Raw genomic sequence first — 57,671 nt, forward strand, 5'->3', positions numbered from 1 at the left:
CGTAGCTCGAGCGGTCAACGACTGGATTGCCGGCGGAGACGGGCGCGGCGCGGGTCGCAGAGTCAAGGACAACTAGAACCCTGCGTGCCGGTGAACCATCCCCATACGGAACGGATGCAGCGCCCGTTCCTTGGTCCGTGTCACGCCGGCGGTGCACCGCGCTTCGCGCGCGTGGTTACGGGATGAACTCTTGGGACCAGTAATCGGCCCGCACCTTCAGGAGAGGTCCCTCGATGGCGGAACTGACCGTGATGGTGCGCGGGTCCCAAAGCGTTCCTGCGATGCGCGCTTGCGGCGTCGTTCCGAGCTCGCTCGACAGCTGCTCGGGAGTCATCGCGTCGGGCGGGCGCACCGAGAACAGCCGCCAGCATCCACCGGAGGCGCACTCGACGGTCTCGCTGACGAGCTCGCTTCCGGCCGGAAAGTCGATGGCCGAGGCCGCCGGCACGTCCCCCTCGGTCCGGAAGACGGCCAGACCGGCGTAGTACACGAAAGCGCAGAGGACGGCTGCAGCCGCGATCGTCGCTCCCGCGACGACGAGCGGGTGTCCGCGCTTTCGGGGCTCATCCATAAGTCCGGACCCTAGCAAGGCGCTGTAGCCCCTAGCTGGCCTCAGCGGAGGGAACCGCGACCACTCCATCCAGTCGCCCCAACCGCACGACCAAGGGAAGAGCGAGGACGTCGCTTACCCTGAGCCAGTGGGGACATTCTCGAAGGCGCGAAAAACGGTCGCGATCGCAGCATGCCTGATCGTCGTCACGGGATGCACGCCACAGCCTGAACCGCCGGCTCCGCCTCCGGTGTCCACAGACAGCAGCTCCGACGCCGCACTGACCGGTGACCTTGGCGTGGCAACGTTCACGGGGAGCGATGGGACGGCCGGCAGCATCCGTTTGAGTGCGGCTGATGGCCGGCTGGCTCTGGCATCAGACGAGCTCGACATTCCCGCCGCGACCGCATCTTCCTCAGGTTCCGTTGCGGTCATGGCAGCGCTGGACCCGATCGATGAGGGCGCCACCTGTTTCGACATTGCTTTCCCAATGGGTCTCGCGGATGCGGAGCCAGGGAAGCCCTACAAGGCCTGGCGGAACCTCGCAGAGTTCCACGGCGACCCGACAGCGATCGATCAGCTCGTCATCACCACCAAGCCCCAGAACGACCCCGACTGCTCGATGAGGATCATTGCTGTCGCTGACGTCCAATGGAGCGTGAAGCCTCAACGCAGTGATCTCGTCGCCCAGGACGCCGGGCCGCGTGCAGCAGCGCGTGGCGAAACGACATCGACGGACGGAATGCCGACGTCGTACACGGTCGCTCGCAACGACCTCGCAGAGGACGTCGCGGCACGATTCGACATGACGGCCGATGACCTGTTCTACCTCAACCCGTTCCGCTTCCCTTCCGACGAAATTCTGCGCGTCGGCGAAGAATTGAACCTCACCGTCGCGGCGCGATGACCTCCACGCGGGCCACTCGATACCGGGCCTGACGTTCCGGCTCTTGATCAATCTGGTGGAGCGCGGTGCATGATGTCCCGATGAACGTTGGAGAGCCCCCGCGACCGAGTGCAGCGACGCCCATCGTTCTCGCCTTGGTTTTCGGTGGGCTTGCAGCCGCCGTGGGAGCCGTAGCCTCCATTTACATGTGGGACCCGAGCGAGACGTGCAGGACCCGCGGCGGAGGCAGCCTGACGGGAGAGGGGTTCCTCTGGAACCCGCTGTGCTCGGATGGGTCAACCGTTCAGCCGATATGGATGACGTTGACGACTGCTGCGGCGTTGATCGTGGCTGTGACATGCGTCGTCATCGCGGCCACCCGCCAAGCTGAACGTGACGGACGCGAAACTGCGTCGCCCGACGTTCTGCACGACTACTCGCGCCAGACCCTGCCGGAAGACAACGGTCTCCGCAAGCTGGGCGACGAATGGTGACAGACGGTGACTCTCAGGGGTTCTATCGTCTCGCCGTAGCAATGCGGCGTGCATCGGTCTACTGATCGGCGTTCGGGTGACCGCTCAACGATCCCCATACGGAACGCTCCATCGACTCTCCCGTGGGTGCGAGACTCGGAAGAAGTCCCATCGTTACAGTGCCAGCGCTCCTCTCCTTCGCAGCGCGGTACGTTGTGCTGACGAGGCACAGGGGGATGCGGTGGAATCGACAACGCGCCTGAGGTGGGTGACCGGAGCCGCAGTGATGGCGCTCACGACGACGCTCATGGCCGGGTGTTCCGGCCCCGACACCGAGGCCTACTCCGATTTCAAGCGGGCACAAGACGAGCGAGACGCTCTTCCCGACGTCGGCACTGTAGGAGACGGCTACGACCCCGCCTCGATCCGTTACGTCGGCTCAGCCGACGGATTGGACGTCTGGATCGGGTCGCAGATCACGACCGGAGGCCGGTGCGTGATCGTGGACGGAGAAGGCGACAACGAAGACGGAAGCGGCTGCGGGGATGAGTTGTCGCTGAACGGAGCATGGGTCGTTCAGATACACACCGATGGCGCCGGTCCGGACGACGCTGATGGCCTCGACTGGACGAGCCTCGGTGAGAACGTCTCTATCCGCCGGTACTAACCACCCCGTTCCTCACGTCGACCGCGCGGACGAGCATGTGAGAACGACCCCTACCGGCCGTCCGGTCGACCATCCCTTAACGGGACGCTGATCAGTCAACCTTTCAACGATCTGATGACGTTCGCGGTTGTCAGTTCTCGAGGTCCTCTGCACAGATCTTCAAGGTCGTCTGCACAACTACCGGAGCCGTCTTTCGGAGCGTACGCCGACGTCGGCCAGCTGCGTCTAGGTGGTCTTCCGCCCGAGGACGCGGAGGCCGTCTGGTCGCACCTCACCCGTGGGCGAGACGTGGCGGTAGAACGTCTGGCGGGAGATGCCGAGTTCTGTGCAGAGAGCGCCGATGTTCGTTTCCGGCTTGCCCATCGACGCCATTGCGAGTCGCACCTTGGCGGGCGTCATGGTGAACGGGCGCCCGCCGACCCGACCCCGTGCTCGAGCGGACGCGAGGCCCGCGATGGTTCGTTCGGAGATGAGCTCGCGCTCGAACTCGGCGAGGGCCGCGAAGATCCCGAAGATCCCGAAGACCAGCTTGCCGGCCGCGGTGGTCGTGTCGATCGCCGCCCCCTGACCCGTGAGCACTTTCAGCCCGATGCCGCGGGCGGTGAGGTCATGGACCGTGTTCACGAGGTGGTGCAGGTCGCGTCCGAGCCGGTCGAGCTTCCACACCACGAGCGTGTCGCCCTCGCGCAGTGCTTTCAGGCACGACAGCAGGCCCGGGCGATCATCCTTCCGGCCGGATGCGAGGTCGGAGTACAGCTGAGCATCCTCGACGCCGGCCGCGAGCAGCGCGTCGCGCTGCGGATCGGTGGTCTGCGTCCCGTCGGTCTTCGAGACGCGCATGTACCCGACGAGCACCGCTGGCTCCTGTCACTTATACGGCCGAATACGTGACAAGCCAGCGTCAACGCGGTGTGGTGTTGATCGCTTTGTGGCGGCAGTCTTTGATCGCTCCTTGACGTCGCGCTACGCGTGCGTCGGATCACCGAGGATTTCAGCGAGTCAGGAATTTTGCGAGAAACGTGCAGTAAATCACTGTGAGCTGGTGCAGATCGCTTACCACGACGTGTTCATCGATCTGATGGATTGTGCTGCTGATGAGGCCGAATTCGGCGACCTCGCCATAGTGGGCGATGAATCGCGCATCGGAAGTTCCTCCGCCGGTATCCAACGAGGGAGTTCGCCCGGTCACGGATGTTACCGCCTCGGATAACAGCGCGACGTGGCTCGATCCAGCAGTGATGAAGGGGTCGCCACTTACCTCGACTAAGAGGGTGAAGTCGGTTGCGAACTCTTCTGCCGCCCGGCGGATCAAGCCCTCGAGGCTCTCGGCTGAATGAAGGTCGTTAAAGCGAATGTTCAGATGCGCGGTTGCTTCGGCGGGCACCATGTTGTTCGCCGCATTGCCGACGTCGATCGTGGTGATCTGGAGACTCGACGGCTCGAAGCACTCGGACCCCTCGTCGAGTGGTGTTGTGGCGAGTCGGTTGAGAACGCGGATGAGGCGGTGCACCGGGTTGTCGACGAGGTGGGGGTAGGCAACGTGCCCCTGGAACCCGCGCACCGTCAGGTTGGCGTTAAGGCTTCCGCGCCGTCCGATCTTGATCACGTCGCCGATCCGCTCCGGGTTCGTCGCTTCGCCGACAAGGGTGAAGTCCGGCATGTCGCCGCGATCGGCGAGCCACTCGAGCACACGCACGGTGCCACCCGTGGCCGGCCCCTCTTCGTCTCCGGTGATCAGGAGGCTGACCGACCCAAGGTCGAGCACTTCGGGCTGCGTCTGCGAGACCGCTGCGAGGAAAGCGGCGATGGCGCCCTTCATATCGCTGGCACCTCGACCGATGATCGTCCCGTCGCGGAGTGTCGCATCGAAGGGGTCGGAGCTCCACTCGTTAGAGCCTGGGGGAACGACATCGGTGTGACCGGCGAAGCACAGGTGCGGTCCGTCGATTCCTCGGCGGGCGTAGAGATTCGGGGTGCCATCGAAGTCCAGCCGATGAACGATGAAGCCAAGGCTCTCAAGTACGCCTGCCACGACATCGAGGGCTCCGTCGTCGCTCGGAGTGACCGAAGCACATCGGATCAAAGACTGCGTGAGCGCGACGGGGTCCACGGGAGCGAAACTATTCGGCACGGAGACACCGTACCTGCAACATCAACTGCATCTCGGAAAACAACAGCTTTCTGAGACGCCCGGTCGGCATCGCTGTCGCGGTGTCGGGTCCGCGCGATTCCGAGGTCGCAGATGTCTCGAAAATGCGTCTCAACAGAAACCGTCTCAGGGTCATGATTGCGAGGAGTTTGTGAGTCACACTGGTCGAGTGAGACTTCTTGGATACACCCGCGTGAGCACATCGAGTCAGGATGCGCAGTTGCAGCTCGACGCGCTGGTGGCTGTCGGCGTTCAAAAGCGCGACGTGTTCGCTGATGTCACCTCCGGGAGCAAGACCGCGATCGAGCGCCGAGGGATGAAGAAGCTCCTCGAGCATGCAGAGTCCGGTGACACCGTGGTCGTGTGGCGAGTTGATCGGCTTGGCCGCTCCTTGATGGACGTCCTGAACACGGTGAACCTGCTGCGTGACCGCGGCATCCACGTCCGGTCTATCTCTGATGGCATCGATCCGGCGACGTCGACGGGCCGGCTGATGCTCAACATGCTGGCCACCCTCGCCGAGTACGAGCGCGAACTGATCGTCGAGCGGGTGAATGCGGGGATCGCAGCGGCGCGGCAGAACGGCACACGCTTCGGCCGCCCACTGTCCGATCCTGCAGTAATCGCCGACAAGCTCGCCATCGCCTCCGATGCTCGAGCGAAGGGCCGCACCGCCGAAGACGCAGCACGACTCGTTGGCTGGAGTCGCGCCACCCTCTACCGTCACCAGCAAGCCCTCGCCGGCCGCGAGAGCACCGCCATGTAGCAAATGCCATGGACGGTGACGAGCGGTGGCGAATTCTCCGACTTCACGTCGAAGATCAGATACCCCTCGCCGCCCTCGCACGAGACATCGGCATCGGCCTCCGCACACTACAGCGCTGGCATCAGCTCTACCGAGAAAGCGGCGTCACTGCTCTCGATCCGCACCAGCGATCGGACGCTGGTGTACGTCGAACGCCGCCTGAGCTCGTGGCGTTCATCGAACGACTGGCTTTGAGCAGGCCGCGACCAGCGCTGACCACGCTGCACCGCCTAGCAAGCGCTGAAGCAGATCATCATGGCCTGTCGGCGCCGAGCTACGCCACCGTCAGGGAAATCGTGCAAGCTCTAGACCCGGCGCTCGTAACACTCGCGTTGGAAAGACCGGCCGCCTATCGAGACAAGCACGAGCTGGTGTTTCGCCGACGCGCCGAACGTCCCAACCACATGTGGCAGGCGGATCACACCGAACTCGACATCCTCATCATGGGCACCGGGGGCGCGCGATCGGCCGTGGCTGACGATCGTGATGGACGACTATTCGCGCGCGATCTGCGGCTACATCGTCTTCGCCGGGGCACCGTCCGCGATGAACACAGCACTTGCTCTCCGTCAGGCGATCTGGAGAAAGCCCGACCCGACGTGGGCTATGTGCGGGATACCTGACGTTCTCCACGTCGACCACGGCTCCGACTTCACCAGCCACCACCTCGAGCGCACCGCCATCGAGCTGCGCATCCGCATCATCCATTCCATCGTCGGCAGACCCCAGGGCCGCGGCAAGATCGAACGCTTCTTCCGCACCATCAACACCGAACTCCTCGCTACCCTCCCGGGGCACCTCGGGCCCGGCAGCAGAAGCCCCCACCCAGTACTTGATCTGGCGGCCCTCGACCAGGCGATCGGCGCCTTCGTCAGGACCTACAACGAGCGCCCGCATCGCGAGCTCGAAGCCTCTCCGCGAGACGCATGGGTTCCTGACGGCTGGCTCCCGCGTATGCCTGACGGCCTCGAACAGCTCGATGGGCTTCTTCTCACTGTTCCGAAGAATCGCGTCGTGCAGCGCGATGGCGTTCACTTCCAGGGCCAGCGCTACCTCGCCCCGACGCTCGCACCCTTCGTCGGGCACACCGTCACGATTCGATATGACCCACGTGACGTCTCAGAGATCCGGATCTACGACCGCGACACCTTCGTCTGTGTTGCCGTCGACGAAGCTCACCCCAACCTCCGACTCAGCCTCCGCGACATCGAAGCCGCCCGCCGCGCCCGCCGACGACAACTCCGGCACGTCATCAACGACCGCATTCCCACCGCCACCGTCCGGGAGGAGCCGCACAGCGTCGCGCCCGTTCCCCATCGGCGTCGGCTACGCACCTATGAAGAGGACGAGTGATGAACCAGGCCTTCATCGTGACCAAAGAGCACCGACGCTTCACCGAGTTCGCCAACGCCGTCCGCAAGGAACGAACCATCGGCATCTGTCACGGTGATGCTGGTGTCGGCAAGACCAACTCCGCCCGCCGCTGTGCGAACTGGGACGCTCTCGAGCCCTACATCAACGAATGGGGCCCGCGAGGAGATCACGACGCCAAGCACTACGCCCTCGCCAACCGATCCCGCACCGTGTTCTACACACCCGAAGTACTCTGCCGACCCAAAGACCTCATGCACGACATCGACCATTGGCAAATCAAAGTCGGCCTCTGCGCCGACGAACATCTGCGCTCCCTCGAACCTGACCCGCCTTTCAAAGCACGACCAGTGGCTCACCTCGTCGAGCTACTCATCATCGACGAAGCCGAACGACTCACACCCACCGCACTCGAGCTGCTCCGCGACCGACACGACCGCGAACACCTCTCCATAATTCTGATCGGCATGCCCGGCATCGACCAACGCTTCCGCCACTACCCGCAGCTCTACAGCCGCCTCGGCTTCTCCCACCATTACCGCGCCCTCGGTCGCGACGAACTCCTCTTCGTCCTCGACCGCCACTGGAAGCGCCTCGGCCGCACCCTCGACCCCGACGACTTCACCGACGCCCAAGCCATCGCCTCCATCGAACGCATCACCCGCGGCAACTTCCGCCTACTCGAACGACTCTTTCCGCAGATAGCCCGCGTGCTCAAGATCAACGACCTCGAAACCATTACCGACGACGTCATCGAAGCCGCTGCCAGCATCCTCGTCATCGGCAACTAGCGCCACGCAACGATCAAGAGACGCCGCCACTTAGCGATCAACTCCACAAACGCGGCGCGCCGAGCAGTGTTGTCCTATAACTTGTCACTCATTCTACGACTCGTGAAAGGGTCGGGTTCGGGGTTCTGTGACGACCGATGCTAGGCGAGGGACGATGATCTCCGTGACTTCGCTGGTGCCATTACCGGGTTTTGATTCCCAGGCCCACGTCTCCTTCATTCGAAGCAGCCCAGTTGGGTCGAGAACAATCTCGGAGACGCAGGATCCCGTCGAGGTCTCGCCGTCCTCGTTGAGCTGGCAGTAGCGGAACGCCACCGTGTCACCGGTTCGAGTGCCGACAAGGAATCCCCGCCGGACTGCGCCGCCGGCGTAGGTGGCCCACACCTCGCCGTCCGCTTCGTGGTAGTCGAAGACAGTCTCAGGTCCTACTTCGCCGCCGACTGTGTCGCGGACAGCCGCGAAGCGGTAACCGTCAAGAGAGGGCAATGAGCTCGATGCGTTCATAGGAAAAGACTAGGGACGAAGTGACGGCAACTCCGGGGCAGGGGATCTACCGCGTCCAGTGCAACATCTCCGGCGAGGAAGATCATGCGCGAGCCGGCGGGAACTGTCGCGGCGTACGCATACTGCGCTGCGCCGGAGAGGCTGTTGGAGCGGATGAGGCTCACTACTGAAGTCACTGGCGTCACGCTCCGCTGTCGTCGGCCCAACGAGTCTTCCACGGCCGGGCACCAGATCGGCCCGGTGAACCATCCCGATACGGGACGGTGCCGGCCCCGCCTGCCGGTTGCAAGTAGACAAAGGCGCGGTCTTGAGTACGGTGGCGCCGTGAAACGAACAGGCGAGGGAATGGCGGGACGGCATTGCGCCGCTACGGCGCTCATTGCTGCTGGCGCACTGATGCTCGCCGCGTGCTCAGGTTCACCAGCTCCGGAGGGTGATCCGATCCGGGCAGCTCGCGCGTTGCGCGACGCGCCGCTGATCGTGCAGGAAGGCAACGCTGCCGGCACCTGCGGAGAGTTCGTGCTTGATCAAACCGAGCTCGTGCCCATCAACGCGGTCGCATGCCTCGACACGGCAGCAGCAGCGGGCGAGGAGGCGGAGCTCGCCTGGAGTTCTCTCACGGATGAAGGGGATCCCGTCGTCTCTTTCGCCTACACGGCACCCTGGAACGCAGGGATCGTCTTCTCTCTGACAAACGAATACAACTCCTACGCGGATGATCACGGTTGGACCACCGGCCTCTGCCCGGACGCAACCACCGCAACCTCCGATTTCAGCCCCGAGACGTGCCCCGGTCCTGTGGAGGGATGAGTCCACGCGGACGACGAAGATGGCCCGCTCAACCATCCCCTTACGGAACACATGATCGTGGAGTGCTGAACGTTCTGATTCATGGCGTGTTCACCGACGTGCCGGACCATGATGCTCATGGATGCACGAGAACTGGCATGGGGCATTCTGGCGTGGCCTGCCGTTGCGGTCCTTGCGCTGCTGCGAACTGTGGGCAGCTGGGATGTATCTGGCGGGTCCGCAGCAGGGCTCATCGCGGGCACGGCAGCTGCGTTCACTGTCGCGGGCGCACTCCTATGGCTTCCCTCGAGTCTCTGGCTCGACCGGCGGACACGCCGCACCCCGCGCGTCGGGCGGGCGGCCGCGTTCCTGGGTCTGGGACTCGTGATCGGCGCCGCCGCCTCCACCGCACTGGTACTCGCGTCGGGAAACGCGACCTGGCCCTCCTCCGCGGGCCTCATCACGGAATACGCAGTCACGGCAGGAATCGCTTCCCTCCTCGGCTGGCTCCTCGCCGCCACCCTTCGTGCGAAGAAGCTGCCGATCGTTCAGACGGCCGTGAATCGCGTGAACCGCTGAATGATCCGGGTCGTCGATCGATCAGCGTGCCAGCAGCAGTCCGGCCAAGCCGATGACGACCGGCACCACGGCAAAGGCCAGGAAGAGGTAGGAGAGCACGAGTCCCACCGTCGACTCCCAGCGAGGACCGACGTGTCGTCGCGCCTGATGACCGACGAGGACGCCGGCCAGCGGGAGAAGGTACTGCAGCGTGGTCGCGACTCCGATGACCAGGGGATCGCCCACCCACAGGTGGGCCACCGCCAGGTATCCGACGGCGTAGGACACGACGGCGAGAACGCCCAGCACGAACGCAGCCCGCGTCCACCCTCGTCCGCTCCGCCGCGCGGTACCCGTCTCCTTCATCACACTCATACCTCCACTGTACGAATCGCTCCTCGCGCACGCCCGCCCCTCGGAGCATGTGCCGGTCCTTCGCCCGACGTCTCGTTCGGTGACACGACCACGCCTCGGCGAGCTGCTGTCCAGCGTCAGCCGGCGAGCCGGCGTCCACAACGAGGACGCGACTCGGATTCGGAACATGTCCGATGGCTGCCTCGATAGCCTCAGCGCATGAAGATCCGAGCCGGTTCGCCTGACGATCGCGGGCCCTGCATCGACCTCTGGCTGGAGGCACTCAGAGCACGAGACGGATGCAGTCAGGACGACGCGGTCGCCGAGAGGGCTCGAGCGAAGTTCCACCGGCCTCTCGTTCGGTTCGCCGTCATCGGCTCGGATCCCCTCGGGTTCGCTCTCACCGTCGACACGGGCGATGGTCCGGGCCGACACAGTGCGCTGCTCGAACTGCTCGCCGTCGCACCGAGCGAGACAGGGCGCGGGCTCGGCCGGACACTGCTCGACGACGCGGTCCAGTCCGCCTCTCAGCTCGGCTACCTCGTCCTGAAGCTGCACGTCCGCGCCGGAAACGATCGGGCGGAAGGGTTTTACAAGGCGTCCGGCTTCGAGCCTCACGGGGATCCCGCGCCGCATCCGCTCGGTGGTCATCCGATGATCGAGTACGCGCGGACTCTGACTCACGTCAGCAACTGAGGACCTCCGGCCACCGATCCCCGTACGGGCCACCTCGCGCGACCGGATCACATGCGCACTCAACGCTGGTCGAGCGGTCGGGTCATGGCAACCTCATCCCATGAGCGTGAGCGACGGACAGGCCTGTGCCCCACGGGACCTCGACGTGCTCACCGACCGGCTCCGACTGTGCCGGCCCGCCGAGACCGACCTGGACGAGCTGTTCCGCCTCTACACCGATCCGCGGATCGCGGAAGAGGATCCGCTCCTCCTCCATCTCTCCGCCGATCAGACCCGGGCCGTGATCGCGTATCGAAGGACCCAGTGGACACGGGACGGACTCAGCAGCTGGGTGATCCGCCGGCGCGACTCCCCCATCGACAGCCGTGATCTGATCGGAATGGGTGGATGCACTCTGCTCTCCGATGCAGCCTGGAATGTGGCGTTCACCCTCCACCCCGACCACTGGAGCAAGGGCTACGCGCAGGAGGTCGCCCTCGCCGGCATCGAACTCGCCCACCGCCTCCGACCGGAGCTGCCCGTCACCGCGGTCGTCGCAGAACGCAACGCACGCTCCCGCCGCACCATCGAGCGACTCGGCCTCGCGCTCAGATGGGAGGGTCCGGACGCGCACAGCCCAGACCCGACCGCACGAGTCGTGCTCTTCGCCGACCGCCAGCTCTCCGCTGAACAGGTCCGCCGGCTCACCGGCTGAACCCGATCGCCGATCGGCTCATCCGCCAGCTCAGCGAGAGCTCCCCTCACGGGCAGCGAGTCGGCACCGCCGGTGAGCATGGCGATCCTCCGCTGCGGGAACTGCAAGCGAAGCCGACCTGTCGGTCCACCAGCCGGCGCCTCCCCCTCCCCGCTCCTCGATCCCCGACCGCAGGGCAACGAGACACGACGACGCTGCGCTCGGGAGTCCACCGGCAACTCCTTGAAGGGGCACGGCCGTCCGTCGCCGGAGGATTCACGTCCACCTCTTGTTCATTCCGGCTTCGTTGTCCAGCGCCGTCGGCTGCCCTAGCGTTCGGCAGGTGGACACCCGGAGATCGACCTCGACCGGCTCTAGCTCCGTTGTGTCCTGGGTCGCTCTCGCGTCAACCGGCGTCGCCGCCGCGACACTCTGGATCGCGGACGCCGTCTGGTACGGGATCCCCGAGTCGGGTGGCCCGGGAGTCAGTCTGCTCTTCATCGGCGGATGGGGTCTTCTCACGTGCGCCGCCCTGCTCACGGTCGGCGTGCTCATCCATCTGGCGCCCTCCGCGCTGAGCCGCCACGGAAAACGCCCCGTCGAGTTCGTGCTGCCGAGCGCCGCACTCGTCCTCATCGCGGGGATCCTGCTCGCGCATCCGCTGGCGGGCAGCGCTTTCGCCTGACCCTCACCGGCATCGACCCTCGAAAATGTCTCGGCGCCTCCGGGCCCTCTCGTCAACGGGCTCTGGTGGCTTCACAATTACAGCGAGGGGTGCAACCGTTCGGGTCGGTGCACCCCTCGCTGCCGGTTGGCCGAACGCGCGACAACCTCGAACGACCAGCAGCCAGGGATCGCCGATCGAGCGGTCACAGCCTAGATTTTCTAGACGGTCTAACTAAGTCCCCTTTCCGGGTGAGGTGGATCGTGCAGGCGATGCTGGTGCTTCGGCTGACCGCGGGCGCCGAGTTGGGAGCGGCCGGCGTGTTCGAAGTACTCGCCGGCGACCGCTACACCGCCACCACCGCCGGGCTGTCCCCCGCAGACACAGTGAACCCCGCGATTGCCGCGACCGTCGCGGAGCTCGGTCTCGACATCAGCGACCGCACCCCCCGCGCCGTCACAGTGGAGGACCTCGAGAACGCGGACATCGTCGTCGCCATGAAGCCCGGCCTCGCGATCCCCGCGACGACCCGACCGACTGGAGCGCCGAGAACGTCCGCCCCGCCGCGAGGCCGTCGCCGCCCGGAGGCAGGTCGCTTCGGCCGGTACGGTGACCGCATGGACGACGACAGCGAACGTCAGAATCTCGTGATGAGTACCGAGATCATCAACGCCTGCATCAGAGCCATCGAGAACCCCGAGAAGCTGTTCCGGGTGTGCGCGAGCGTCTCGGGAGGTCGCGACGACGAGAGGGCGGCCGTTGCCGCAGCATTCGGGACCAGCGACGTCGTGGCCGATGCGATCCTCGACATGCAGGTGAGGCGTTTCACGCCGAGGTCGATCGAGCAGATGCGTGCCGAACTGGCCCGCTATGACCGTCGACTAGCTGAACTCGGCCGGCCGTAGGACGATTTCCGTACTGGACAGCAGAGCCGAGACGCGCTTGAGGACGACACCGGCCGAGCGCGTCGAGAAGTCCCGCCGATGTCAGGAGGGATCCCGGTCTCCGCGCACTGTGAGGACCCAGACGGTGTCGTTGTCCGCGTCCGATGGGGTGGCGTCGACACTCGAAATCGGCTTCTCACCGAGCGACGCGGGATCGATCTCGTGTGGGCCGTCGGCGCAGTCGATAGCGTCGAGGGTGGTCGTCGTTCTCGTCGTCGGTCCCCCAGCCGTGGAAAGCGATCCGATTTCGAGGTCGATCACTCCTGGTACGGGTCGAAGCGGTGGGCGGGGCGGGGTGCGGTGGTCGTGGTGGTCATGGTCAGGCCTTCCTGTGCAGCAGTGGGAGAAGAGGAGGGGCGGGGACCGGTGCGAGCCGGACTCCGCGACCGCAAGGCCCTTTTTCACCGCGTCGGTCTTGGTGCCGGTGCGCTTGGCGATCGCTGCGGCGGACACGCCCTCGAACGCGAGCTGCGCCCACGCGGCGGTGCGGTCCGCGACGCTCAGCTCGGCGCGCTGGTCGTTCTCGATGATCTGCTGAACGATCCGGTACTTCCGAGCCGCCAGCAATCAGTCAGGTGGACGAGCCGGTCGTCGGCCCGGCCCCCTACGCGCACCAGTCGCGCGAGCGCCCGTTGACGCTGCGCGCGGTGTCGCCGGTGCCGAGGTCGACGAGCACGGTCGAGGTCGCGCTGAAGCCCGGCTCGCCCGGGTAGTCGTCCGGCCGGCCCTCCACCGAGACGGTCTCGACGGCGAGGTACTGCCCGTTCGGCGAGAGGCAGACGCCGCGGATGCGCCCCGTCGGCGAGGTGCGGAACACCTCCGCGGTGCCGGACGCGTCGACGCGGACGACGGAGTACTGGGTCGCCCCCGTCTCCGGCGCGTACTCGGCCTCGAGCTCGACGTAGCTCCCGGAGTCGAGGAGCAGGATCTGCACGGGCGTCGCGGTCGCGCTCACGTCGGCCGGCGGGAGGGCGAGCGTTTCGACCGAGCCGTCGGCCAGGTCGATCAGCGAGCCCGACTCCGGATCGGCGACCACGAGCCGGTTCGCGCCGGGCACGAATCCGCGCAGCTCCGCGTGCTGCCCGAGCGGGCTGATCGACCCGGGCGTCAGCAGGTCGAGCAGGAGCACAGTGTCGTCGAGCGAGTGGGTGACGACCGAGGTGGTGCCGGGCACGAACATCCAGTCGCGCGCCCGCAGCGGCCCGCCGTCGATCCCGAGCACGGGGACCGCCTCGGCCTTCTGGTCGGTGAGGTCGTAGGAGTAGAGGGCGCGGTCGAGCGGGCCCGACGGCGCCTGCCCGGTGAAGGTCCAGCCGAGCACGCCCTTCTCGGGCGAGGAGTGCAGCTCGCGCACGGTCCCGGGGCCGGGGAGCGGGATCACGCCCTCGGAGCCGGTGTCGAGCGTGACCGTGCGGAGGAGGTTCGTGTCGTCCGGCTCGATGGTCACGACGACCAGCACCGGGCCGACGACGGCGTAGTCCTGGATCCGGTCGGCCGTGACGAGGACCCGGGCGTCGCCTCCGGAGAGCGGGCGGACGCGGACGGCGTCGGGCTGCGAGGGGTCGTCGGCGGTGCGATCGAGGGTGAAGAGGTCGGGGTCCTTCGTGGTGAAGGAGGCGGAGACGTCGGCGGCCGAGCCTGTCGCGGCGCTGCGGGCGTCGTCGATCCCGATCTCGTAGCGGGTGGCGTAGCGGAGGGTGTCGGTGAAGGTGACGGTGAGCACGCCGCCGTCGAGCTCGGTGGTGTGCGGGGCGTCCGGAGCGACGCGGACACGGTCGAGCGCGTCGGGCTCGAGCGCCTGGTCGAGGTGCAGGCGGGCTCGGGAGCCGTCGCGCTCGACCACGCCGTCGGTGCTGACCTCGAGGGAGGCGACCCGGGGCCCCTTCGCGACGGTGGCGGCGGTCAGGCCTCCGACCGCGAGGACGAGCACCGCGACGACCGCCCAGAACAGGCGGGGGAAGCGGGAGGCGCCTGCGGAGTCGAGGCCGGGAGCCCGCCGCGCGCCGCCATCGGACCGTCGCCCGCTCTGCGCCGACGTGCCGCCGCCGGGAGACGCGCCGGGCTCGAGAGACGCGCCGTCCTCCGGAGACGCGCCGCGCTCAGGATTCGCGTCGCGCTCAGTAGACATACGGCATCGCCGGCTCGTCGATCGGAGTGAGCGCCTCCGGCTCCAGCACGACCGCCTCGGCGCTGGTGACGCTCGGGTTCGCGCCGAAGCCGCCGCTCGCCTCCAGCCACTGCCCCTCCGACCAGGTGTCGGCCCAGCCGGCCTGGTAGACCGGCACTCCCACCGGCTGCGCGTCCACCGCGCAGCAGGTGACGACGAAGCGGGCGATGTAGAAGACGTTCTCGGGGTCGGAGGCGTCGGGGGTCACGAATCCGCTCACCGTCGCCGTGCGGCCGGCGAGGAACTGCTCGCTCGCGCCCTGACGCAGCAGGGTCGCCCAGTCGCGCACGCTGAAGGAGGCCGTGTCGCCGGTGGGCGCAGCGGCGGTCACGGAGGCGTCGACGGCGCTGGTGTTGACCTCGCGCTGCGTCGCGGTCGAGGCGGTGAGGGCGGCCGGCGGGAGCACGAGCAGGGCGACGGCGGCGGAGGCGATCACCGCGACTCCGGCCGCGACCGCGACCACCCGGCGCCAGGGCCGGGCGGGTGCGGGGGCGTGAGGGTGCTCGACGTCGTCCTCGTGCGCGTGGGCGTCCTCCTCCGCTCCCGGCACCACCGCGAACGCCGCGATGAGCAGCACTCCGGCGATCACGGCGAGCACCACCGAGAACTCGAAGTAGCGGGGGTGGATGTAGAGGCCGAGCCGGCCGGTCGCCGCGAGCCACAGGGTCGAGACGACGCCGATCAGGCTGAGGACGACGCCCTTCCAGCGGGCGAGGAGGCGCTCAGAGCGCATAGTTCACCGCCAGTCCCAGCACGGCGGCGGCGAGGGCGACCAGCACGGTGACGCGCACCAGCGTCGCGGCCGAGAACGTGGTGCGCAGCAGCGCGAGCATCTTGACGTCGATCATCGGGCCGAAGACGAGGAACGCGATGATGCCTCCCGGCAGGAACGTGGAGCCGAACGAGAGCACGAAGAACGCGTCGACGTTCGAGCAGATCGAGATGACGAACGCGAGGACCATCAGCGCCAGCACCGACCAGAGCGGGTCGCCGCCGAGCGTGGTCAGCACGTCGCGCGAGACGCCGACCTGGATCAACCCCGCGATGGCGGCGCCGACGAACAGCGCCGGCATCATCGCCCCGGTCTCCTCGGCGAACAGGAGCACGCTGCGCCGGGAGCGGTCGCGGAGGGAGCGGGAGGGCCGCTCGCCCGCCTCGCAGGTCGCGCGGAAGCGGTCGGTGAGCAGGCTCATCGGCTCGGAGTGGCGGCTGAAGATCCAGCCGACGAGGTTCGCGATCGCGAAGCCGCCGACGATGCGCCAGACGAGGATCCCGTCGGCCCAGCCGAAGGCCTGGTAGGTCGTGACGATGGTGATCGGATTCACGATCGGCGCGGCGAGGAGGAACGTCATCGACTCCGATACCGAGAGGCCCTTGACGATCAGCCCGCGCGCGAGCGGCACGTTGCCGCACTCGCAGACCGGGAGGAGCACGCCGAGCAGCGAGATCACGAGCCGCCGCGGGAGCGCCCGCTTCGGCAGGACCCTCAGCAGCACGGCCTCGGGCACCCACAGCTGCACCGCGATCGAGAGGACGATGCCGAGGAACACGAACGGCAGCGATTCGATGACGACGCTGATCGAGAGGGTGAGGAAGTCGCGCACCGCGTCCGAGAGGGCGTCGCCCGCCGCGTCCGGGGCGAGCAGGCGCGTCGCCACGAGGACGGCGACCAGGGCGAGCCCGAGGAGCGGCCCGCGCCGCGACCGCCGGGCGCCCGGGGACGCGCGGGTCGGGGCGGCGAGCGCGGATTCGGGGGACATCCCGACCCATCGTAGGCGGGGGTCCTGCGCGGGCCGGCGCGGGGCGCGGGCGCGGGGCCGCCGGGTGTCGCCCGGGGCGCACGAGAACCCAGAAGTGGCCGTACGGGAGCGCGAGTACCGCGACTCCTGCCTGCTCGCGGTGTCGACTGCGCCCGACCTGGCGAGGTCCGGCCGTCCGCGAGTGTCCGATCGTCGTCGCACTCGCGCTCGAGTGCGACGACTTCTGGACGCTCGATGCGAGGGCGCGCGCCGAGGGTCGCGGGAGGCGGGCGCGGCACTCGCGCAGAAGCCCTCCGGGTGCAGGATGAGCGCATGCCCGCCTCCCCCGCGCACCCCCTCCGCGTGCGGATGCAGCCGCGCGCGATCGACGAAGCGCACCGCGTCTCGAGTCCGCTCGAGCTGCTCGTCGACCTGACCTTCGTCGTCGCGATCGCGCAGATCGCCCAGCAGCTCGCCCACGCCACCGAGGAGGGGCACCTCGCCGAGGGGCTCCTCCCCTTCGGCATGGTGTTCTTCGCGATCTGGTGGGCGTGGATGAACTTCACCTGGTTCGCGTCCGGGTACGACACCGACGATGTGCCGTACCGACTGCTGACCCTCGCCCAGATGGCCGGCGTCCTGGTGCTCGCGGCGGGAGTGCCGGCCGGCTTCGAGGAGGGCGACTACCGGGCGATCACCATCGGCTACGCGATCATGCGGTTCGCGCTGGTGAGCCAGTGGATCCGCGTCGCCGTGTCCACTCCGGAGCACCGCACCTCCGCCGTGCGCAACGCCGTCGGCTTCTCGATCGTGCAGGTCGGCTGGCTGCTGCGGCTGCTCCTGCCCGAGGAGGTCGGGGTGGTGAGCTTCCTGCTCCTGGTCGCCTGCGAGCTGGCGGTGCCCCTCTGGGCGCAGCGGGCGGGCGACGCGAACTGGCATCCGCACCACGTCGCCGAGCGGTACGGGCTGTTCACGATCATCCTGCTCGGCGAGGGCGTCCTCGCGGCGGTGATGGGCGTGCAGCGGGCGGTGACGGAGGCGGGCGTCAGCACCTCGCTCGTGCTGGTCGCGGCCTGCGGGCTGGTGATCGTGTTCGCGCTGTGGTGGCTGTCGTTCTCGCATCCCTCCGGCGAGCTGCTGGAGCGGCGGCGCGGCCTCTCCTACCGCTGGGGCTACGCGCACTTCGCGGCGTTCGCGGCCCTCGCGGCGCTGGGATCCGGGCTGGAGGCGGCCGTCGCCGCGACCGCGGGCCACCTCGAGGCGTCCGACACGGTGATCGGCGCGGCCGTCGCGGTGCCGGTCGCGGTCTTCGTCCTGACCCTGTGGGCGGTGCACGCGCCGCTCGGCGAGCACCAGCCGATGCCCGCGCGCCTGGCGCTCCCCGGTGTCGCGCTGGCGCTCGCGACTCCGCTCGTGGCGGAGGCGCTCGGCGTGGGCGGGGTGCTGGTCGCGCTGGCCGCGGTCTCGGCGGGGCTGGTCGCCGCGGTGGTCGGGCGCGGGCGCACCGCGGAGTGACGGGGTCGGCGGGCGAGGCGCGTCGCCGTCGCGAGGGGCGCGTCCTGGGGGCGGAGGAGCGGACCGCACCTCGAGACACCGCCCTCGTCGGCGAGACGCCGGCCTGGCGGCGGTGTCCCGGCGTGAGCGGAACGCCTCGACGACCGCACTGCGGCAGCGGCTACCCCCGGCGCGGCAGCGGCTCCGGGCGGCGGGGCACCCAGCAGCGGACGCGCGAGCGGTAGCGCTCGAAGTCGGCGCCGAAGCGGGCGGCGAGGTCCGCCTCCTCCAGCGGGCGCACGGCCTGGTTCCAGACGACGGCGCCGAGGAGTGCGTACAGCACGACCAGCCACGACGAGAGCAGCAGCCCGACCGCCGCTCCCTGCACGATGCCGGCGACCGCCATCGGGTTGCGGACCCAGCGGTAGGGGCCGGCGATCACCAGCCGGTTGGTCATCGCGATCGGCAGCGGCGTGCCGTCGCCGAGGAGCGACATCGTGAGCCCCGACCAGATCCCGAGCGCGCTCGCCGCGACCAGCAGCAGGACGCCGACGCCGACGACCGCGGGCGGCGCCGCTCCGAGGCCCACGCCCCAGCGCTCCTCCAGCGCGGCGATCACCAGCGGGACGACGACCAGCGCGCCTCCCCAGAACACCGCGATCTGCCCGAGGGTCGCGGCGAGGTGCGATCCGGGCCGGCGGCCCGCGGTCGCGACGCGGAAGGAGAAGGGACCGGAGGCGATCCAGCGCGTGGGCACCCGGCCGAGCAGGAGCAGGCACGCCGCGACGACGGAGCCGCCCGCCGCGGCGAGCATCGCGACGACGCCCCAGCCCGCCTCCCCCGTCAGGGTGGCCCAGACGGCCAGGGCGACCGCGACGAGGAGCGTCCAGGCCGTCGCGGTGACGGCCGCCCAGCGGATCCCGGCGGCGGCGAGAGCGGAGGCGCCGACGAACAGCGGGAGGTCGAGAGCCGCGACAGGGACGGGATCGAGGCTGCCGAGCGTCGCGATCCGCACGGCGGGGACGAGCGCCACGGCGACCCACCAGGCCGCTCCGCCGAGCGCCTGCACGGCGAAGTAGAGGCGTCCCCAGGGCATGGCTGCACGGTACTTCATAGCTGAACCCAAGGAACGACCCAGGGCGTTGACGGGCTCGGCGCCCTAGGCTCGGAACCAGTTCCCGCCGCCTCCACGAGAGGCGGCCCACCACGACGCCAAGGACGACGCCGATGAACCGCACGACCGTGATCACCGCACTCGCCTGCGGGCTCCTCCTCACCGCCGCCGCAGCCACTCCCGCTGTCGCCGCGACCTCGGACACCGCCGGGGACTCCACCCGCTCCGTCGACGAATTCGGCGTTCTCGCCGCGACCGACGGCGACACGCTGCTGATCAACGGGCGCGCCTTCCTCCTCGAGTAGGTCCTCCCCGCCGGGCACGGCCGCGAGGACGCCACTCGCGGCGCCGGCCTCCTGATCCGCCGCTGCGTCGACGTCGACGCCGCCGCGGCCGTATTCCTGGTGACGACGGTGCACGGCTTCTCCGGGCCCGAGATCCTGCCCGCCTACCGCGAGGCGCTGCGGCACCCGCGCACCGAGCACCTGGTGTCGATCTCGGACAGCGACCGCTCCCCCGAGCTCGACTACGCGGCGACGGTGCACCACGGGATCGACGTGGACGGCTTCCCCGCCGGATCCGGAGGAGAGGACCTCGTGATCCTCGGCCGGATCCACCCCGACAAGGGCACGGCGGAGGCGGTCCGGATCGCCGCCGCGGCCGGGCGGCGACTCGTGATCTGCGGCATCGTCCAGGACGAGCGCTACTGGCGCGAGGAGGTCGAGCCGCTCGTCGACGGGACGCGCGTCGTCTACCGCGGCTCGGTCGGGCCGGAGGAGCGCGCCCTCGTGCTCGGCGGAGCGCTCGCGCTCCTGCATCCGATCGGCTTCGACGAGCCGTTCGGCCTCTCCGTCGTCGAGGCGATGGCGTGCGGGACGCCGGTGATCGCGTACCGCCGCGGATCCATGGCCGAGATCATCGACGAGGGCGTCACCGGGTTCGCGGTGTCGTCACGGGAGGAGGCGGTCGCCGCGGTCGAGCGGGTCGGACTCCTCGACCGCGCGGCCGTGCGGGCGACCGCGCGCCGCCGCTTCGCCGTGGACCGGATGGTCGACGAGTACCTCGCGGTGTACGCGGGAGTGCTGGGGCGCTGACGCCGGCGTCACGTCGGCATCGGATGCTCGCGTGACTCCCGGCCCGCTGCACCGAGTCGCCCGAGAAGGCTCGTTCTCGACGCGGAGAACGAGCCCTCCCGGGCGACTGAGCGATGCTGATAGGAAGAGGCCGTGCCTCGACCTCATCTCTTCGTCACCCGCGGAAGCCTCCTCCACTTCGCCTGCGACGCGTGGCTCCTGCCGACGGACCGCTTCCTCTCGTTCACGGACTTCTGGCGCGGGGTGCCGCAGCTGGAGGATCGCGCACGCGCCGTACTGACTCCGGAGTTCTCGGACGGCCGGCGGGCGGCACTGCCGCTCGCGCCGCGCGACGGCGAGCCCACTCCCGTCCTCACCGCCGTCCCCGATCGCGCCGTGCACGACGCCGAGGACAGCGAAGGACTCGCCGACATCGCCCGCCGCCTCCGGACCTTCGTCGAGGTCGCCGCGCGGGCGGCGACGAGGGATCGGCGCACGAGGCGGCCGCTGCCGCTCCTGGCCGTGCCGCTCTTCGCGACGGCGGGAGGAGGATCAGGGACCCTCCGCGACGCCGTGCTCGCCCAGCAGCTCCGCGTGCTGCGGGAGGCCGCCGAGGCGTTCCGGGTCGACATCGCGATCGTCACCCTCCGCGCCGACGTCCACGCCTTCGCCCAGTCCAGGCGACGACTCGATCCCGCGACGTCCTGGCCCGAGCTGGAGGCTCCGGCCCTCGAGGAGGCGCAGAGCCTCGCCGAGCGCGCCCGGCGCCGCCGGCTCGTGCCCTTCCTCGGCGCCGGCACCAGCGTCAGCGCCGGCGGCCCCTCCTGGGACGGACTGCTCGAGGAGCTCGGCCGCGAGATCGGACTCGACTCCGAGACGTCCGCGGTCCTCAGCGGGAAGAACGTGCTCGACCAGGCGTCCTACCTCGCGACGCTCTTCGACGAGGAGCAGCCCGGACGGTTCGCCGAGGCCGTCGCCCGTGAGGTCGGATCCCTCGAGCGGTACGGTCTCGCTCCGGCGCTCCTCACCGCGATCGACTCCGAGCAGGCCATCACGCTCAACTACGACCGCCTCTTCGAGACGGCGTCCGAGGACGCGGGCGTCCCCCGCGCCGTCATCCCCGGCGACCACGAGGGCGACCACGAGCGCTGGCTGCTCAAGCTCCACGGCACCGTCGACGACCCGTCCTCGATCGTCCTCACCCGCGACGACTACCTCGGCTTCGACTCCTCCCGCCGCGCCCTCTCCTCGATCGTGAAGGCCACCCTCGCGACCCGGCACCTGCTCTTCGTCGGCTTCGGCCTCACCGACGACCACTTCCACGAGATCGTCCACGACGTCCGCCGCGCGTTCCCCTCCTCCGCCTCGGGAATGCTCGCGACCGCCCTCACCCTCTTCGCGGATCCGCTCGACGAGCGCCTCTGGCAGGGGAGGCTGCGGCTCGTGCCGATGCTGCCGGTGCCCCGCGATCCGTCCCGCGTCGGCGAGGCCGCCCGCGTCCTCGAGATCTTCCTCGACGCCCTCGCCGCCTTCGCGACGGACGCCCACTCGTACCTCCTCGCGCGGGGGCACGAGAGCGCGATGACGGCCGCAGAGCTGCGGCTGCGGGAGCGGCTCATCGCGCTGCTGCGGGAAACGACGGCGGAGGAACGGGCGACCGGAGCGTGGCAGGAGGTCGCGGGGATGAGTGAGCGGCTGGGTGGGGACATCCGATGACGTCACGGACTCGGGAGGCCCGGGACGGTTCTGACGTGGACGATCTCGACGGGGGCGCGCACTGCTCGCCCCACCGCTCGGCCTCACGCCCGCACGAACCGCCTCGCCGGCTTCCCCACCGCACCCGACGCCAGCTCGCCCGTCTCGCGGAGGAACGGCAGCATCGCCCGGCGGAAGCTGTCCCGCATCAGCGGCTCGCCGGCGACCTGCTCGTGCAGGTCGTGCAGCTGTCGCATGGTGAACGGCTCGGCGACGAGGCGGTACGGGTCGGGGCGGTTCCGGTACTCCTCCCCGATGGTGAGCAGCGCGCGCGCGACGATCTCGTCGTGGTCGAACGCGAGGGGCCCCTTCTCGGCGACGGGCACGGCGAGGCCCGACCCCTGTGTCGCCTCCCAGGGCGCGACCGCGAGGTACGCCACCGACATCACCCAGCCTCGGTCGTCCCGCTCCGGAGCGTCGAAGACGTGCAGCTGGCGCAGTCCGACGCCCTCGATGCCCGTCTTCGTCCGCAGTCCGCGTCGAACGGCGTCGTCGAGGCGCTCCCGCTCGTGGACGAAGGCGCCAGGGAGGCGACGGCCGTACCCGTCCTCGATGAGGACGATCGAGAGCGGGCCGCCGGGAGGCACTGTGAGCACCGCGGCGTCCACGGCGACGGACGGTCGCGGATGATCGGTCAGCTCTGCGGTTGCCATCTGGCAATTGAAGCAGAAGTGCGCTAACTTCGGACCCAAGGAGTTAGCGCACATACGCGCTAACCGGAACGGGGGCTCTCATGACTACACACCGGACGTCGCTGACGTCGATGCAGACGGACCGGGCGGTCGGTGCGATCGTCGCCTCCGCGGCCGCCGACGCGCTGGGCGCACCGTACGAGTTCCACCCGCCGCTCGCCGACGGCGTCCCTGTCCGGCTGCACGCGGGCGGCGGCTGGGATCTCGGCGAGTGGACCGACGACACGAGCATGGCGATCCCGATCCTCGAGGAGCTCGCGGCCGGCGCCTCCCTCGACGATCCCGAGACGCTGCACCGCATCGGCAGGCAGTGGCGGACCTGGGCCGGGACCGCGAAGGACGTCGGCATCCAGATCCGCCGCGTGCTGTCCACGGCCCCCGGGGCGAGCGAGTCCGAGCTGCGCGCCACGGCGGAGCAGGTGCACCGGTCCACTGGGCGCTCGGCCGGGAACGGCTCGCTCATGCGCACCGGCCCGGTCGCGCTCGGCCTGCTGCACGCGGACGACGCGACCCTCGCGGCCGCCGCCCGTCGGCTGAGCGACCTGACGCACTTCGAGGACGACGCCGGAGACGCGTGCGTGCTGTGGTCGCTCGCGATCCGCCACGCAATCCTCGAGGGCGCCTTCGACGTCCGCAGTGGCATCACCGCGCTGCCCGAGGAGCGGCGGACGCTGTGGTCGGAGCGCTTCGACGTCGCCGAGCGGACCGCGCACCCGAAGGACATCCCCGGGAGCAACGGCTGGGTCGTCGCGGCGATCCAGGCCGCCTGGTGCGCCCTCACGCACAGCACGACCCTCCAGGAGGCGATCGAGCTGGCCGTCCGCAGCGGCAACGACACGGACACGGTCGCGGCGATCACCGGGTCGCTCGCCGGCGCCCGCTGGGGACGCTCCGCTGTTCCCGCCGCGTGGCTCCGGCACCTGCACGGCTGGCCCGGGCAGACCGTTGACGACCTGGTGCGCAGCGCCGTGCTCGCCACCCGCCGAGGCGTCGCCGGCGAGAACGGCTGGCCGGCCGCCGCGCGCTGGCCGGTGAGCGGCCTGCCCGCCACGCTCGTCGTCCACCCGCACGACGACGGCGTGCTCCTCGGGGACCTGACCGCCCTGGACACCCTCGCCGAGGACGGCACCGGCCCGCGCGTCGATGCCGTCGTCTCCCTGTGCCGGGTGGGCCGCGAGCAGGTGCCGGCCTTCATCGGCGAGCGGACCGCAGTCTGGCTGGTCGACCAGGACGGCAGCAACGCCGATCCGGCCGGCGTGCTCGCGGATGCGGCCGACTCCGTCGCCGCCTACCGGGCCGAGGGCCTGACCGTGCTCGTGCACTGCTTCGAGGGGCGGAGCCGGACGCCCTCCGTCGGAGCCGCGTACAGCGTCCGGCACCTCGGTATCCCCGCCGACCAGGCGCTCCAGGAGGTCAGCGCGGTGCTGCCGCGGGCGCGGCCGGCGCGGTTCCTGGTGGATGCGGTGCACGCGGTGCGGCCTGCGGAGGTGGAGATCGATGGCTGAGTTCACGCCCGGCGATCTCGGCTTCGTAGTGGCCCATCTACTCGGAGGTCCCCTCGACGGCACCAGCTACGGCGATAATCCTGTCTTCCCCGACGGCCTGCCCGGGACGTCGATTTCCGTCCCGCTGCCCGATACGGACGGGCTCATGGCGACGTACCAGCGGAAGCCCGAGCAGGCGGCGGACGGCGATTGGGTCTACACCTTCGTCGGACTGGAGAACGGCCTCAGCGCTCCGCCGATGGCTGCACCGACAGAAGCCTATGACGAGGATGAGGACATGCCCGTACCGGACCCCGCCGAACGTTTCACCCACGAGCAGGGCTGGTGGATCGCCAGCGAGCTGTGCCGCCGGCACTCCCGGCTCTCGGCTTTCGCAGCCATCTTCCTCGACGGTCACTATCACGGGCCGCAGGTCGTCGATCGGCTCCGCCCTTCCTCTCCCGGCGTCTTCTTCAATCAGAAGGGTCGCATCCACTTCCTCGGACTCCGACCCGAAGTGGAGCCGATCACGTGGCAGGAAGTCCTCGCGGCGGAGAACCCGCACGAGATCGTCCAGCGGATCGAAGTGACGCTCGGCCTCGGTTCATCCTCCGCCGACGCCACGACGGCACGATCGATCGGCTACCGAGTGGTCTCCGGCCTCCTGACTCGCGGCCTCAACGACCGTCGGCCCTGGGACGTCGTCTTCAGCATCGAGGACCACCTGACCCACATCTCCCCCGCCCCCGCGCTGCAGTCGTTCCCGAACCTCCCGATACCGTCCGGCCTCCGTGCTGAGGAGCTGGGCGACCGGCTCCGCCGCATCCTGGTCATGACGCGGGGCGGGGATCCGGTGCTCGCCGTTGATGAGGACGGCCGAGCGCACCTCCGGACCGGCGAGCACGTCGATCTCCTCACGGTCTACAAGCGGAGGAGGCGGCTCGACGATGTGCTCGACGAGGTGATGGAGCGGCTGGAGCCCTGAGAGCGGGTGCCCTGCCGCGTCGTCGAACAGGGCGACCGTTCCTTCAGAGGGAGAAGTAGTAGTCCCTCAGCAGCGCCGCCATCTGCTTGCGCCGCTCAATGAGGAAAGCCGGGTAGTCGACGGCCGTCGCCTCGAGCAGGCTCTCGGGTATCGCGGAGGAGCGGAGGTTGGCGAGCAGCTCGGCCTCGGTCGTGATGTCGCCGAGGTCCGGCGTTCCCGCTTCGATCTGCGCCCGCACGCGCGCTCCGTACTCGGCCGGCGCGAGCCTGCCGATGCGGATGTTGACCGGCGTCTCCGCGAGGACGTAGTTCGCGATCTGGTTGCGGTCAGCGGCATCGTTGATCCCGCTCGCCTGAAGGTACGCCTTCGGGAAGAGGTGGTGGATGTCGCCCATGCCCGAATCGCCGAGCATGTCCGACGCGCCCACGTGGTTCGAGAGGAACCCGCGCGCTCCGCGCTTCACCATCGCGGCCAGGTAGACGACGAAGTAGGGGCTCCGGCTGCTCGACGTGACCAGGTCGAGCGGAAGACCCTCCGTCCAGTACGCCTCGGACAGCGCACTGCGCTCGATCGACTCGAGGTAGGCCTGCGCTCCCATCTCACGGAGGCGCCGGAGGTCGAGCTCCCACGTGGTCTCGAAGCTGCCGGAGTGTCGGCCGAGGAGCATCGACATGACGAACCAGCGCCGCACGATCCTCTGGATCTCGGGCATGGGCAGCTCGCCCTCGTCCGACAGGCGCAGGAACAGGGCGTAAGCGAAGTTGACGGCGTTGCGCGAGGTGATCAGCGACGGCGAGATGAAGCCGGCGGAGGTCAGCGTCATCAGGAACTGCGTGAATCTGTAGCGGTTGGTGATCCGGTAGAGAGCGCGCTCGAGGCGCTCGAAGGACTCCTGCGCGATCGCGTCGTCGAACTTCTTGGTCTCGAAGTCGCGGCCGGACAGGTAGCTCACCATCGCGACCATGCGCCCGCGATCGAACTCGATCAGACCGGCGACCCGCAGGACGTCCTGGTAGGTCGGGTCGTAGAGGTCGCTCGCGTCGTCCTTGAGCCAGCTGATCTTCGCGAAGTAGTCGGTCTCGGCGAAGGTCGGGTCGTTCTCCTGGATGATCGCGTGGAAGTGCGGTGCGACGGCCATGTGCGAGAAGTAGTCGATGAACTTCCGCAGCTGCGCGCCGTACTCGCCGTAGGAGGCGATTTTGCTCATCGCGAAGTCGGCGGGTGTGAGCCGCGCGCCGCTCGAGTTGATGCGCACGAAGATCTCCGTGACGGTCTCGATGTCGAGGTTCTCCGCGAGGTCGATGATGCCCACCTGCCTGGTGCGCACGTTCATCAGCTTCGAGAAGTTCGTCTCGACGACCGAGCGGTCGGCCTCGGGGTTCTTCTCGAGGTACTCGCGGACGAGGCCGAAGAGGTTCTCGGGCTTCATCACGGCAGCGATGTCCGGCAGCCACTCCGGGTTGTTCCGGAGGACCGGGGTGTAGGTCTCGAAGCTCTCCGTCAGCGGGTTGAACGCGATCTGCATCCGCGTCTTCTTGTAGTCCTTCGTGACGATGGAGCCGCCGGCGAGCGCCGTCGTCAGCGCCGTCACCCGCTGCTGGCCGTCGATCAGGATCTGCTTGGACCCCGACAGCGAACCGTCCTTGAGGCGCACCGCCGTGTTCTGCCAGGTGATGAGGTACCCGACGGGATAGCCCTGGTAGAGCGAGTCGATCAGATCGCGCACCTTCGTGCTCGTCCACACGAACGGCCTCTGGATCTCGGGGATCGCGATCTTGCCGGTCTCCACCCAGTTGAGCACATTGCCCACCGAGTGCTGGGCGACGGTGTACTTGTCCATGGGTGGGAAGCCTTTCAAAGGGGAATGGACGGAGGGTGGCAGCGACCACCGACATGTCGAGGAGGTCAGGGCATGCGCAGCAGCGGCGAGGGCGTGCCGCTCCACGAATAGGCGAGTTGATCGCGAGCGCGCGTTGCAGCGACGTAGAGCAGCGAGCGTTCGCGCAATCGGGCGTCTACGCGCTCCGCCTCAGGAAGGTCGCGGAAGGCTTTGGGTTCCGCTCGATCACTGAGCCCGAAAAGAAGGACGTTCGTGAACTCCATGCCCTTCGCCCGGTTCATCGTCATCACGAGAGGCTGTCCCGGCTTGATCGCTCCGCGGTCCACTGGTCTCACCGTGACCTTCCGCTCGGCGAGGACACGAGCGACGGTGTCGCGGACCCACTTGTCGCGGACCAGGATCGCCATGGTCTCCGGCGCGGGTGCCCCGTCCGCATTCAGCCACTCCTGGATCAGCGTGGCAGCGTTGCTCCACTCCTCCTCCGGAGAGGCGGCGGGAAGAGCTCGCGGAACCGGCCCCCGACGCGACGAGCGGTACCCGGCGATGTCCTCGTCGAGCTCCTCGAGGTCCACGAACGGCGTGCCCTCGAGCAGGCCGACGGCGTAGGCCAGATTCTGCGCCGTCGTCCGGTAGTTGAGGGTCAGACGCTGCGAACGGCCGACGATCCTGATCCCGTAGTGACCGAGAACGACTCTGTGGCCGTAGATCCGCTGCTGCGAGTCCTCGGCGATGAAGAGGTCGTTGGGACCCTCACCGGGCAGAGCGCGCAGGAGCTTCCAGCGCGACGGTGTGAGGTCCTGTCCCTCGTCCACGAGGACGTGGTCGGCGAGAGAAGGCAGACCCTCTGCACGTCGACGCTCGGCCGAGGCCGCGGCGATCGCGACGACCTCCTCGAAGTCGGCCTTCTCTGCCATGCGCCCGCGGCGGCGGTACGCCTCGATCACATCCCAGACCGCGGACCGCCGAGCTCGATCGAGCTTGACCCCCCGACCCGGTCGCCGCACCTTCAGGTACTGCTCCCTCGTGGTGATTCGATTCGGAAGGATCACGAGGGCGTACTCGGTCTCGAGGAAGTTCACGCTGCGGAGGTCGGGCGAGAGCGTCGGGGTGTCCTCCATCGCGTCCTTCATGTCGTCGCTGCCCGGGCGCACCGTGACGTCCGCAGTGCGCTGTCCGAGGACTGTCTCGACGTCGGCGGCGATATCCGATCCGGAGGCCCGCAGCACAGCGCCCGCGAGGGAGTCCACGCCCGCGACGAAGACACCCGGCTCACCGGGCGCCGCCGCCAGCGGGATCTCGGGGGCGAGTCTCCGAAGATCGGTCTTGAGCGCCTCGGCCAAGTTGGTCGTGTAGGTCGTCAGGACGATCCGCGCGGTGGGATCCCGCTTCGCAAGGCGCTGGGCGCGGTGCAGCAGGACGACCGTCTTGCCGGTTCCTGCTCCTCCCGACAGCCGGAAGGGACCCGTGGTGTCGCGGTCGACGTACCGGCGCTGCTCGGGGTGAAGGAACACTCGCCACTCCGAGAAGTCGCCGTCGTCGATGGCTCGACGCAACGCCTCGTCGTCGACGATGGTGAACGAGATCTGCGCCGCAGGATGGGTGAGCGCTTCAAGGAGTCGGTCGTCCTCGTTCTCGACGAGCTCGGGCTCGTAGTCGTCGAGCGCGAGGTCGCGCTTGATCCGCGCGACCGAGAACCCTGTCAGGAGTTCGAGGATCGCGAGTCCCTGCCACAGAGCCCGCTCCGCAGCGCGCTCGGCGACCACGTTGAGTGCGGCGGAGTCCGGCGCAGCGAGCGCCTGCTTCGCGACGCTCTCCTCGATCCCGAGCACGTTCACCAGATCATCGAGGGAGTAGCCCTGAAGAACCGGGAGCGGTTCCGTGGCGACCGGTTCGACGACGCCGATGGGATCGGGAACCGGCGTGACCGGATCAGGAGTCGGCTCCGGCTCCGACTCGCGGATCAGCTCGGCGACACCGTTCACCGGATTGATCGTCAGTCGGGTCTTCTTGGCGACCGCGATGGCGTCGTCGTGCTTCCACACGCCGATGAACACGTAGTGCGCGTCGTCTCCGCTGCCCTGCACTTTGAAGAGCACCGCGCGGTAGTCGATGTCGACCCGGCCGGTGCGGACGCGACTGTCAACCACGTTGTGCAGCGGCTCGATGTGCAGTCCCGGCGTCGCATCGCTCTCGCCGAGCTTCTCGAGGAAGGCGAACGCCTTCTTCTTGACGGCCGGTTCGAGCTTGTTCACGCTCGGCGTCATCATGATGTACGGCATCAGTTCCCCTGTCCGGTCAGTGCGGCGGCGACGAGCTCGGGCTGAGCCGCGACGACGGTCCACCCCTCGGTCTCCAGGTCGGTCCGGTCGCGGACGTCCCACTCGAAGTCGACGGCGACGTACGACTCCGTCCAGGCGAACGCGATCGGGATGCCGTCGCCCGCTTCCAGCCCGAGCGCGGGCGCGGCAACGCCCAGGGCTGCCAGGGCCCGCGCGAAGGCCAACTCCTGCTCGGTCCTCAGCTCGTCGATGACGAGCTGCCACTCGGCCGAGAGCACAGGGGACGGGTCGAGCGGCTCGACGACCGGGACCGGCAGCGCAGGACCCGACAGCAGCTCCGACGTGACAGTGATCGTCGTCGTCCGGTCGCGGAGGTTCAGCGCATTCGACAGGCTCAGCCACTCCCGCCAGGCCGCTTCGAACTGCGTGTCGTCGAGGGCCTGCTCGCGGTCATCGAGAACGACCAGGGTCTCCGTGGCGCTGATGTCCCCCCGACGGGCACGACTCACGACGACGAGAGGCCCGCGGCGGTACAGCCAGGCCGGATCACCGGCAGTATTGCTCTGCTCGTTGTCCGAGTAAACCTGCGCCGCCACCTCGGCGAGAGATCGTTCCGTAGCGAGCCAGAACGTCGTCACAGCGTCCACCGCACCCGAGAGGATCGCTGGGACCGCATTCGCCACCGCGGTCCACCGGATCGGATCCGGCGTCGCCATCCACGAGACGAGGAAGTCGATCGGCCCACCGGCCAGAGTCGTCACGGAGTCCCTGTTGTAGCCGAACGTCTCCATCAGGTCGAGCGCCAGAGGCTCCGAGAACCACATCGGAGGCACCGCTGGTGCGCCGTCCTGCAAATCGGCCCAGGTGATGCCGAGCACGACGTGGCCCGAGTCGCGGAGCACCGACCTCTTGAACGCGTCGTCGCCGACACGGTTGTGCGCCTTGCTGGCGTGGAAGGCCCGACCGTCCGTGAAGATCTGCACCTGAATGTTCGACTGGTGTGACGACAACGTGAAGTCGGGCTTGCTGTTGGCGACCGACTCCTGCGGCGAGAGCGTCCACTGCCCGGAACCGCCCACTCCGGTGATCACGAGCTTGTTGCCCTTCGGGCCCGGCACCTCCTTCACGACGGCGCCGAGCGCGGTGAGCCGCTTCGCGAAGGCGACCCGGAACTCCTGCTCCAGGTGCGACTCCGCGTTCTCGACCTCGGGAGGTGTCTCCCGGAGGAGCCAGCCGGGCTCTGCCGAGGGCTCGCCCTCCGCGCCCCCTGTCAGCAGCTCGTGGAGGAGACGCTCGGCCGAACCGCGCGCCACGCTCTCCGTCCTCCCCGGAGGGGTGAACGGCAGCAGGCACAGGTGACAGGCGAGTCGCCGGTGCTCCTGCTTGCACGGGCAGTCACGCACGACCTCGTAGGCACGACGAAGCAGATCCCAGACCACGTCCGGATCGGCCAGTTCGGCGAGATAGCCGGTACCGCCGGGGACGACGTCGTGCAGCAGCAGGGCCTCGTCGTTGTCACCGCCGTCGCTGAGCGTGGGGTCGACGATCGCCTCGACCTGGATGTGGTCGGGCGCCCCACCGATCTGCTCCCGCAGCCCGAGCAGCACCGCGGCCGAGAGGCTCGGCACGGCGAAGCGGTCGCCGATCGTCATCGAGGCGGGGAGGCGCAGGACGATGCCCTGCGTGGTGAGCGTGCGCGAGAGCGCGATGGTGCGCGGATCCTCCTCGTGGGATTTGCGCAGGGGGCACCAGGCGCGATGCTCCTCCGGTCGGTTCGAGCGCGACGAGAGGTCGAGCTTGCCGCAGCGGCCGCAGACGCGGAACATCGGAGCCTGCTCGTCCCGACCCGCAATCGTGGCCGGCGGGGCGAAGACGCCCGCCTTGCCCACATTGAGCCAGCGGATGTCGACGGTGCGGAGGTACTTCACGCCGAAGCCCGATCCCTCGACGAACCACTGCCTCACGACGTCGGACGGGTCGATGTCGGCCGCGACGAAGGTCGTGAAGGCGACGCGCTTGCGGTCGTCGCGGCTGTCGCTGATCTGCGACTCGTCGCGGCGGATCTCGGCCGAGACCCGCTCCAGCTCCACGACCTCGAAGCGCTGGCGGGTGTCGGCGATCGCGCCACTCCCGCACCGCGGGCACGAGCCGGTGGTCGGCGCTGTTCCGACGGCCTTCGCGAATCCGCACGCCGCGCAGAAGGCCCACGTGCTGATCGCCGCGCCGTCGGTACCGAGGTCGACGGCATCGACGAGCACCTCAAGTCCGTGCGCATAGAAGGTCGCTCCAGGCGCCAGCTCGCGCAGGGCGTTCGCCGACCCGCGCTGGTACGACACCGCGTCGGTCTGGTACTGCTCGGTGTCGGGGTCGATCCAGCTCAGGGCGACGTCGAGCGTGACGGAGTCGTCGAGCAGGGTGTAGTTCGGCAGGATCCCGTACTCCTCGAGCACCGCGATCCAGTGCTCTCCCCTGAGGGTCGAGAGCTGTCCCTTCGTCATGCGGAGCGCCGCGGTGGCCGAGCGGTAGGCGCGCTTGTCGTCATCGATCGCGGCGGGCGACTCGGCCCGCTGCTGCAGCTCGGGGATGCTCTGCTCGATCTGCGCGCGCCGGTGCGAGAGGGTCTCGACCATGCGCGCCCACCGGGCGGAGGCCTCGTAGAGGTGTCGGGCGAGTGCGCTCGACCCGGGTCCGTCCACCCGCGTCGCCCATTCGCGGAGGCTTTCGACAGCTGCCGAGGACAGCGTGTCGAAGGTACCCAGGAAGCGGGCGAGGTGCTCCTCGCTGTTCGTCTCCGCCTCGACGATGAGGTCCCCGAGGAACGTGTCGGGCCCGGCCTGTCCGATCGCGCCCTGCGCCGTCCGAGGGTGCGAGCGCTTCGCCGTGCGGGCGAAACCGTCGACGAGGTGTGCGAGGTACTGCCTGCGGAGGATCTCGTCGGCGCTGAGGTAGGTGGCAGGCGGGCGGACTGCTCCATTGATGATCGACAGCGGGTCGCCGAGGCGGGGCAGGTTCTCACCACGACCGGTGACGAAGGCGAGGTTGAGGGCGTTGCCCGTGAGCCGGCCCGCGCGTCCGACCCGCTGCAGGTAGGAGGCTACGCTCCGCGGCAGCGAGGCGAGCATCACGGTCGAGAGGTCACCGATGTCGATGCCCATCTCGAGCGTCGGCGTCGCGACGAGCACGTTCGGCGACTGGGGCTCCTGGTCGCCCCGCTTGAAGCCGTCTTCGTAGGCGAGGCGGTCCTCGGCCGTGAGCAGGCTCGTGTGCTCCCGCGACACGATCCGGCGCATGTCCGTCGAGCGGTAGAGCTTCCGGTAGTAGTTCTCGCCCCTCGGCTGACGGCGGAGGCGGCCGGCGCACCGGACCACGGTGCAGGGTGCGCCCTCGAGCTGATCGATGACGGCGACGGACCCCGGCACGACGGTGCGGCAGACGTCGCACTCGAGGGTATGACGGCGGGCCTCAAGATCATCGTCTCTGGTCGGCGCGAGGATGATCGCACTCGGCTGCAGCGCGTAGATCCGGGCGGCGGACGCACTGATCGTCACGGTGATCGTGCCACTAGTCGAAAGCTGCTCGAGCAGCCGCACGGCGAGCGTCCCGCCGTCGTGGGCCGAGACGCCGAGCACTTTCTTCGTCCACACCGCGTACCAGCTCTGGGCCGATCCGACGCTGTCGAGGTTGTCGGAGCGGGCCGTGCGGGCCTTCGACCCGCCGACGCGGGGGAACGCCGGAGCAGGGCGACCGGGCGGGAAAGCGGGTGCGCCCTGCCCACGGTTGCGGCCGCCCCAGATCAGCCAGCGGTTGCCGTCGTCGTTGATGTAGGGAGTGAGCCAGTCGTGCGCGATGGCTCCGCGCTCGCGCATCCGCTCGAGAACGCCGCGGACCCACATCGTGAGAACCGCGTCCGGTACCTCCGGCGCGGCTTCGCCGTCGAGCGTCACGCTCCGCTCGAAACCCTCGATCAGCGGCCGTGCCAGGGTCGACAGCCGCTCCGCGGTCCCGGCGTAGACCTCCGCGACGACGCTCCCCGTGAGCTCGAGAGTGCGGCCGAGGCGCGACTGCAGCCCGAACTCGAGCGCCGCGTCGAACTGTAGGCGGCGCTTCACTCTGTTGCGGACGGGCGCCGGCACGGAGCGCAGCGTGGCCGAGTCCCAGAAGCGGGGGAACTCGTCGCGATCGGCGAGCTCGGGAGGCAGGATCCGGTAGCGCTTGAAGGAGTCGTCACCTGCGCGAGCGATCACCTCGTCGGCCAGGTCGGCGAGAGTGATCGGGTCGTCGCCGACCGCATCCCTCAGCACCGAGCGCAGCGTGAGGGTGTGCGAGCGGCTCTGGATGAAACCGGCGCGGTGTGCCGCGTCCTGCACGCTGTCGGTGAAGACGAGCGCCTTCTTCTCGGCGGGGTTCAGGCCCTCGGCGCCGAACATCGTCGACAGTGTCACCGAGAGGAGCGTCGCGATCGCACTGCCCAGGAAGCGGATGCCGTCGGCCTGGAGGCAGGCCGGGCACAGGTCGTCCATCGAGTCGGTGTCGGCGTCGTCTCCGACGAGGGTGAGGACCGGGAGCATCGACCCGGCCAGCAGCTCCTCGTCGTCGTCGCTCGGCACGCTGTCGAGGATTCGCCGCTGTCGGACGGCGAAGAACCGAAGCCCGTCGCGGAGGGCGGTCTCGAAGCCCTCGTTCCCCCAGGCCGTGTCGGCCTCGAGCGGCGCGTACATCAGGGCACGGAAGCGCCCCTCCTTCGCCGCCTTCTTCTTCCGGATCGCGTCGTCGTTGCTGTCGAGATCGGTACCGACGGGCGCGAGCGAGACGCCCCAGCCGGAACGACCGCAGTGTCGGCAGTAGAGCGCGGGGAACGCGTCGGCTCCGCTGGGGTCGAAGGCGTCCGTCGTCTCCGAGAGCTCCAGCTCGCCGTCGTCACCCCACAGGTAGGAGGGGGCACCGGTCGCAATGCGGTCGATGCGCGTCAGTTCGCGGACCCAGAGATGCAGGTCGACGCTGAGGGCCGAGCGTCCGGCGGTGGCACGCACGTGACTCAGCGCGGAGGCGACATGGCCGACGAACGCGGAGCGGTCACTGATCTCGGCCTCGCTCGGCGCCGCGCTTTCGAACAGGGCGAGGGCGAGTTCGCGGAGACCCGTCGCTTCTGCTGTCGCCGCAAGCAGCCGCTGCACGAACGGATGCGCCCGCGCCAGGTCCAGCAGGAGCGCGGAATCGGCCGCGGCCAGGCGATCGCCGTCGAGCTGCCACAGGCGGCCGAGGACGGTGAGGGCGCGTTCCCGCGAATCGGCCTCATCGGGCAGCTCCGCCACAGCCTCCTTCACCGCGGCGACGACCTCGTCATCGACATCCTGACGGAGACCGGTGGGGTCGCCTCCGAGCCTCTCGCGGGCTCCGGCGGTCCATTCCTCGATCGAGAGCCTCGACTCCGTGACCACCGCCGCGGCGTCGAACCGTTCACCGAAGACCGTGTGAGCAAAGGCGATCATCGCGGCCGGGTCGCCCTTGTCGCCGAGCGTCGCCGAAGTCGCGATCGGGGTGATGCGACCGAGCGGTCGCTGCCGGTCGTCGTCGGTCACCGCGGAGGAGTCGTTCCAGTAGCTCTTGAGGCGCAGCCCGAGGCGGCGCAGCAGCATCGCGACATCGGTGCCCTGGGCGCCGTCGTAGGTGTGGAACTCGTCGAGCACGAGGTACTGCAGGCTCTCGGCACTCTGCTCCCAGATGCCAGCATCTTCGGAGCGGAGCAGCAGCTGATCGAGCATCTTGTAGTTCGTGAGCAGGATGTCGGGCGCGGACTGCCTGATCGTGTGGCGATCGGTGATCAGACCGGCCGGCGAGACGGACGAACGCTCCGGGCCCTGCTCGCCCGTGTAGAGCGCGGCTGTGATGCCTGACAGAGCGGCGTTCTCGGTGAGGAGCCGCGTCAGACGCTGCGCCTGATCGTTCGCCAGCGCGTTCATGGGGTAGAGGATGAGCGCCTTCGTCCCCGTCTGACCCGCGCGCTTCGCGCGGAGCACGTGGTCGACGATCGGGTAGAGGAACGCCTCCGTCTTCCCCGATCCCGTGCCGGTCGTGACGAGGGTCGGCCGCGGACGGGGCTTGTCCGGGCCGAGATCGATCGAGGTGAGCCGCTCGTATGCGCGTGCCTGGTGCCCGTACGGAGTGAAGTCGTGGGCCCACTCGCCGATCGAGCGCTGCCAGCCCGCCTCCGCCTCGCGGAACGGGAGGCGGAGGCGGAGGTAGGGACCGCGGAACAGCCCGCTCGACGGGTCGTTGAGGAACTCATCGAGTCGCCCCGCCGCGTCCGGATCACTGAGCGCGAACGTCGTGGTCAGGTAGTCGACCAGACCCTCGCGGATGTCCTCCGCCTGAACGGTCGGGAGCAGCTCGCTCACGAGCGCCCCTTCAGCAGCTTCTCGAAGTGTGCGTACGCCTGCCGCATGTCGGCCTCCCGGTCGAGATTTACGAACGGGAGCTCATACGTGTAGGTGTTGCCCGACGCGTTGGTGGCGGTGCGCTCGGTCTCGGAGATCGCGTCGCCCTTCTTGCGCCAGACCTGCTGGACAGACATCGGGACGAGGCGCCCGTTCGCGTCGTAGAGGTACTCGCGCTTGTCGTAGCCATGGAGAACCGGAAACTGGGTGCGATAAATGGTGCATAGCTCTCCAGCCGACACGCCGAATGCGAGGGCGACCAAAGCATCTATCTCAACCTGAGCCACCCGCCGGTCAATCGCGACACGGAGCGGAGTCGTGACATCCCAGACGCCCGATACATTTCCGAGCGCCACAGATGCTTCGCTACCGGTCGCCCATGACAGCTGCCTGAAACTCTCCTTCCAGGAGGATTTCCACAGTTCCGCATATCGCGAGGTGACCGCGTTGAGCCGTAGCGCACGCAAAGCAATATCGTCGCTCAAGACGCTCGCCGCATTGATCGGCAATCGAGAAGCCGTGCGCGCCGTGATGGTCGATTTGGGAGCGACCCGCAGGGCAAAATCAGTTAGAAGGGATGAGGCGAAGCCGGCAATCAATGCCACTCCGGTATCGTCGGCGCCCGAGAATCCCATAGATGTGACGCCGTTGATGTGCGCCACGCCAGGCGGAATCACGGCGCCTATCAATGTGCGCTCGCCGGTGTTCGCAGCCATATTTCGCCACGCAAAACGGTAGTGCGCCCTCGCATGGTCGCCGAGCTTACCCCACCGAGTGTAACTAGCATCGTATGCCAGCCGGTCGCCCGCTGGCTTATAGGAGGTGACTGGTACTTCATCTTTTTTGAGCGTCTCGAAGTCGGTTGCCGACCAGTCTTGATTGTGGAGCATGGTCGGGTTGGGCGACTTGTACATCGGAGTCGAGACGAAGAGGTGCGGCCCCTGCAGGATGACGTCGTCCCAGGAGTCCGGAGCACCCCATCGGCTCTCGAAAAAACCCTTTGTCCGATCGTTCTTCTCGTGCCAGCCTGCGGAGAACTCGAGCCCGAGTTCACTGATGCGCGGCGCGGCCGACAGCTTGTCAAGGACAGCGGCGGTCGCGCGGTTCACCGCGTAGACCATCCGCGACTGCCTCACCGGCACCGACTCATCCTCAAGCACGGCGTGCCATGTCTGAAGGACCCCCTCATCCACCCGGGTGATTCGATTCCGATGCGGGCGTACGTCCCACTTCCCTTCGAGGTCCTTTAGTCCCGGTTCGTCACCAGCACCTCGATGCGCAAAGGAGCGCTCAACCGTCTCGGGATGATAGAGCGAAGTCGCCATCTTGAAGTCGATTGCGGAGGGAAAAGTGGCGTAGACATGCACGCCGTAAGAGACGAGATGGTGAATTTCGGGATAGAGCTGTAGTTCGTTGATGAATTGCCAGTGCCGACGGAGGCGAGTGTACGTTTCACCGCGCAGCACACCAGCCTTTTCATCCGTGAAGTGCGTTTCGGGATGAACTAAAGCGGAAATACCTCGAGCCGAACCGTGTCTCCAAGCCTGGTCCATGAAACATCGGTACAGATCTGGCTGAAGACCAGCCAGGAAAGGATAGTTCGACGGCGCGCCCACGAAGGCCGAAATGTCCGCCACCTCGGTGATTCCGTCGAGCAGAAGATCCTTAATACCAGGAATGCGAATTGTTTCCTCACGTCGGCCGAGAATAGCCGCCTGGCTCGGCTTGTTGGCGAGTTGCCACCAGGGGTCACCCTCCGCGAGCAGCGCATCGACATCCGATCGCGGCCTGACCCACGGGGGGTTCCCGACCTGCAGATCGAAACCGCCGCGAGCGAAGGTCGCGCTGAAGTCGAGGCCCCAGTGGAAGAATCCCTGTCTTCCAGAGACCACTCTTGCAACGACCACCCAACGGTGCTCGCTCTCGACATCAGCGATCGACCAGGTACTCGCGAACCCGAGCTCGTTCTCTTCGATGGTCCCGAGCTCACCCCAGTCCGCCGCCCGGGCCAGCCCGACCTGCCCCTGCGCACGCGCCGACGCCTTCAGCTCCGAGTGCATTCCAAGGATCTTTTGGCAGGCGTCGATCCACTGATCGAGCGTCGGCGGTGTCGCACCCTCAACGCCGTGGTCGGTGAGCGGCCAGAACCACATCGCCGTCCAGGCGTCCATGACGAGACGGAGCCGCTGGTAGGCACCGTTCTCGTCGGCGAGCGACGCCTCGATCTGCTCGCGCGACACCTCGCCGCCGACGGGCAGCCCCTCCGCGCCCCAGACCGAGATGTCACGGCGGATCTGCTGCTCGGCGATCTGCATGCGGCGCAGCGCAAGCTGCCAGAGCACCTCGACCCGGTAACCGAGATTGACGAGGTCGTCGAGCTGCTTCTTGGTCGGCTTCGCCCGGATGCTCTTGCGCCACTCCTTGAGCTTCGCGAGCGCCTCGGGGGCGAGCTCCTTCGCCTCCTTCGCCTCGGCGGCCGAACCCCAGCCCTCGTGGGGCAGCAGGAAGTGGTGGATCCTGCCGGCGGTCGCGCCCGCGACCCGCTCGGCGGCGAGATTCTCGACGAGCTCCGAGACCGGGACGTCGGTCGGCGTCGCCGAGAGGTGCGCCTTCTGCTCGACCTGCGCGCGGGTGAAAACGGCTCGCCGCGCGCCGATCAGCGAGTTACCGCGTTTGAGGTGCAGCCCGAACCACGGGGCCGAGAGCCCCTCGACCATGGTGTCGAGCCACAGCGAGATCTCGGCAAGCTCGACGGCGGTCGAGTTGAGGTCTACTCCGTAGACCTGGTGCAGAGCGATGTACGCCTTCACCTGCTGCAGCGTGCGCTGGTAGTCGTCGGGGTCGATCCGGGTGTCGAGCTCCTTCTGCCGCCGCGTCAGGTACTGCTCTGCCAGCTGCCGGACCGCCTCGATGGCGAACGCGCCCGAGCCCAGCGCCGGCTCGCAGACGGTCAGCTCGAGGATGTCGGCCGCCGGCGTGGTGGTGCCGTCCTGGTCGAGTAGCTCCTCGAGCGCCTGCGACACCACGAACTTCGTCAGAACCTCGGGCGTGTAGTACGACGCTGACTGCTGGCGCTCGCGGCCGGCGAGTCGGTAGACGAAGGAGCCGCGCTCGTGCACGACCGGAAGCTTCTCGAGCGTCGCCGGGTCCTCGACCGTCACGAAGTCGCTCGGACTGATGCCGTCGGCCCGCGTCGTCGGGACGACCCACGAACCTTTGCTCCCGTCCCCGTTCTTCGCGACCTCGAAGAGGTCCTCCTCGGCGAAGAAGCCGGTGTACGACATCAGCCCCTCGTACACGGCGCCGAGCTGATTGATGCCGAGCTCGGCGTACGAGATGAAGCCGCGATCGCGACCGCGCGACTCCTTGCTCAGAAGCAGGTGGCGCAGCACGTTCTGCAGTGCCTCGTTGCCGAGGCCGACGTCGTCGATGTGGGCGGTCGCCTCCCGCTTGAAGAGGTCGGCGCGGAGCGAGTGGAAGGTCAGCCCGTCGTCGAGGACGCCGTACGCGTCCGACTCACCCGACTTGTGATCGGGCGGTGTGTGGCCCTGGTCGACCATCTCGAAGAGCTTGCCGAGCGACTCGTAGAGGTGCCGTCCCGATCGAGCCTGAGGGCTCGCGAGCTCGACCAGCGTGAGGTCGCGGAGCCGGTCGAGACTGTAGCCCTGCTCGTACTCGCTCGCTCCGACAGGCAGCACGCCCAGCTCGGGCGAGGCCTCGGCGTAGAGGAGGAAGAGGATCCGGTAGAGGAACCGCAGCGACTGCACCGCGAGAGGCTGGGCCTCCTCCTTCGGCAGCGGGTCGAGCCCGGCGTCAGCACGGCGGCGCACGACCTCGTTCGCGATGAGCTCGATCGAGAGGCGGACTCCGTCGCGGAGGTCCTGCGAGACGCCGACGGTGTGCCGCACCGACTCCTCGAGCGACGCGGACCACCAGATCTCGCCGGTATCGGCATCCGGCAGCAGCGATTGCGCATCGACGATGGTGAGGGCGCGATCGATCTCGCCCGCGCGCTTGTCGTCGTTGCGCTCGGCGACGAGCTGCAGGTTGACGGCGAGGTAGCGGCCCTCGGGCCAACGGTCGCGCTCGGCCACCAGCAGCCAGCGACCGGCGAGCACGAGGGCGAAGGCCGGTCCGCCCTCCTCGACCATCAGCGTGGTCAGGGTGCGCGAGACGGAGGTGAGGGAGGTGCCGTCCTCGAGCTCGTACGGCACGAGCAGTGTCTTTACGTCCTGACCGGCCGGACCCTTTTCGAGCAGCTCCTCGACGTTCTCGACAGGCTTGGCCTCGACCAGGACAAGGCGCGCGGCCGACGCGATCCCGGGCGTGGTCACCTGCAGCAGCGGACCGGTGCGCGTGAGGGTCGCGCCTCCGGTCCGGTATCCGAGGAGCCGCACGAGGCGCTCGTACAGCTCCGACACCCGCTCGGGATCGACGGCCTCGGAGGAGAGCGCGGCGAGTTCCGCCTCGAGCGCGGCCCGCGCCTCCGTGAACCGCGACCGCACGGTGGGCGTGCCCGCCGTCTTCGCCTCGTCCCACTGCTTCCGCCGATCGAGCACCCGGGCCGTGAACGACTGCGACTTCGCGTCGGTCCCGAAGTAGTGCTCGCTGATCCAGCCCTCGCCGATGACGATCGCGTCGCTCGAAGCCACTATGCGTCCTCCCCTTCGGAGGTCTCGGCCCAGTCGTCGGGAACCACCACGAGCAGCGGCCGGACGAGCGAGCGGTTGGGTGCCATCGACTCCGCGAGGGAGCGTTCGGCCTCGACGGTGATGCGGCGCTGCTTGAGGCCCTCGCGCTGGATGAGAGCGTTGGCCTCCTGCTCCCAGGCGCTCACCCGGTCCGACCAGGCCGCGACCCGGTCGACGGTGGACTGCCTGGCGGCGGCGACGACGTTCTCGAGCGCTCCGGTCGCCTGCTTCACAGCCGGTGAGATCAGTCGCTGGAGGTCATCGACGCCCGAGACGGCTCCTGGGTTGATCGACGAGCCGGCGATGCCGAGGGCATCGAACAGCGCTCCCGCAGTCGGGAAGGTCTGTACGGCCGGGAACAGCGACTCGGGGTATCCGACGAACGCCGCGGTCATCATCGTCGACGCGACGATCTGCCCGCGCTTGTTCGTAAGCGTGCCGATCAGTGCAACGGTCGGCTCGTCCACCGGTCCGCGGATCGCGAAGACCTGGTTGCGGCCGAGAGAGGCGAGCGCCCGGTCGCTCGCCCAGTCGAGGACGGGGTGCAAGGGGCCGAGGTAGTGCGCTTCGGGCCACTGCGAGCCGAGTCGGTCGCTGAGCGCCGCTGCGAGCACGGTCTTTCCGCGCTGCGTCGAGGTCGCGAGCTTGAGACTCTCCTTTACGCGTCGCTGCCCGAGGTAGCTCTGCGGGAGGACGTCGAGGCGCTGCTGCAGGTCGGCGGGCGGCGCGAACTCCACGATGCTCTGGTTCTCGTGGTGGCGCCAAGAGACGCCACCGGCGTGCGGATCAGCGCCCGGCGTGAGGTACGCCTCCTCGAGGGCCTCGGAGAGGTAGTGCGCATCGCTTGCGAAGAGCCGCGTCTCCGCAGCGGAGTCGGTGACGGCCGCGGCCGTCCGGAGCGGCGCATGCAACCGCGCGAAGAAGCCGGCGAGTGAATCGTCCTTCTGGACCTCCTCGACCGAGCGGACGGCTGTGTCGAGGTCGCGCTCGCCCGCGAGCACGCGAACGATCTCCTTCTCCTCGGCGTCGACGTCGTACTTTCCCATCAGCGACGCGGTGTCACCGAGGGCGGTGTGCGCCGCCTTCTCCCGCTCGAGGAGGCGGGTGAGGACGCGCACGTCGCCGCGGAACTGCTCGTGCGCGGGGTTGAGCAGCAGCGTCGTGATCTGCGGGGCGTGCTTCTGCCCGTATCGGTCGATGCGGCCGTTGCGCTGCTCGATGCGGATGAGGCTCCACGGGATGTCGAAGTGGATCAGCTCGTGGCACTGGGTGTGCAGGTTCACGCCCTCTGAGGCGATGTCGCCCGTAATGAGCACGCGAATCGGCGACCCCTCGAGCTTGAAGCTCTCGACGATCTCCTGCTGTTCGACATCGGTCAGGCCGCCGTGCAGGATCTGCACGTTCTCTGGCTTCAGCTTCAGGGCCGCGGGAAGCGCCTCCTTCAACCACTTGAGCGTCGCGACGCGCTCGGCGAAGACGACGGCGCGCTCGGGCGAGTTCCTGCCGACTCCGATCTTCTTGAGGTAGTCGACGAGGGCCAGGTACTTGCCCGATCGGTCGGGATCGATCTCCTGCGTCAACCGACCGAGGTGCTCGAGCGCTCGCTTCTCGCGCTGTTGCTCGATCGTCGACGCCTCGCCGAGGCGGCGGGTGCGCTCACGGATGCTCTCCCGAAGCGCGGCCGGCGAGGAGAGGAACGACTTCGCGAGGGTCCACGGGAACAGGGCCGAGTTGTTGCCCGAGTAGGGGCTCGACCCTTCGGGGTGCATCCACGTGTCGGCGAGCTCGGTCGCGACCGCGTCCTCCTCGGGCGAGGCCGTGATCAGGAGGTGCTGCGGCTCCTTGCGTTGCGCCCAGTCGCTGCCGACCGCCTGTGCCACCTCGGGGCTGTTGCGGTGCCGACGAATGATGAGGCGGGAGACCTCGCTCTCGATGAGCTCGCCACTAGGAGTGACCGCGCTCGGCTCGAGCAGGCGAACCAGTTCGGCGAACGACTCAGGCTTGCCGTTGTGCGGGGTGGCCGAGGCGAGGATGAGCGCATCCGTCGTGGGCGCAAGCACGTGGGCCAGCCGGTTGTTCTGCGTTCCGGAGTTCGTCAGGTTGTGCGACTCGTCGATGACGATCGCGTCCCAGCGCTGCTTGCGGAGGTGCTGGATGTACTTGTCGCTCTTGAGCGTGTCGATGGAGATGATGGCGCGCTTGTAATAGGTGAAGGGGTTCCGGGTCGCCGGCAGCTTCTGCCGGAGCCGCTGGATCCCGACCGAGTCCAACCGCACGAACGGCAGAGCGAACCGGGTCCACATCTCGTGCTGGATCTGCTCGAGAACGTGCCGCGGGCTGACGATCAGGATGCGGTCGCCACGCCCGCGCGCGACGAGCTCCGAGAGGATCATGCCGATCTCGAGCGTCTTGCCCAGCCCGACAGCATCGGCCAGAAGGATCCGCGGGCGCAGGTTCGCCGGGTCGAGCGCCTGCCTCACGGCCGTCTGCTGGTAGGGCAGCGCGTCGGCGAGCATGCTCGTGCTGATCGTCGTGTCATCGCTGGTGAGCGGTGTCGGCGTCTTGCGGAGGGTCGCCTCGACCCACAGCTTCGCCTTCCGGTAGCCGGAGGAGGGGTCGGCGGTGACGATCGCGCGAGCGGGATCGAGTACCTCGATCTTGTCGAGGCCCTCGTAGAAGCTGGCGTTCGTGTCGCGGACGAGCTCGGACAGCCCCTGCACCCTGACGAGCGCGCCGTCCGTCGCCTGTTCGACCTTGGTGACGAGCCACTCCTCGTCACGGACCACCACCACTGACCCGGGAGCGACGTTGAGCTTGCTCTCGATGACCGCGTCGTTCAACTGCACCCCTGCTGGTTCGTCGGCGTAGCGCCTCACGTGATCGTAATCGGCGTTCGTCGTGTAGACGGACGGATGAGGACGTCTCCTCACCCCCCGTCCTCGCCCCGTCTTCGGAAACAGCGTCAGACTTCGACCTCGTACGTGGTGGAGACCGGTTCCAGGCCCTTCGCCGTCAGATGCGCCAGGGCCCGCTCGACGATCTCGATCTTCCGCGTCAGATCCTTGAGCGTCGCCGCGTCCGGGTCGGAGAACTCGTCCAAGCGCTCGTGCTGACGACGGATCTCGATCTCTGTCCGGGTCAGGATCGCCCACACTTCGGGATCCGGATCGAGACCCTGCTTCTGTCGCAGCAGTGAAGCCGACAGGCGTTGCACGACCACAGCCTCGACCACGTCAGCGCTGGTGCCAGGACTGGCCAGACCGAACGCGATACCCCCGCCGCCCGCGGTGACCAGCGATCCGGCGGTCAGCAGTCCGCCGATCATGCCGCCCGGTCCGAAGCTCGCGAGGGCGCTGGTGATGACAGCCGCTCCGGCCAGTCCGGTTCCCGCGGCGAGCGCCAGGCCGCCTGTGGCGACGACCAGAGCGGCGGCACCCGCTCCGATGGCACCCCACTTGATCCAGTTGCGACCGCGCGAACCGCTGAGAGCGGCCTGTGCCTCCTTCGTGGCGGTGAAGACGTCCGCGCCGAACTTGCTCGTCAGGCCGAGCTCTGCGGTCAGGTCCCCCATGGCCGCCTGCCAGGTCTCACGAGGAACAGTGATCTCGAAGGGCTTGATGACGTTCTCCGACGCGAGAACGGTCATCAAGGCCACCGCCTCCTCCTTGCTGACATAGGCGGCGGGAACCGGCTCAGGGGCGGGAGCGGCGACATCAGTGAGGTCGACGACCAGGCGAGCGACCTGCGAAGGCAACGGCCTGTTCTCACGAAGGTTCCTCGCTCGGATCTCTTCGATCGAGAACGCCTGGACGTACCGCAGGGCACCCTCGAAGCGCTCGGCGACATCGCCTTCGAGTCGCTCCTTGGCCAGGTGCGCGTAGCGCAGGGCGAGAAGTCCGGCCGATTCGACTCCGTCCAGCGGGATGTCGACGCCGCTGTCGATCGTGTCGACTTCTTTCGACCGCGAGCCGAAGAGCGCGAAGCCGACGGTCTCGGCGACGACCGGAGTCGACAGGTACTCCCCTGCGGAATGAGCACGCTTGTCGATCGGCACCTGCCTCGTCTGGATCCGGAAGTCGAGGAGGTAGTCGAAGACCGACGACAGGCCGCGGTGGGCAGCCACGGGGTCCGACGCGTTCCAGACGTTGACCCACCAGTCGAGATTCGCCGGAGGTTCCTGGAGGGTGTCGCGCAGCTTGTCGACGTCGAAGCCGCCGTTCGCGAGCGGGCTGCCGATGGTGAGAAGACCCGTGACGCGCACTGCAACGGGCAAGCGGCGGATCAGGTCCGCTGCGATGACCGAGCCGAGGCTGTGCCCGATGATCACGAGGCTTCCCGAGGCGGGCACGGCCGCCAGGATCAGAGCGAGGACCGCCGCACGGACATTGGAGTCGTTGAGGTAGTTGTGCGCCTGCTTGAACGGCGGTGACACGGCGGCCGCCGCAACTGCTGCTTCGCCGCCCAGCCATCCGACGCCCTGATCGTGCCGACCGAGACGGATCTCCATCGCGGCCGTCCGCTCCTCGAACTCCCGTCGGTTCCTCTTCGCGGCGTCCCTCGTCGGCTGCTTGGCCGCCACAGGGGGGACAACCGTCCGGCCGCTCGCGCCGTTGAGCAGATGGGCGTACTTGGGAGCGACGACATGCATCGATCCGAGACCGGGGTAGCCGACACCTCTGAGCGCTGTGTCGAGCGTGCCCTTCCAGTGGTCGTCCGGATCGCCGGCGCCGACGCCGTGCAGGAAGAGCAGGGTGGGATCTGTGGACACGAGCATCTCCGCTTCTCGCCAGCACGTCATCGGATGAGGACGGGAATGGCCAGTGCCGAGAATACAGACGACATGTGTCGTGCACTGCAGCGCGAGAATTCTCCGGCCGGTATTCACTCCCTTCTCGTTAGAGTCCTCCCACAACCGCTTCACCGCCGAAGGACACCGCTATGCCCGTGGGCTACCGCTCCATCCTCTCCACCGAGACGTCAATCGAGCACCGCGATCGGATCGAGGCGATCGTCGCCGAGTGGTTCGCCGAGAAAGGCTTCGAGGACCTTCCGAAGCAGGGTTCTGCACGCGTCGACGATTCGACCGTCGAGGTGTCGGCGGTCGAAGGACGGGGGATCGCGGCGCGGCGCTGGCGGCTCAGCGAGACGTGGGAGCCGCCACGCTGGTACGCAGGCGCGACGACGAGCCGACTCGCGCTCATCGATGTGACGATCGTCGAGACCATGAATCGCACGTGGGTGTGGGTCGACATCGAGCCGCCGCCTCTGACACTCACCGATTCCCGAGGCGAGACCCGCGTCGAGCCCCAGCAGACCGGGACTCCGCGATTCGTCTCGCGTCTGATCGACGCTGTACCGCTCATGGACGGACAGGCCGAGCCGTGGGCGGATCTCCAGGTGATCGCGTCCTCCTCGCACGTCGAACAGCTGACGGACATCATCCGTGACGGCTCCCGGATCGGGGCGGTCTACGTGAGCGTGCCTCCGGAGGGTGTTCCCGTCGACCGCTGGAGCGACGATCTGAGCCGGATCATTCGAGGGACGCAGGGTCTCGCCGTCGGCTACGTGGTCGCCGCGGCCGTCGCCGACGAACTGAGCGCTCAGCTGGGCCGCTTCCATCGAGTGCCGGCGGGTGCCATGCGCACCTTCCTTCCGGGCGCGGAGCCGGGCAGCCCCGCGGACGGGTTCCGTCACCGGATCCTTCAAGCGCGATCGCTGGCGGACTCGGACCGGCGCCGGCTCAACCGGGTGATCCGCAACGCGCAGATCGCCGCTATCGCTCGGACGCCCCTTCCTCGCGTTCTGCGGGAGGCGGACTACGAGCTGCTCCGAGCCTCTCGGACGACCCCGTACCAGGAACTGGAGCGCCGATTCGCGGAGGCGACAATCGCGACGGCGACCGGCGAGTTCGATCGCGCTTTCGTCGAGGACCTCTTCGAGCAGTACAGCAGGGCGCAGCAGCAGGCGGAAGAGGCGGCACACCGACAGCTGGAATTGGGTGACGCACTCGACTTCGCCCGCGCGGAGCGCGACGAACTGGTGTAGCAGAACGACGATCTCTACGACCGGCTGATCGAGACCAGGGACCGCGAGTCCCGGCTGAGTCGACGGCTCTTCAGCGTGTACCCGAAGGACGCCGCAGCGGCGATCGCAGAGGCCGGATCGGCACCGGAGATCGAGTATCCGGCGACGTTCGCAGAGCTGCTGGACCGGATGCAGAGCCTCGACGGGCTGCTCTTCCTCGGCGACCGCGACGAGACGCGGGAGCTCGATGCGCAGAGCGCTCTCGGGGTCGCGGCGGTCAAGAAGGCCTGGGACGCACTCGCCACAGCTTCTGCCTATGTCGCATGCCGCCGTGAGGGGGACTTCGACGACTCGCTCCGTGCTTACATCGAGAGGACGCCGGGTGGCCGCTTCAACCGGTTCCCGCGGGTGGCCTGGCAGGAGAGCGAGACGGTCCGGAACGATCCGCGCATGCGCCGACAGCGGCAGGTCAGGGCCCCGGAGAGCATCGCATTGGACGGCATGGTCGAGATGTTCGCCCACGTGCCGCTCGCCACTCATCGGGGGACGGCGCCACGCCTCTATTTCGACGACGCTTTCGGAGCACACGGCGTCGTACTCGTCGGGCGCATCTCAGGACATCTCGACACAGCGGGAACGAACTGACGGCTTGGGCTGCTGATTCCGACTCCCCGGAATCGCCGTTGTCGGGGGCCGTCAATAGGATCGAGAAATCTCGTGGCACACCGTGTCTCGGGCCGAAGGGGAACCCGTCGCATGAACGATCTCGAGTACCGCCAGCTGGTCGAGCGTGCGCTCGCCACCGTCGTCGACGGTCTGCTGCCGACGGTGAACAGTGTGCTCAAGAAGCACATCGGGCCCGACGAGGACTGGACGGTCGTCCTGGAGCGGCGGGATCGGGAGCTGGGGAAGCAGCGCCTGCACTACGGCGCCCGGGATCTCCCCCTCCTCGTCTCGGTTCTCACGGAGCGGATCGATCCGCTGGGGAAGCCCTTCGAGCACGCCATCAGCCGTACAGCCGAGGACTGCCTCCGCGACCTCAAGCGGGTTCGCAACCTCTGGGCGCACAACGAGCCCTTCGACCGTGCCCGCACGAACCGTGCGATCGAGACCGCTCAGACCCTGCTGCAGGAAGTCGCCATGGACCACTTGGCAGAGGAGCTCGGCGAGATGCGGCGCGCCTTCCTCTCAGAGCCGTCGGATGCGCGTCCGACTGCTCCCTCGTCGACACGGGAGGAGGTGGTCCTTCAGGACGCGGGGGAACAGCCACCCGGACGATCCGGCGCGGCCAGTTCCCCCGACCTCCTACCGTCCGACGCCGTTTCGCCTGTCGCGGTCCCCGGCGATCCCGCCTCGCCCGACGCCGAGCACGAGCCCGAACCAGTCCTCCGTCGGCCTCGCGGATCAGCCCGCTACGCCGATGCGCCGACCCTGCGGGACGACTCGAATGCAGACCTCCCGGCCATCGATGACGACGATCCCGTGACGATGGAGATCGAGGCCCACGACGAGCTCTCCTACGCGATGGCCAACGCCCGGATCCAGCCCGTCACTCGGATCACCGTGCGCAATCGCGGAGAAGAGCTGCGGGGAGCGTCCCTGGACCTCGAAGTCCGCGACGCGAACGGCTCGCTCGGCGGCCCCCGGACTCTGCGACTCGACCTCGCCCCCGGCCAGGACAAGTCGCTCGAGAACGTGGCGCTCTCCCTCGATCCGGCCCGGATGCTCGCCGTCGAGCAGCGCCGGCCGGGTGTCATCCGCGCCGTCCTCAGAACCGAGGACGGAGACAGCGTGGCGGAGACCTCGGTCGCCGTGACGATCCTCGCTGCGAGCGAGTGGAAGGCGCGGCCGCTCCAGCTGGGGCTGGAGCTGCTCTCCTCCTTCGTCCAGCCGAACGCGACGGTCGTCGCGACCGTGCTTCACGAGGCTTCGGAGAGACTCGACGACGCGACCGGTCGATCCGACCTCGACGGCTACCAGAGTCAGAGCGAGGAGAGGGTCGACGCCATCGTCGAATCCATCTGGGACGCGATGCGGGCTCGTGACATCGCATACAGCGAGCCTCCGGCGAGCTGGGGCGAGGACGGGCAGAAGGTGCGCACACCGGCCGAGGTCCTCGAGGGAGGACTCGGAACCTGCCTCGATCTCACCGTGACCCTCGCCGCAGCCCTCGAGCAGGCGGGCATCAACAGCACTCTCTGGCTCCTGCCCGGGCACATCTTCCTCGGGTACTGGCGAGTCGATTCGACCCTCGGCAGTGCCGGTTCGCTCGATGCGAGCGCGGCCCTGAATCTCGCTGACATGGACAGGATCCGTGTCGTCGAGACGACCATGCTGACCGGCGATTCGCAGAGCATGCAGCGGGCGCATGCCGCTGCCCGCTCGCACCTGGTCGCCGGCAGCAGCAGCCTGCTCGGAGTCGTCGATGTGCGAGAGGCGCGGAACAGCGGGCTCTACCCGCTTCCCAGCCGGGCGGTGAGCGCTCAGGGCGAGTACACGGTGCACGAGTACACGCCCCGGGCCACCTCCTTCGTCCTCGATTTCACCGGAACAGGACGAGGGCGGCGCCGAGAAGTCGAGACCGGGCCCGCCCGAGTCGCGACCTGGAAGAACGCGCTCCTCGATCTGAGTCTCCGGAACCGGCTCATCAACTACACCGATCGTGCGGGCTTCTCGCTGGCCGTCTCCGACTCGGACGCCGCTCTCTTCGAGGACATCGTCAATCAGGGCACGTCCATCCACCTTGCGCCCTCGGACGACATCCCCGAGATCGAGCGCGAGCGCGGCATCCGGTTCGGAAGGGACCTGCCGTCAGGACTGCGCCACGACATGCTCGTCACGAAGAAGAGGGTCTTCGCTGACGTCACCGCCGCCGCCTACACCGACAAGCTCCGCAAGTTCGCCGCGTCGGCGAAGACGATCGTCGAGGAGACCGGCGCGAACAACCTCTACCTCGCGTTCGGGACTCTGCACTGGACGCTCGACGACCGGGAGCTCAGGTCGCCGATGGTCCTCGTGCCGGTCACGATCAAGGAGACGGCCCGCGGCTCCGTCTTCACGATCACGCTCGACGAGTCCGGCTCGTCGACTCCCAACTTCTGCCTGGTGGAGAAGCTCAAGGTCAGCGTCGGACTCGACCTGCCCGGCCTCGCCGCGCCGGCCGAGGACGAGTCGGGCATCGACCTGCGCGCCGTCTTCGACTCCGTGCGAGCGACCCTGACCGAGCGCGGCCTTCCCTTCCGCGTCGAGGAGACGGTCGACCTCGCGGTGCTGCAGTTCGCCAAGTTCCGGCTGTGGCGTGACCTCGACGAGCAGTGGGAGGTCCTGGCTCGCAATCCCCTCGTCTCCCATCTGATCAACACGCCGCTCGAGGCGTTCGAGGACCCGGCGGGCGAGGAGCTCGACCTCGATCTCGACGAGCTCTCCGCCCAGGTGCCGGTTCCTGCCGACGCCTCGCAGCTCGAAGCCGTCGCGGCCGCAGTGGCCGGGAAGACGTTCGTCCTCGAGGGCCCTCCCGGGACGGGCAAGTCGCAGACCATCACCAATCTGCTCGCGAGGTCGCTCGCCGAGGGCAAGCGCGTCCTCTTCGTCGCCGAGAAGCGGGCGGCACTCGATGTCGTGAAGCGGCGCCTGGAGGAGGTCGGGCTCGGCCCCTTCTGCCTCGACCTCCACGACAAGGGCGCCCGTCCGGCCGAGGCCCGGGCGCAGATCCGCGCCGCGCTCGACTTCTCGGTGCAGCCCGACTCGCACGGCTTCGCGAACCAGCAGGACACGGTCGAGTCGACGACGCGCCAGCTGCGCCGCTACGCCGACCACGTGCACGAGGAGAACGGCGCCGGATACTCCCTCTACGAAGCGCACCAGCGGGAGGTCCTCGCCGAGCAGCACATCCAGGCTCTCGACGTGCCGCGCCGGTTCGTCGAGAACGGCACGCTCGAGCAGTTCGACGCGATCCGGCGGGCGCTGCGGCTGCTCCCGGACGACTTCCACGCGGCCCGGCCCCGGCCTGGGCACCCGTGGTCCTTCGTCTCCCCCTCCCGCCTCGCCCCCGGCCTCGCCGGGGAGGTCGCCGACGCGGCCGACGAACTGGACGCAGTGCTCCTCGAGCTCGATCGCCTCGACTTCCCGGCACCGGCGCTGGCGGCGGCGTCCGACCCGGCACTGCTCGAGCCGGCGATCCGCGCCTCGGAGGCGGACGAACGGCCGCTCGCCACGCTCGACCTGTTCATCGAGCAGGGATGGGACGCGCACCTCGCCCACGCGCAGGAGGAGCTGCGGCGCCTCGCCCCGCTCCGCTTCGACGTGCTCGACGTCATCCACGAGAGGGTGATCGACGCGGACCTGGACGACATCCGCGCGGCGGCGGTCGCCGCGGACGGAGCCGGGCTGCTCGCGCGCAAGAAGCTGCGCCGATCGGTCCGCGACCGCCTCGCTCCGTACCTCCGCTCCGGACCGGAGAGCGTTCCTCTCGACGGCCTCGTCGCCCTGATCGACCGCGTCCTCCTGGCTCGTCAGCACGCCCTCTACCTCCGCGAGCTCGTCCGGCAGGTCCCCGCACCGATCGCCCCCGAGCGGTGGAACGCCTTCGACGGCGAGACCCTCCGACGGATCTCGGCCGAGATCGGCGTGCTGCGCACCCTGCGACGGCTCGTCGTGGTCGGCGAGGAGGCGAACGGAGCGGTCGACCGCGACCTGATCCGGTCGGTCTACGCCCGTCCCGACCGCGCAGTCCTGGGCGCGGCACTGCAGCGCTTCATCGACGCCCACCGCTCCCTGCTGCAGGTCGCCGGAGCACCGTCGGAGGAGCTGTCCGACTGGGCGGGCGGCAGACCCGTCGTGGAGGCCTGGCGGCAGTCCGCGACCGAGCGCGGCAGCGGGCGAGGTGCTGTCCGCTCGCTCGAGACCTGGCTGGCCTTCCTGGAGCGCCTCGAACCGCTCCGGGAAGCGGGGATGTCGATGGCCCGCCGGCAGTACCTCGAGGGCGGAGGAGACGTCGACGACGCGCTCCTGGCCTTCGAGAAGGGTCTCGCCGCCTCCTCGGTCGATGAGCGGTTGGCCAGCACGGAGCTCGGCGGGTTCCAGACCGCCGCGCACGAGCGGCTCCTCGGCCGTTACACGACCAGCGCCAGCGCCGTGCGGAACGAGCTGCCGCGCATCATCCCGTCGCAGGTGCTCGCCCGTCGGGACCTGAGCTCGCTTCCCGCATCGATGATGGGCGGGCTCAAGCGCCAGCTCGAGTACAAAGCGCGCGGCTTCAAGGTGCGCCGCCTGATGAACGACTTCGGTCCGCTCATCACCCGGCTCGCGCCCTGCACCCTGATGAGTCCCGAGTCGGTCGCCCGGTTCCTGCCGGTCGACGCGGACCTCTACGACATCGTCGTCTTCGACGAGGCGTCGCAGGTCCGCGTCGCCGACGCCGTGGGTGCGCTCGGACGGGCGCGCAGCGCCGTCATCGTCGGAGACAGCAAGCAGATGCCGCCGACGAGCTTCGCCGAGACGGGCGCGGTCGAGGACGAGACGCTTCCGGCGGACACCGTCGTGGACGAGGAGTCGATCCTGTCCGAGGCGTCGCAGGCGAGGGTCCCGTCGCGCTGGCTGTCCTGGCACTACCGAAGCCAGGACGAGCGGCTCATCGCCTTCAGCAACAGCCGCTACTACGACAGCCGGCTCTCGTCCTTCCCGACCCCGCACGCCGATGACACCGGCGACGGACAGGAGTGCTACGGCATCTCCTTCGTCCGCGTGGCGGGCACCTTCATCCGCACCGGTCGAGGCAAGGCTCTGCGCACGAACGCGGCGGAGGCCGAAGCGATCGTCGCCGAGGTCCACCGCCGCTTCGACGCGTCGCCGGACGTCGTCCCGTCCCTCGGCATCATCACGTTCAACGCGCAGCAGCGCGATCTGATCGACGGCCTGCTCCGGAGCTCGTCCGACCCCCGCATCGCCCGGTCGCTCGACATCACCGACGGGCTGTTCGTGAAGAACCTCGAGAACGTGCAGGGCGACGAGCGGGACACGATCCTGTTCTCGATCGCATTCAGCGCGAACGAGAAGGGCGTGGTCCCTCTGCAGTTCGGTCCGCTCACCCGTGCCGGGGGCGAACGGCGCTGGAACGTCGCCATCACCCGCGCCCGCCGGCAGGTCGTCCTCTTCTGCAGCTTCGACCCGGCCGAGCTGCGAGCGGACGACACCCAGTCCGTCGGCGTGAAGCACCTGAAGGCCTATCTGCAGCTCGCGCAGGCGGGCTCCGGTGGAGTGAACGACGCCCTCGACAGGCTCCCGCACCCCGACGCGCACCGCGACGAGCTCGCCGCGGCCCTCATCGAGGCGGGCCTCGCCGCTCGCATCGACGTGGGCCTGTCGGAGTTCCGCGTCGACATCGCGCTGGCGACCGCGGAGCAGCCCGGCCGGCCTCTCGTCGCCGTGCTGCTGGACGGAGCCTCCTGGCGCCGTCGTCGCACCGTCAGCGACCGCGACGGACTCCCCGGCGCCGTGCTCAAGAACGCGATGGGCTGGCCCGCCGTCGAGCGGGTGTGGCTGCCGGAATGGCTGGCCGATCGCGACGCGGTGATCGAGCGCCTGCGGGACGCGGTCCGGCGAGCGGACGATCTGGTGCGGGACGAGCAGGCGTCGACACCTGAGGTCGAGCCGCCGGAGGCCGAGCCCTCGGCTCCGACCCCGCCACAACCCGAGGTCGTCGATCTCGTCGCCGACGCACCGGAACTGGCACGGAGCTTCCACGTCGTCGCCGGGACCTTCCGATCACGCTCCGAGCCCGTCTCCGTACCCGCAGCACCGGAGCGGCCCGGGGCGAACGGACAGGGCGGCATCACGACGTACACCGCCTGGCGGGAACGCGTGGTCGGGTCGAAGGACGTGCTGAACGCCCTCCCCGCAGAGTCGTCCCGCCGCGCCATCGCCGAGCTGGTGTCCGAGGTGGTCGAGGCGGAGGGGCCCCTCCACGAGACGCGCGCGGCCAAGCTCATCGCCGGGGCCTTCGAGCTGAACAAGGTCAGCACAGCCCGGGTCGACAGCATCGTCGACTGCTTCCCCGAGCACTTCCGGCGCCTGGCGGATCCGGGATTCCTCTGGCCTGCGGGTCTCGGGCCCGACGACTACGACGGGGCTCGGACGGGTGTCTACCTCGGAGTCGACCGGGTGTACGAGCACATCGACCCCTTCGAGGCCGCGAACGCCGTCTCGCAGTGTGTTCGCGCGACTCCCGGTATCGATCACTACGCCCTGGTCAGGGCGACGATGACCACTCTCGGAATCCTCCGCATGACCGACAACATCCGCGGTCTGGTCGCTCAGTCCATCGACGATGCGGTTCGGCAGGGGAAGGTGGTGCTCGGAGCATCCGGCGGGTACTGGGTTTCCTGACGCCGATCACACGCTGATCGCGTGCTCGGGCGGACGACTGCCGCCCGAGCATGTCCGCACTCCCCCAGCCGCCCCTGTCCGATCGACTCAGCCCAGACGGCCCGTCTCCTCAATCCCGCCCCGCACCCCACTCCCCCAGCAGCTCCCGCTCCCGCTCCTCCCCCAGCCCGGCGCCGCGTCCCGGCACGTGCGCGGCCGCCGCGTCCCGCAGCGTCTCGGCGAGCTCGCGGCGCTCGAAGCCCGCGGCTTCGGCCCGTGCCGTGGAGCGGGCGTTCATGCCGCGCCAGTCCGGGTCCGCGATCCACAGCGGGAGCGAGCCGGGGCCCGCCCACTGGCCGACGCCGCGCTCGAGCAGCCACTCCTCCGGCACGGCGACCGGCTCGGCGGACGATCCGCTCCGCGCCGCGGCGAGGTGCTCGCCGAACGGCACGGGGGTCCCGCAGACGTTCATCACGCCCTCCACCCGCGCCTCGGCGGACGCCACCAGCCAGGCGGCGAGGTCCCGCACGTCGACCACGGACGTCGGCAGCTCGGGCGCATCCGGCACCAGCACGGGCCCGGACCGCGCGCTGAAGCGCCAGGGCCAGTAGGAGGAGCGGCTCGTCGGGTCGCCGGGGCCGCCGATCAGGCCGGCGCGCGCGATCAGGGACGGCGCGGATCCGGCAAGCACGGTCTGCTCGCAGGCGGCCTTCGCGGCGCCGTACGAGGCGGGGTCGTCGGAGGGAGGGAGCAGCTCGGCGTCCTCGTCCGCGCCGACAACCGCGTTCTCGGCGTAGACGCTCGTGGTCGAGACGAGGACGTAGGCGCTGCAGCGCAGGTCGCGGACGGATCGGCGGACGTGCCGCGGGGTCGAGGAGACGTCGATCACCGCGTCCCACGGTGCCGCAGCCACGGCGTCGAGAGCGTCCTCGCGGTCGCGGTCGGCCCGGACGAGAGACACCCCCGCGGGCACGGCCGTCCCCCGCGCGAGGCAGGTCACGTCGTGGCCGCGCCGCAGCGCCTCCGCCGCGAGGTGCCCGCCGAGCCAGCCCGTGCCTCCGAGGATCAGCGTTCTCATCCCCGCATGCTCGCACGGGCCGCCTCGCGCGAGGCCCGCTGAGGTGCCCGAGACGGTTCCGAGAACGCTAAGAGCTGCATCCCCGGGCGACTCGACGCAGTGGGCGCCGAGCGAGCGCCTCAGCGACAAGGGCCCCCTCCACGAGCCCCCGAACACCCGACCACCCGAGCCCGCCCGCGTCCTCTGTCCGGAATCACGCGGGCGGCTCGGGTGCCCGAGCGGCTCACACGACGACGAAGGCGTCCAGGATCAGCGAGTTGCCCGTGGAGGCGGCGTTGCGCTTGCTGCCGCGGCGGATGGTGATGGTGTGCTCGCCGGCACTGAGGGTGCTGCTGGTGAACACGGTGCGGGCCGAGCGGTTCGTGGCGCTGTAGCGGTCGACGGAGGCGACGAGCACGCCGTCGATCAGGACCTCGTTGATGCCCGAGGTCGGGGTGATCCGGCTCACCCAGCTGACCTTCGTGCCCCGGAAGCGGAGGGTCGCCGAGGCCGTGGAGGTGCTGGAGTACGAGATGCTGCCGCCGCTGTCGGCGGTGCTCGAGAGCGTCGCCCAGGTGCCGACCGTCGCGATGACGGCGGCTCCGTTCTGGTACGTCCCCGCCGCCGGCAGCGTCGAGGTCGGGGTGGGCGTGGACGTGGCCGTCGGGGTCTCGGTCGGAGTCGGCGTGTCGGTGGGCGTCGGCGTGCTGGTCGGAGACGCCGTCGCGGTGGGGGTGGGCGTCGACGTGGAGACGGTCCCCGCGGTCACGACGAAGGCGTCGAGGATCAGCGTGGATCCGGTGGACGCCGGGTTGCGCGTCGTCCCGCGGCGGATCGTGACCGTGTGGGTGCCGGCGGCGATCGGCCCGCTCGTCCAGACCGTCTGACCCGAGCGGGTCGTGGGGCTGTAGCGGTCGACGGTGGCGACAAGGACGCCGTCGAGCAGCACCTCGTTGATGCCGGAGGTCGCCGTCATCCGGCTCACCCAGCTGACGCCCGTGCCCGAGAAGCGGAAGCTCGCGGACGCTCCGGCCGAGCTGGAGTAGCTGATGCTCCCACCGCTGTCGGCGGAGGAGGAGATCGTGCTCCAGGTGCCCGCCGTCGTGATGAGCGGCGAGGAGTTCTGGTACGTGCCCTCGCCGGGGATCGACGAGGCGGGCTCGTCGGGCAGCGGAACGACCGGCTGCTCCGCGAGCCAGCGGTCGAACGTGTCGAGCATGTCCTTGTTCGTCAGGCTCGGCACGTTGTGGCCGTTCGGAGCGCCCTCGGTCGGCGTGTAGAGGACCACCGCCTCCTTCGCGACGGGCTTCGCGAGCGCGACCCACGCCCCTCCGTGCACGGCGATCGGGACGAGGACGTCCTCCGTCGAGCCGGTCGTGCGGATCCGCGCCCCCGCCCACGAGGCCTGCGGCAGCAGCGCGGGGTCGGTCGCCGGGATCGTCGAGGGGTCGTTGTCGTAGTCCGGCAGTACGCGCCCCGGATCGCGGCGGGCCATGTCGGCCATGTCGTAGACGCCGGCCGCGTGGTACGCGCCGCGGATCTCGGGGACCAGCTTGTTGCCGTACGCCCAGCAGAGCAGCGCTCCGCCGCCGGAGTTCGAGCGGAGGAAGCTCGCGCCGATTCGCCACGTCTTCTGGAACCAGGCGACCGCGTCCACCTGCATGGCGACGGCCCGCTTGTTCGTGTAGATGCTGCCGCCGTAGTTGGGGCAGATCGAGATGACGCCCTTGTCGACGGCCTGGTCGGCGCTGTACTGGTAGGCGCCGGACAGGGCCGCGTAGGTGCTCCCGTTGGCGTGGTAGTACCAGTAGACGACCCGGCCGATCCGCTGCGAGGGGACCGCGGTGTGCGGGACGAAGAGCCGCGCGCGGTCGGTGCCGATCATCACGTCGATGATCTGATACGGCTTCTTCCCCACGCGCGAGATCGCCGTGTCGCTGCGCCCGAGCTCGTTGGGCAGCGGCGGGATCACGCTGTAGTCGGGCGCCGCGGACGCGGTCATCGCGTAGGCGAAGGCGGATCCGACGCCGAGGGCGGCTCCGGTGAGGACGAGACGGCGGCTGTGGCGCGCAGGAGAGGACATGGGATCCCGACGTGGAGAGGGCTGCTCGGTCGGCGGAGCCTGACCGGAAGGTGTGAGGGGGGTGCTGCGGTCCGGATCGGACCACCGTGGAGGGGGCGCGGTGCGGTCCTTCGGGGGACCGTGCGGACGGGCAGGCGCGAGTGCATCCTCCCGCGTCCGCCGCGCGACCACCAGACCCGCTTCAGGGACACCCGCGGCGGCGCTCCCACCTGGCGTTCAGCGGCGGAGCGATCCGGAGAAGGTCCTGGTGAGAGCGCTATCTCGCGCCACTGCTCTGGAGATGCCCGCCACGGGAGCGGAACTGCATCGTGTCGGTGGCGGAACTCCGGGGCGGCACGGGGCCGGCACGGATCCAGGCCGCCGTGCGCCCGGCGCGAGGGCCATGCGCACGTCAACACTCTCGCGGGAGACCCCCGGATGAGTCTCGTTATCTGAGCACGACCTGATCGCTGGTTCAGCGCCTGCTCTCCCCCCTCTGAGTGCCGACCGGATCGAGGGCCCGTCGTCCGCCGCCCACGTCCCGT

39 protein-coding genes and 1 pseudogene are annotated in these 57,671 nt (G+C 68.8%); 21 read left to right on the forward strand and 19 right to left on the reverse strand.

Going from position 1 to position 57,671, the window contains the following annotated elements; genetic code table 11:
• Window positions 1-175: 175 nt before the first annotated feature.
• Window positions 176-490 carry a hypothetical protein gene (locus tag C5C33_RS07175; protein ID WP_181136209.1) on the reverse strand — a complete coding sequence of 105 codons (315 nt, stop codon included), beginning with the start codon at window positions 488-490 and terminating at the stop codon, window positions 176-178.
• Window positions 491-698: 208 nt separating this feature from the next.
• Here C5C33_RS07175 and C5C33_RS07180 point away from each other — a divergent pair, with 208 nt between their 5' ends.
• From C5C33_RS07180 to C5C33_RS07190, 3 genes are all read left to right on the forward strand, one after another.
• Complete coding sequence (locus tag C5C33_RS07180; protein WP_146076640.1) at window positions 699-1,457, forward strand: LysM domain-containing protein; 759 nt, start codon at window positions 699-701, stop codon at window positions 1,455-1,457.
• 296 nt (window positions 1,458-1,753) lie between these two features.
• On the forward strand, window positions 1,754-1,930 hold the full coding sequence (locus C5C33_RS18445) for a hypothetical protein (protein ID WP_181127903.1): 177 nt from the start codon (window positions 1,754-1,756) through the stop codon (window positions 1,928-1,930).
• Between the two features lie 220 nt (window positions 1,931-2,150).
• Window positions 2,151-2,576, forward strand: coding sequence for a hypothetical protein (locus C5C33_RS07190; protein ID WP_146076643.1), 426 nt, complete (start codon window positions 2,151-2,153; stop codon window positions 2,574-2,576).
• A 225-nt stretch (window positions 2,577-2,801) separates the two neighbouring features.
• Here the strand turns inward: C5C33_RS07190 and C5C33_RS07195 are convergent, their stop codons facing one another.
• Both C5C33_RS07195 and dapE read right to left on the reverse strand, forming a co-directional pair.
• Window positions 2,802-3,431, reverse strand: a complete 630-nt coding sequence (locus C5C33_RS07195; RefSeq protein ID WP_104260798.1) for a recombinase family protein — start codon at window positions 3,429-3,431, stop codon at window positions 2,802-2,804.
• Window positions 3,432-3,567: 136 nt separating this feature from the next.
• Complete coding sequence (gene dapE, locus C5C33_RS07200) at window positions 3,568-4,686, reverse strand: succinyl-diaminopimelate desuccinylase (RefSeq protein WP_219814942.1); 1,119 nt, start codon at window positions 4,684-4,686, stop codon at window positions 3,568-3,570.
• Window positions 4,687-4,894: 208 nt separating this feature from the next.
• Here dapE and C5C33_RS07205 point away from each other — a divergent pair, with 208 nt between their 5' ends.
• The 3 genes and pseudogenes from C5C33_RS07205 (at window position 4,895) to C5C33_RS07215 (ending at window position 7,692) form a co-directional block, all read left to right on the forward strand.
• A complete protein-coding gene (locus C5C33_RS07205; RefSeq protein WP_104223370.1) occupies window positions 4,895-5,491 on the forward strand; it encodes a recombinase family protein in 597 nt (198 codons plus the stop codon).
• A gap of 8 nt (window positions 5,492-5,499) precedes the next feature.
• Window positions 5,500-6,883: pseudogene (locus tag C5C33_RS19220) on the forward strand (Mu transposase C-terminal domain-containing protein).
• Entirely contained in the window at window positions 6,883-7,692 is an 810-nt protein-coding gene (locus tag C5C33_RS07215) for an AAA family ATPase (RefSeq protein ID WP_104260800.1), read from the forward strand. Before C5C33_RS19220 ends, C5C33_RS07215 begins: the two are co-directional and overlap by 1 nt.
• Window positions 7,693-7,785: 93 nt before the next feature.
• Here C5C33_RS07215 and C5C33_RS07220 read toward each other — a convergent pair whose 3' ends face one another.
• A complete protein-coding gene (locus C5C33_RS07220) occupies window positions 7,786-8,196 on the reverse strand; it encodes a hypothetical protein (RefSeq protein WP_104223373.1) in 411 nt (136 codons plus the stop codon).
• Between the two features lie 324 nt (window positions 8,197-8,520).
• On the opposite strand from C5C33_RS07220, the gene C5C33_RS18215 reads away from it, so the two are divergent.
• Window positions 8,521-9,006: a hypothetical protein gene (locus C5C33_RS18215; protein ID WP_146085761.1), complete on the forward strand. Its 486-nt coding sequence runs from the start codon at window positions 8,521-8,523 to the stop codon at window positions 9,004-9,006.
• A 117-nt stretch (window positions 9,007-9,123) separates the two neighbouring features.
• Window positions 9,124-9,564: a hypothetical protein gene (locus tag C5C33_RS18220; protein WP_146085762.1), complete on the forward strand. Its 441-nt coding sequence runs from the start codon at window positions 9,124-9,126 to the stop codon at window positions 9,562-9,564.
• Between the two features lie 21 nt (window positions 9,565-9,585).
• On the opposite strand, the gene C5C33_RS07235 is transcribed toward C5C33_RS18220, so the two are convergent.
• Window positions 9,586-9,918: a hypothetical protein gene (locus C5C33_RS07235; RefSeq protein WP_104226378.1), complete on the reverse strand. Its 333-nt coding sequence runs from the start codon at window positions 9,916-9,918 to the stop codon at window positions 9,586-9,588.
• Between the two features lie 198 nt (window positions 9,919-10,116).
• Here C5C33_RS07235 and C5C33_RS07240 point away from each other — a divergent pair, with 198 nt between their 5' ends.
• From C5C33_RS07240 to C5C33_RS07255, 4 genes are all read left to right on the forward strand, one after another.
• The gene (locus C5C33_RS07240; protein ID WP_104260802.1) at window positions 10,117-10,593 is read left to right on the forward strand and encodes a GNAT family N-acetyltransferase; all 477 of its coding nucleotides are present in this window, start codon (window positions 10,117-10,119) and stop codon (window positions 10,591-10,593) included.
• 100 nt (window positions 10,594-10,693) lie between these two features.
• Window positions 10,694-11,287, forward strand: coding sequence for a GNAT family N-acetyltransferase (locus tag C5C33_RS07245; protein WP_104234066.1), 594 nt, complete (start codon window positions 10,694-10,696; stop codon window positions 11,285-11,287).
• Window positions 11,288-11,651: 364 nt separating this feature from the next.
• Window positions 11,652-11,951, forward strand: coding sequence for a hypothetical protein (locus C5C33_RS07250; RefSeq protein WP_104223378.1), 300 nt, complete (start codon window positions 11,652-11,654; stop codon window positions 11,949-11,951).
• 230 nt (window positions 11,952-12,181) lie between these two features.
• A complete protein-coding gene (locus C5C33_RS07255) occupies window positions 12,182-12,835 on the forward strand; it encodes a low molecular weight phosphatase family protein (RefSeq protein WP_258060023.1) in 654 nt (217 codons plus the stop codon).
• A gap of 81 nt (window positions 12,836-12,916) precedes the next feature.
• Here the strand turns inward: C5C33_RS07255 and C5C33_RS19120 are convergent, their stop codons facing one another.
• From C5C33_RS19120 to C5C33_RS07275, 4 genes are read right to left on the reverse strand one after another with little or no spacing between them, the layout of a single operon-like run.
• Window positions 12,917-13,441 carry a hypothetical protein gene (locus C5C33_RS19120; protein WP_104260804.1) on the reverse strand — a complete coding sequence of 175 codons (525 nt, stop codon included), beginning with the start codon at window positions 13,439-13,441 and terminating at the stop codon, window positions 12,917-12,919.
• A gap of 37 nt (window positions 13,442-13,478) precedes the next feature.
• Entirely contained in the window at window positions 13,479-15,002 is a 1,524-nt protein-coding gene (locus tag C5C33_RS07265) for a hypothetical protein (protein WP_104260805.1), read from the reverse strand.
• Window positions 14,992-15,774 (reverse strand): TIGR03943 family putative permease subunit, encoded by a 783-nt coding sequence (locus C5C33_RS07270; protein ID WP_104260806.1) that lies wholly within the window; start codon window positions 15,772-15,774, stop codon window positions 14,992-14,994. The genes C5C33_RS07265 and C5C33_RS07270 overlap by 11 nt, the downstream gene beginning before the upstream one ends.
• Entirely contained in the window at window positions 15,764-16,801 is a 1,038-nt protein-coding gene (locus C5C33_RS07275) for a permease (protein ID WP_104260807.1), read from the reverse strand. Before C5C33_RS07275 ends, C5C33_RS07270 begins: the two co-directional genes overlap by 11 nt.
• Window positions 16,802-17,113: 312 nt before the next feature.
• Here C5C33_RS07275 and C5C33_RS07280 point away from each other — a divergent pair, with 312 nt between their 5' ends.
• A complete protein-coding gene (locus C5C33_RS07280) occupies window positions 17,114-18,295 on the forward strand; it encodes a low temperature requirement protein A (protein WP_219814943.1) in 1,182 nt (393 codons plus the stop codon).
• A 160-nt stretch (window positions 18,296-18,455) separates the two neighbouring features.
• Here C5C33_RS07280 and C5C33_RS07285 read toward each other — a convergent pair whose 3' ends face one another.
• Window positions 18,456-19,370 carry an isoprenylcysteine carboxylmethyltransferase family protein gene (locus C5C33_RS07285; protein WP_104260808.1) on the reverse strand — a complete coding sequence of 305 codons (915 nt, stop codon included), beginning with the start codon at window positions 19,368-19,370 and terminating at the stop codon, window positions 18,456-18,458.
• Window positions 19,371-19,501: 131 nt separating this feature from the next.
• On the opposite strand from C5C33_RS07285, the gene C5C33_RS07290 reads away from it, so the two are divergent.
• From C5C33_RS07290 to C5C33_RS07300, 3 genes are all read left to right on the forward strand, one after another.
• The gene (locus tag C5C33_RS07290) at window positions 19,502-19,693 is read left to right on the forward strand and encodes a hypothetical protein (RefSeq protein ID WP_104223384.1); all 192 of its coding nucleotides are present in this window, start codon (window positions 19,502-19,504) and stop codon (window positions 19,691-19,693) included.
• A gap of 99 nt (window positions 19,694-19,792) precedes the next feature.
• Complete coding sequence (locus C5C33_RS07295; RefSeq protein WP_258069193.1) at window positions 19,793-20,482, forward strand: glycosyltransferase; 690 nt, start codon at window positions 19,793-19,795, stop codon at window positions 20,480-20,482.
• Window positions 20,483-20,614: 132 nt separating this feature from the next.
• Entirely contained in the window at window positions 20,615-22,177 is a 1,563-nt protein-coding gene (locus C5C33_RS07300; RefSeq protein WP_104260810.1) for an SIR2 family protein, read from the forward strand.
• 83 nt (window positions 22,178-22,260) lie between these two features.
• On the opposite strand, the gene C5C33_RS07305 is transcribed toward C5C33_RS07300, so the two are convergent.
• Window positions 22,261-22,869 carry an NUDIX hydrolase gene (locus C5C33_RS07305; protein ID WP_104260811.1) on the reverse strand — a complete coding sequence of 203 codons (609 nt, stop codon included), beginning with the start codon at window positions 22,867-22,869 and terminating at the stop codon, window positions 22,261-22,263.
• 80 nt (window positions 22,870-22,949) lie between these two features.
• Between C5C33_RS07305 and C5C33_RS07310 the strand changes: the two genes are divergently transcribed.
• Together C5C33_RS07310 and C5C33_RS07315 are read left to right on the forward strand one after the other, a co-directional pair.
• Complete coding sequence (locus tag C5C33_RS07310) at window positions 22,950-24,413, forward strand: ADP-ribosylglycohydrolase family protein (RefSeq protein ID WP_104260812.1); 1,464 nt, start codon at window positions 22,950-22,952, stop codon at window positions 24,411-24,413.
• A complete protein-coding gene (locus C5C33_RS07315; RefSeq protein WP_146085763.1) occupies window positions 24,367-25,377 on the forward strand; it encodes a hypothetical protein in 1,011 nt (336 codons plus the stop codon). The genes C5C33_RS07310 and C5C33_RS07315 overlap by 47 nt, the downstream gene beginning before the upstream one ends.
• Before the next feature lie 43 nt (window positions 25,378-25,420).
• Here C5C33_RS07315 and C5C33_RS07320 read toward each other — a convergent pair whose 3' ends face one another.
• From C5C33_RS07320 to C5C33_RS07345, 6 genes are all read right to left on the reverse strand, one after another.
• Window positions 25,421-27,217, reverse strand: coding sequence for a DUF262 domain-containing protein (locus C5C33_RS07320; RefSeq protein ID WP_104260814.1), 1,797 nt, complete (start codon window positions 27,215-27,217; stop codon window positions 25,421-25,423).
• Between the two features lie 65 nt (window positions 27,218-27,282).
• Window positions 27,283-29,496: a UvrD-helicase domain-containing protein gene (locus C5C33_RS07325; RefSeq protein WP_104260815.1), complete on the reverse strand. Its 2,214-nt coding sequence runs from the start codon at window positions 29,494-29,496 to the stop codon at window positions 27,283-27,285.
• On the reverse strand, window positions 29,496-35,891 hold the full coding sequence (locus C5C33_RS07330) for a DEAD/DEAH box helicase (protein WP_104260816.1): 6,396 nt from the start codon (window positions 35,889-35,891) through the stop codon (window positions 29,496-29,498). Before C5C33_RS07330 ends, C5C33_RS07325 begins: the two co-directional genes overlap by 1 nt.
• A complete protein-coding gene (locus C5C33_RS07335) occupies window positions 35,888-40,582 on the reverse strand; it encodes a DNA methyltransferase (protein WP_104260817.1) in 4,695 nt (1,564 codons plus the stop codon). The genes C5C33_RS07330 and C5C33_RS07335 overlap by 4 nt, the downstream gene beginning before the upstream one ends.
• On the reverse strand, window positions 40,582-43,467 hold the full coding sequence (locus tag C5C33_RS07340) for a DEAD/DEAH box helicase (protein WP_258069194.1): 2,886 nt from the start codon (window positions 43,465-43,467) through the stop codon (window positions 40,582-40,584). Before C5C33_RS07340 ends, C5C33_RS07335 begins: the two co-directional genes overlap by 1 nt.
• A gap of 116 nt (window positions 43,468-43,583) precedes the next feature.
• Window positions 43,584-45,506 (reverse strand): hypothetical protein, encoded by a 1,923-nt coding sequence (locus tag C5C33_RS07345; protein WP_258069195.1) that lies wholly within the window; start codon window positions 45,504-45,506, stop codon window positions 43,584-43,586.
• 53 nt (window positions 45,507-45,559) lie between these two features.
• Between C5C33_RS07345 and C5C33_RS07350 the strand changes: the two genes are divergently transcribed.
• The 3 genes from C5C33_RS07350 to C5C33_RS07360 all read left to right on the forward strand — a co-directional run bounded on the left by C5C33_RS07350 (window position 45,560) and on the right by C5C33_RS07360 (window position 54,028).
• A complete protein-coding gene (locus C5C33_RS07350) occupies window positions 45,560-46,666 on the forward strand; it encodes a hypothetical protein (RefSeq protein ID WP_104260818.1) in 1,107 nt (368 codons plus the stop codon).
• Between the two features lie 75 nt (window positions 46,667-46,741).
• Window positions 46,742-47,290, forward strand: a complete 549-nt coding sequence (locus C5C33_RS07355; RefSeq protein WP_104260819.1) for a hypothetical protein — start codon at window positions 46,742-46,744, stop codon at window positions 47,288-47,290.
• 111 nt (window positions 47,291-47,401) lie between these two features.
• Complete coding sequence (locus C5C33_RS07360; protein WP_104260820.1) at window positions 47,402-54,028, forward strand: DUF3320 domain-containing protein; 6,627 nt, start codon at window positions 47,402-47,404, stop codon at window positions 54,026-54,028.
• Window positions 54,029-54,137: 109 nt separating this feature from the next.
• Here the strand turns inward: C5C33_RS07360 and C5C33_RS07365 are convergent, their stop codons facing one another.
• A complete protein-coding gene (locus C5C33_RS07365; protein WP_104260821.1) occupies window positions 54,138-55,085 on the reverse strand; it encodes an NAD-dependent epimerase/dehydratase family protein in 948 nt (315 codons plus the stop codon).
• A 223-nt stretch (window positions 55,086-55,308) separates the two neighbouring features.
• The gene (locus C5C33_RS18450; protein WP_181027253.1) at window positions 55,309-57,147 is read right to left on the reverse strand and encodes a hypothetical protein; all 1,839 of its coding nucleotides are present in this window, start codon (window positions 57,145-57,147) and stop codon (window positions 55,309-55,311) included.
• Between the last annotated feature and the right edge of the window lie 524 nt (window positions 57,148-57,671).

The organism is Rathayibacter sp. AY1H3 (genome assembly GCF_002932015.1).

What these genes read in the sequence shown, in the direction of transcription:
- C5C33_RS07245 (WP_104234066.1), top strand. Translation starts at nt 10,694, where the DNA reads ATGAGCGTGAGCGACGGACAGGCCTGTGCCCCACGGGACCTCGACGTG.
- C5C33_RS07285 (WP_104260808.1), bottom strand. Translation starts at nt 19,370, where the DNA reads ATGCCCTGGGGACGCCTCTACTTCGCCGTGCAGGCGCTCGGCGGAGCG.
- C5C33_RS07320 (WP_104260814.1), bottom strand. Translation starts at nt 27,217, where the DNA reads ATGGACAAGTACACCGTCGCCCAGCACTCGGTGGGCAATGTGCTCAAC.
- C5C33_RS07360 (WP_104260820.1), top strand. Translation starts at nt 47,402, where the DNA reads ATGAACGATCTCGAGTACCGCCAGCTGGTCGAGCGTGCGCTCGCCACC.
- C5C33_RS07305 (WP_104260811.1), bottom strand. Translation starts at nt 22,869, where the DNA reads ATGGCAACCGCAGAGCTGACCGATCATCCGCGACCGTCCGTCGCCGTG.
- C5C33_RS18220 (WP_146085762.1), top strand. Translation starts at nt 9,124, where the DNA reads ATGGATGCACGAGAACTGGCATGGGGCATTCTGGCGTGGCCTGCCGTT.
- C5C33_RS07290 (WP_104223384.1), top strand. Translation starts at nt 19,502, where the DNA reads ATGAACCGCACGACCGTGATCACCGCACTCGCCTGCGGGCTCCTCCTC.
- C5C33_RS07270 (WP_104260806.1), bottom strand. Translation starts at nt 15,774, where the DNA reads ATGCGCTCTGAGCGCCTCCTCGCCCGCTGGAAGGGCGTCGTCCTCAGC.
- C5C33_RS18450 (WP_181027253.1), bottom strand. Translation starts at nt 57,147, where the DNA reads ATGTCCTCTCCTGCGCGCCACAGCCGCCGTCTCGTCCTCACCGGAGCC.
- C5C33_RS07325 (WP_104260815.1), bottom strand. Translation starts at nt 29,496, where the DNA reads ATGCCGTACATCATGATGACGCCGAGCGTGAACAAGCTCGAACCGGCC.
- C5C33_RS07365 (WP_104260821.1), bottom strand. Translation starts at nt 55,085, where the DNA reads ATGAGAACGCTGATCCTCGGAGGCACGGGCTGGCTCGGCGGGCACCTC.
- C5C33_RS07310 (WP_104260812.1), top strand. Translation starts at nt 22,950, where the DNA reads ATGACTACACACCGGACGTCGCTGACGTCGATGCAGACGGACCGGGCG.
- C5C33_RS07315 (WP_146085763.1), top strand. Translation starts at nt 24,367, where the DNA reads ATGCGGTGCACGCGGTGCGGCCTGCGGAGGTGGAGATCGATGGCTGAG.
- C5C33_RS07235 (WP_104226378.1), bottom strand. Translation starts at nt 9,918, where the DNA reads ATGAGTGTGATGAAGGAGACGGGTACCGCGCGGCGGAGCGGACGAGGG.
- C5C33_RS07265 (WP_104260805.1), bottom strand. Translation starts at nt 15,002, where the DNA reads ATGTCTACTGAGCGCGACGCGAATCCTGAGCGCGGCGCGTCTCCGGAG.
- C5C33_RS07350 (WP_104260818.1), top strand. Translation starts at nt 45,560, where the DNA reads ATGCCCGTGGGCTACCGCTCCATCCTCTCCACCGAGACGTCAATCGAG.
- C5C33_RS07220 (WP_104223373.1), bottom strand. Translation starts at nt 8,196, where the DNA reads ATGAACGCATCGAGCTCATTGCCCTCTCTTGACGGTTACCGCTTCGCG.
- C5C33_RS18445 (WP_181127903.1), top strand. Translation starts at nt 1,754, where the DNA reads ATGACGTTGACGACTGCTGCGGCGTTGATCGTGGCTGTGACATGCGTC.
- C5C33_RS07275 (WP_104260807.1), bottom strand. Translation starts at nt 16,801, where the DNA reads ATGTCCCCCGAATCCGCGCTCGCCGCCCCGACCCGCGCGTCCCCGGGC.
- C5C33_RS07240 (WP_104260802.1), top strand. Translation starts at nt 10,117, where the DNA reads ATGAAGATCCGAGCCGGTTCGCCTGACGATCGCGGGCCCTGCATCGAC.
- C5C33_RS07215 (WP_104260800.1), top strand. Translation starts at nt 6,883, where the DNA reads ATGAACCAGGCCTTCATCGTGACCAAAGAGCACCGACGCTTCACCGAG.
- C5C33_RS07280 (WP_219814943.1), top strand. Translation starts at nt 17,114, where the DNA reads ATGCCCGCCTCCCCCGCGCACCCCCTCCGCGTGCGGATGCAGCCGCGC.